The following is a 57,671-nucleotide window of genomic DNA, read 5'->3' on the forward strand; positions in this document are numbered from 1 at the left end:
GCGGTTATTCCCAATGCACGCATCAGCGATCCGGCCGCGTTCGGCCGCGTCGCCGTGTTGCTCGGCGGTACCTCGTCCGAGCGCGAGGTGTCGTTGAACTCCGGCAGCAACGTGCTCGAGGCATTGCGCACGCGCGGCGTCGATGCGCAGCCGGTCGACGGCATTCCGGCCTTGGCGCAGGCCCTGGTCGAGCAGCGTTTCGATCGCGTCTTCAATGTGCTGCACGGCCATAACGGCGGCGGCGAAGACGGCATCGTGCAAGGCCTGATGGAAGCCTTCAAGGTGCCGTACACCGGCTCCAACGTGCTGGGCTCGGCGTTGAGCATGGACAAGATCCGTACCAAGCAGGTGTGGCTGTCGCTGGGCCTGCCCACGCCGCGCTATGCGCGCCTGGCTGCCGGTGCCCATGCCGATGACATCCATGCTGCCGCACGGCAGATCGGCCTGCCGGTCATCGTCAAGCCGGCCAACGAAGGCTCCAGCGTCGGCATCAGCCGCGTGTTCGACCAGGCCCAGCTCGAAGAGGCGGTGGTGCTGGCGGCGCGCTACGACGGCGCGCTGCTGATGGAGCAACTGATCGAAGGCGACGAACTCACCGTGGCCGTGCTCGGCGAGGTCGCGTTGCCGTCGATCCGCATCGTGCCCAAGGGCCAGTGGTACGACTACGACGCCAAGTACGTGGCCGACGACACTCAGTACCTGTGCCCGGGCCTGGACGGCGCTGACGAGACGCAACTGCGCCAGCTCGCGCTCGATGCCTTCCGCGCCGCCGGCGCGCGCGGCTGGGGCCGCGTCGACGTGATGCGCGACCGCGCCAGCGGCCAGTTGTATCTGCTGGAAGTCAACACGGCCCCGGGCATGACCAGTCACTCGCTGGTGCCCAAGGCCGCGCGCCAGCTCGGCATCGATTTCGAAGAACTGGTCTGGCGCGTGCTGGAGCAGACGCTATGACGCTGGGATTGGGGATTCGGGATTCGGGATTGGCTAACAGCGACGCCATGCGCGCCGTTGCCGTTGCTGTGGCGAATCCCCAATCCCGAATCTCCAATCCCGCGAGCGCAGCGCGCGCCGTTGCGAATCCCCAATCCCCAATGCCGAATCCCGTGTGCGGAGCACACCAATGAACGCCACCCTGCGCATCCTGGCGTGGTTGCTCGCGGTGGCGCTGGTCGCGTTGCCGGTGGTGGCCGTGCTCAATGGCTGGGTCGGTGCCGAGCGCTGGCCGTTGGCGCGGCTGCGGGTGTCGGGCGATTTCAAGCGCGTGCCGGCCGAGCAGTTGCGTGCGGTGGTCCTGCCGTATGCGCGCGCGGGCTTTTTCGCGGTGAAGTTGCAGAACGCGCAGGACGCCATCGCGCGCCTGCCGTGGGTGGAAAGTGCGCAGGTGCGCAAGCGCTGGCCGGACGTGCTGGAAGTGCGCGTCACCGAGCACAAGCCGTTCGCGCGCTGGGGCACCGACCGCATGTTGTCCGAGCAGGGCCGGTTGTTCCGCACCCCGCCGTTGTTGAAGGACTTCAAGCTGCCGCAGCTCGGCGGCCCGGATAGCAAGACCCAGGACGTGGTGGCGCTCTACAACGAGTCGCGCGCGCTGTTCGCGCCGACCGGGCTGGATGTGGAACGTCTGGAAATGGATGCGCGCGGCAGCTGGTCGCTGGGCCTGAGCAACGGCGTGCAGATCGTGATCGGCCGCGACGACGCCCACGCCCGCCTGCAACGCTTCGCCCACGTGCTGCCGCAACTGGCCGACCCGCAACGCCCGATCGCCCGCGCGGACCTGCGCTACACCAACGGCTTCACGGTGGAACGGCGAATGGAGAATGGGGAGTCGGGAATGGGCAAAAAGCCAAAGCCAGTGTCGCCCGCTGCGCCGCACACGCTTGTCCTGAACTCTCCCCGCATCCGTGCACCGCTGTTGACCATTCCCCATTCGCTATTCCCTATTCCCGGCTTTAAGACATGAACCGCAAAGGCGACAAATCCCTCATCGTTGGACTGGACATCGGCACCTCCAAGGTCGTCGCGCTGGTCGGCGAGTACTCGCCCGGCAATCCGATCGAAGTGATCGGCATCGGTTCGCATGAATCGCGCGGTCTCAAGCGCGGCGTGGTGGTGGACATCGAATCCACCGTGCAGTCGATCCAGCGCGCGGTCGAAGAGGCCGAGCTGATGGCCGGCTGCGAGATCCGTTCGGTGTATGCGTCGATTTCCGGCAACCACGTGCAGTGCAAGAACTCGCCCGGCATCGTGCCGATCCGCGACGGCGAAGTGACCTGGAGCGACCTGGAGCGCGTACTGGATGCGGCCAAGGCCGTGGCCATTCCCGCCGACCAGCGCATCCTGCATGCGATCCCGCGCGAATACGTGCTGGACGATTCGCAGGAAGGCATCCGCAATCCGGTCGGCATGACCGGCGTGCGCCTGGAGGTGCACGCGCACCTGGTGGTGTGCGCGCAGTCGGCCGCAGCCAACATCACCAAGTGCGTGCAGAAGTGCGGCCTGCAGGTGGACGACCTGGTACTGTCGTCGCTGGCTTCCAGCGTGGCGGTATTGACCGCCGACGAGCGGGAACTGGGCGTGGTGCTGGTGGATATCGGCGCCGGCACCACCGACCTGGCGGTCTACGTGCAGGGCGCGATCTGCCACACCGCCTCGCTGCCGATCGCTGGCGACCACGTCACCAACGACATCGCGCACATGTTGCGCACGCCGACCCCGGAAGCCGAGCAGATCAAGGTGCGCTACGCCTGCGCGCTGGCGCAGCTGGCTACCGCCGAGGAAAGCATCCAGGTGCCGTCGGTGGGTGATCGCCCGCCGCGCCGCATGCCGCGGCATGCGCTGGCGCAGGCGGTGCAGGGCCGTTACGAGGAAATCTTCGAGATGGTGCAGGCCGAATTGCGCCGCTCCGGTTTCGAGGAAATGGTGCGCGCCGGCATGGTGCTCACCGGTGGCGCCTCGAAGATGGAAGGCGTGGTCGAACTGGCCGAAGAAATGTTGCAGATGCCGGTGCGCGTGGGCATTCCCCAGCACGTCACCGGCCTGGGCGAAGTCGTCGGCAACCCGGTGCACGCCTCCGGCGTGGGCCTGTTGCTGATGGGCAGCCAGATCGAACACCCGCGCCGCCCGTCGATCCCGACCGGACGGGCCGGCAGTTTGTTCAAGAAATTGAAGAATTGGTATCGCGGGGAATTCTGAGGAGCCGGGATTTGGAATTCGGGATTTGGAATTGGCAAGAGCGAAAGAAAAGCAGGGCGGCAGCGAAGATAAGTAGAGAGCGGCGAGCGGGTAGGCGGTAAAATTTTTTGCAGGCATTGCGTCGAGGAGTAGGTGAGGTGAGTCGTAGAACGCATCGCGGATCTACGGCCCCGGCACACGAATCCCGACTTTCAAACAACAACACTCGCCGTGGTGCGGAGTGGGGCAGGGACCAGCGCTGTTGCGACTCCCCAATCCCGACTCCCCAATCCCGGCTCAAGAGGACACTGACATGGCACATTTCGAACTGATTGAAAAAATGGCTCCCAACGCGGTCATCAAGGTCGTTGGCGTGGGCGGCGGCGGCGGCAACGCGGTCGCGCACATGGTCAACACCAATGTCGATGGCGTGGAGTTCATCACCGCCAACACCGACTCGCAGGCGATCAAGAACTGCGGCGCCAAGCTGCAGCTGCAGCTCGGCACCAACGTGACCAAGGGCCTGGGCGCCGGCGCCAATCCGGAAGTCGGCCGTCAGGCCGCGCTGGAAGATCGCGAGCGCATCATGGACGCGCTGCAGGGGGCGGACATGGTGTTCATCACCGCCGGCATGGGCGGCGGCACCGGCACCGGCGCGGCGCCAGTCGTTGCACAGCTGGCCAAGGAAATGGGCATCCTCACCGTTGCCGTGGTCACCAAGCCGTTCCCGTTCGAAGGCCGTCGCCGCATGCAGGTCGCGCTGAAGGGCATCGAGGAACTGAGCCAGCATTGCGACTCGCTGATCACCATCCCCAATGAAAAGCTGATCACCGTGCTCGGCCGCAACGCCACCATGATCCAGGCCTTCCGCGCTGCAAACGACGTGCTGCAGGGCGCCGTGCAGGGCATCGCCGACCTGATCGTGCGTCCGGGCCTGATCAACGTCGACTTCGCCGACGTGCGTACCGTGATGTCGGAAATGGGCCTGGCCATGATGGGTACCGGTTCGGCACGCGGCGACGATCGCGCGCAGGCCGCTGCCGAAGCCGCCATCCAGAACCCGCTGCTGGACGACGTCAACCTGGCCGGTGCCAACGGCATCCTGGTCAACATCACCGCCGGCCCGGACTTCACCATGTCCGAGTTCGACGAGATCGGCCGCACCATCGAGGCGTTCGCCTCGGAAGATGCGACCGTGGTCGTCGGCACCGTGCTTGACCCGGACATGCAGGACGAAGTGCGCGTCACCGTGGTGGCCACTGGCCTGAACCGTGCGGTTGCCCGCCAGACCCAGCGTCCGGACCAGCGCGCGCCGATCAAGCTGGTACGCAACGCCACCACCGGCCAGCCGGAGTTCGGCGATTTCGACACCAGCGGCGGCGATGCGGTGTCCAAGGCCGTCGGCGGCAGCATGGGCCTGGGCCTGCGTCGTCCGAGCAGCGACTCGGTCGGCAGCAGCAGCGGTAGCAACAACGGCGGCGGTTCCGCTGCGCCGGCTGCAGACCTGCCCAACGACTACCTGGATATCCCGGCGTTCCTGCGCCGCCAGGCCGACTGAGGAGCGTCGGCCGCGTCGCTACGGCGGCGCGGTCCGTCCCGCCCGGGGTTCGCCCCGGGGATGCTGTGCCATGTCCTTTCTGCCGGATCGGCCACGATCCGGCAGCTTTTGCAGTTGCGTGACCCGGGAATTACAGTTCCCGTCACGCGCGACTTGTTAAAATTCGGATAATCTCTACGGATTAGACAGCCGGTTCAGCGTCTGTCTGCATTGTTCATCCAGACTTCGCATATGACCCAGCAACGCACTCTCAAGAACACCATTCGCGCCACCGGCGTCGGCCTGCACAGTGGCGACAAGGTGTACATGACGCTGCGACCGGCCCCGGTCGATCATGGCGTGGTGTTCCGGCGTGTGGACCTGGAGCCGATCGTCGAAGTTCCTGCCGATGCCGAACTGGTCACCGAGACCACGCTGTGCACCGGCCTGACCTGCAATGGCGCCAAGATCCAGACTGTCGAGCACCTGATGTCGGCGCTGGCCGGCCTGGGTGTGGACAACGTCATCGTCGAACTGTCCTCGGCCGAGTTGCCGATCATGGACGGTTCGTCCGGCCCGTTCGTGTTCCTGCTGCAATCGGCAGGCATCGTCGAGCAGAACAAGGCCAAGCGCTTCATCCGCATCAAGCAGACGGTGGAAGTGCGCGAGGGCGACAAGGTCGCGCGCTTCGAGCCGTACGAAGGCTACAAACTCGGCTTCACCATCGAATTCAATCACCCGATGATCCCGGCCAAGCAGTCGCGCCAGGAAATCGAGTTCTCCACCTCGGCCTACGTCAAGGAAATCTCGCGCGCCCGGACCTTCGGTTTCATGCGTGATCTCGAGTACATGCGCGAGCGCAATCTGGGCCTGGGCGGGTCGATGGACAATGCCATCGTGCTGGACGAGTTCCGCGTGCTCAACGAGGACGGCCTGCGCTACACCAACGAATTCGTGCGGCACAAGATCCTGGACGCGATCGGCGACCTGTATCTGGCCGGCGGCGCCATCCTGGGCGCCTACGAAGGCTTCAAATCCGGCCACGCGCTCAACAACAAGCTGGTGCGCGCGCTGCTGGCGGATCAGGCCGCCTGGGAATGGGTCAGCTTCCCCGAGGGCAGCGTGCAGCCACCGGTCACCTACGCCAGCCCCGTCTACGCCTGATGTCGGGGAATGCCGTAATCGGCGTTCGAAGTGTGAACTGCGTCGGATTTACGGCCCGTTCTTAACTTTTATTTAAGACTTCTCTAACTCCTGCGCGGCCCAGGCCCGCTAGGATGCGTCGGGTCGTGCGCGGCCTTCGCAACTCTTTCACGCCGCGATGGCCGTCGCGTAACAGGCGGCACCGACTCACCGTTTGGTGGGTGGAACGTCCTGCAGGGAAGCCAGCGCATCGCGCAGACCTCGGTGCGTGGCCTCCGACACAGGACGTGGACGCTCGCGATTCTGCTGCGTTGGGGAATGCAGCGGGGTGGTGGTGGTCTTGATGGTCACTGCGGTGGCCTTCAGTCCGATGGATCGGGCGGCATCCAGTAATTGGGTCTCGGCAAGTCGCAACTTGGCATGCCAGACAGGTGAATCAACCAGAAAAACCAGCTGTTCGTCTCTGACATTGGCCAGCCGGCAACGGGTGGCCAGATGAGGCGGTAACAGGGGGCGCAACTGCCGGTCCAGCGCATCGAGCCACAAGGCGCGGCGCAAGGGGTCGCCAGCCTTTTCACCCAACGCGGCCTCGATGGCAGGTTGTGGGACGGAAGGGTTGCGTGCGTTGGACTTGGGCTTGGACATGACACTCATATGGCGTTGAAGAAAGTTGTAATCAAATCTCGCGAAACCCGGGCGCAACGGTTGGCCCGGCAGTTCCAGGGCTTCGCTGCGGATCGACCGATGGTAGTCCTCGGTGCCGTGCTTGGGCTGGGCATGTTGATCGGCATCGGTGCCAGCACCGCCACCGGCATGGTGACCAATTCCGCGTTGCAGGCCAAGGTTGCCCGGCAGCAGGCCGAGCTGGCCCAGGCGCAGCGCGCCTCGCAGGCGCAGGTCAACGCACTGGCCGCGCGCATGGGCGAGCTGCAGGCGCAGGCCACCCGTCTCAATGCATTGGGCGAGCGGCTGACCGAAATGGGCAAGCTGAAGGACGGCGAGTTCGACTTCGACGCGCCGGTCGGCGTCGGTGGCGGCGATGAGCCGGTCAGCGACATGCCGGTCGAATCGCTCAAGCAGACGCTAGTGCAGGTCGAACAGCAGTTCTCCGCCTCCGGCCAGCAACTGAACGTGCTGGCCACGCTGATGTTCGATCATCAGCTCGAACAGAATTCGGTGCCCTCGCGGATGCCGATCCGCAACACCTACATCACCTCCGGCTTCGGCGGTCGCGCCGATCCGTTCGACGGCGGCTCGGCCTTCCACAAGGGGGTGGACTTCCACGCCAACGTGGGCGACCCGGTGATGTCGGTCGCCGATGGCGTGGTCAGCTACGCCGGCGTGCGCGGCGGCTACGGCAACGTGGTGGAAGTGGACCACGGCAACGGCTACGTGACCCGCTATGCACACAACTCGCGCCTGGTGGTGAAGGTGGGCGATCTGGTCCGCGCCGGCCAGCAGGTGGCCAGGGCCGGATCCAGTGGCCGCTCCACCGGCGCGCACGTGCATTTCGAAGTGTGGGCGGACGGGCGGGTGGTCAATCCGCGCAAGTTCCTCGGCGATACCAATACGCCGGTGGGCCGCCGCGGGCGCGGTTGACGACGGCGCGGGTGGTGCTTGATTCGTGAAGGCCCGCCCCAAGCTACAATAGGGTGTTGCCATCGACAGGGCGCAGTGCGCCCTGTTTCGTTTACGGCGGCCGGGTCTTGGGGACCGGCGTCGGTCAAACCGTTCCTTTTCAACCGGTTTCTTCAATGATCAACAGTCTGCTTACCCGTGTCTTTGGCAGTCGTAACGAACGCCAGCTGCGCCAGCTCAACCGCCTCGTCACCCAGATCAATGCGCTGGAGCCGACGATCGAGAAGCTCTCCGACGCCGAGCTGCAAGCCAAGACCCCGGAGTTCAAGCAGCGACTTGCCGCCGGCGAGTCCCTGGACAAGATTCTTCCCGAAGCCTTTGCGGTGTGCCGCGAGGCCAGCCGCCGCGTGCTCGGCATGCGCCATTACGACGTGCAGCTGATCGGCGGCATGGTGCTGCACCTGGGCAAGATCGCCGAGATGCGCACCGGTGAAGGCAAGACCCTGGTGGCCACGCTGCCGGTGTACCTCAACGCGCTGCAGGGCGAGGGCGTGCATGTGGTCACGGTCAATGACTACCTGGCCCGACGCGACGCCGCGCAGATGGGCAAGTTGTACAACTGGCTGGGCCTGAGCGTGGGCGTGGTGTATCCGGGCATGCCGCACAGCGACAAGCGCGAGGCCTATGGCAGCGACATCACCTACGGCACCAACAACGAGTTCGGCTTCGATTACCTGCGCGACAACATGGCGCTGTCCAGGGCCGACCGCTACCAGCGCAACCTGCATTACGCGATCGTCGACGAAGTCGACTCGATCCTGATCGATGAGGCGCGCACCCCGCTGATCATCTCCGGGCCGGCCGACGAATCGCCGGAGCTGTACATCCGCGTCAACCGCATCGTGCCGCAGCTGACCCGGCAGGAAAGCGAAGAGGGCGAGGGCGATTACTGGATCGACGAGAAGGGCAAGCAGGTGCATCTGTCCGAGGCAGGCATGGGCCACGCCGAAGAATTGCTGATGCAGGCCGGCATTCTCGAGAATGCCGAGGACGGCCTGTATGCCGCGCAGAACCTGAGCGTGGTGCATCACCTCAATGCCGCGCTGCGCGCGCATGCGATCTACCAGCGCGACGTGGACTACATCGTGCGCGATGGCGAAGTGGTCATCGTCGACGAATTCACCGGCCGCACCCTGTCCGGGCGTCGCTGGTCCGACGGCCTGCATCAGGCGGTCGAGGCCAAGGAAGGCGTGCCGGTGCAGCGCGAGAACCAGACGCTGGCCAGCATCACCTTCCAGAACCTGTTCCGCATGTACAAGAAGCTGTCCGGCATGACCGGTACGGCCGACACCGAAGCCTATGAATTCCAGAGCATCTACGGCCTGGAAGTGGTGGTGATCCCGACCAACCGCCCGACCGTGCGCAAGGACCATCCGGACCAGGTGTTCCTCAACCGCAAGGGCAAGTTCAACGCGGTGCTGGCCGATATCGAAGACTGCGCCAAGCGTGGCCAGCCGGTGCTGGTGGGTACCACCTCGATCGAGACCTCGGAGATGCTGTCCGAGCACCTGCGCAAGGCCGGGGTCAAGCACGAAGTGCTCAACGCCAAGCAGCACGAGCGCGAAGCCACCATCGTGGCCAACGCCGGCCAGCCGGGCGCGGTGACCATTGCCACCAACATGGCCGGTCGCGGTACCGACATCGTGCTGGGCGGTTCGCTGGAAACCGAACTGCATGCCATGGGCGAGGACATCAGCGACGAGCAGCGCCTTGCGGCCAAGGCCGAATGGCAGCGTCGTCACGACGCGGTCAAGGCGGCCGGCGGCCTGCACATCATCGGTACCGAGCGGCACGAGTCGCGGCGTATCGACAACCAGCTGCGCGGCCGTGCCGGTCGTCAGGGCGACCCGGGTTCCTCGCGCTTCTACCTGTCGCTGGAAGACAACCTGATGCGCATCTTCGCCTCGGACTGGGTCCAGAAGGCGATGCGCATGATGGGCATGAAGGAAGACGACGTCATCGAAGACCGCCTGGTCAGCCGGCAGATCGAAAAGGCCCAGCGCAAGGTGGAGGCGCACAACTTCGACATCCGCAAGAACCTGCTGGATTTCGACGACGTCAACAACGATCAGCGCAAGGTGATCTACGCCCAGCGCGATGAATTGCTGGATGCCGAATCGGTCAAGGACAACGTCGACGGCATCCGTGGCGATGTGATCTACGACCTGGTCGCGCGCTTCGTGCCGCCCAATTCGGTCGACGAGCAGTGGGACCTGAAGGGGCTGGAAGCCACGCTGGAATCGGAGCTGGGCATGCCGCTGGCGTTGAGCGAGATGGCACGCACGCAGGAAGAACTGGACGCCGAGCAGATTGCGGCCAAGGTGCAGGCGGCGGTGGATGCGCACTTTGCCGAGAAGGAAGTGGCGGTGGGCAGCGACACCATGCGCGCCTTGGAGAAGCACGTGATGCTGACCGTGCTGGACCAGGGCTGGAAGGAGCATCTGGCCAAGATGGATTACCTGCGCCAGGGCATCTATCTGCGCGGGTATGCGCAGAAGCAGCCCAAGCAGGAATACAAGAAGGAAGCCTTCGAGTTGTTCTCCGAGATGCTGGAGAACGTCAAGCGCGAAGTGATCAACCTGCTGGCGCGCGTGCGCATCCGCAGCGAGGAGGAAGTGGCCGAGCTGGAAGAGCAGGAACGCCTGCAGGCGCAGGCGCGGCTGATGGCCTCGCAGTTCCAGCATCAGGACGCCGGCGGCTACGGTGCCGACGAGGAAGTGGAACAGATGCAGGGCGGCAACGCCCCGGTGCCGGTGTCGCAGGTGACCCGCGACGAGCCCAAGGTGGGCCGTAACGATCCATGCCCCTGCGGCAGTGGCAAGAAGTACAAGCACTGCCACGGTCAACTCAGCTGAGCTGAGTTGACCGTGGCGCAGCCCGCCTGGCGGGCTGCACACCAGGCGTCCGCGTCGCGGACGCCTGGTGCACGGTCCTTGCTTCCGATCCCCGCGCCTTTGGCGCGCCCCCTTACCAAGGGGGCTCTGCTGACGGAGGGATTCGTTGGAGCTGCTGATACTCAGGCGTGGAATGTGGGTGGCGGGGTGCAATGACCCCACTGAATCTCACGCTTTTTCCAACTCTCCGCCTAGTCCCTGCCAACGGCTTGGCTTGCGTGGTTGCCAGGCACGGTCTGCAACCCGTGGCATAGACGCCAGGAGCGTTCGACCAGCTCGATGGGCGCTGTCTTGGTGAGCCTGGGCTTGGCGCGGTTCGCCCCACGCTTGTCCATCGCGCGCCGGTGGCAACCATGCCTGCTGCACGCAGGCTTTTCCGCCTGCGACACTGCGGGGCGTATGCTCGATCCACGTCCTGCGGGGGAGTGCGTCATGTCGCAGCTGTCGAGCCAGCAACTGAAGGTGTTCGTGCCTGCGCGCGACTACGCGCTGTCGCAGCGGTTCTATCGCGCGCTGGGCTTCGTGCAGGAGGACGAGGTGGGCAACGTGACCTGCTTCCGGCATGGCACGCATTGCGCATTCCTGCTGCAGGATTTCTACCTGCGCGAGCTGGCCGAGAACCTGATGCTGCACCTGTGGGTGGACGATGCCGACAGCTGGTGGCAGCACGTGCACGATACCGGCCTGGACGCGCAGTTCGCAGTGACCTGCAGCGTGCCGGAAGACCGTCCATGGGGCGCACGCGATTTCACCCTGCACGATCCCAGCGGAGTGCTCTGGCGCATCGGGCATCCGCTGTAGGCCGGGATTGGAGATTCGGGATTCGGGATTGGCAGAAGCACACGTGCTGCGCTTTGACCAATCTCGAATCCCCAATCCCCAATCCCCGCCGCCAAGCGATTGCGCTGAACCGCTCACTCGCGGCACTCTTGTGCCCATGCCCGATTCCCTGAGATCCATCCACGTCGTTGCCGGCGTGATCACCGACGCCCGCGGCCGCATCCTGCTGACCCGCCGCACCGAAACCCGCGACATGCCCGGCCTGTGGGAATTTCCGGGCGGCAAGCGCGAACCCGGCGAAACCTCCGAACAGGCCCTGGTGCGCGAACTCAACGAAGAGCTCGGTATCGAGGCGCAGGTCGGCGAGTGGTTGATGGACGTGCCGCAGCTGTACCCGGACAAGCGGCTGCGCCTGGAAGTGCGCCACATCACCGCCTGGAAGGGCAGCCCGCGCGGCCGCGAAGGCCAGGCAATGACCTGGGTGGCCGCGGACAAGCTGACCCGGTATTCGATGCCGCCGGCCGACGTGCCGGTGGTCGGCGTGCTGCGCCAGCCCGACCGCTATCTGATCACGCCCGAGCCGGACGATGACGCGTTGTGGCTGGAAGGCCTGGAGCGTGCGCTGCAGGACGGCATCACGCGCATCCAGCTACGTGCGCGGCAGGCCGAACCGGCACGCTGGCAGGCCTTGCTGCAACAGGTGCTGCGCCTGCGCGGCCGTACACGCGCGCAGCTGCTGCTCAACCGCGACATCGCACTGGCCGGCGAACTCGGCATCGGCGTGCACCTGGGCGCGGAGCAGTTGGCCAGCCTGCAGGAGCGCCCGTTGCCGGCCGAACAGCCGGTTGCCGCCTCGTGTCATGGGTTGGAGGATCTGCGCCACGCCCAGCGTCTGGGCTGCGATTTCGCGGTGCTGGGGCCGGTGCAGGCGACCGCATCGCATCCGGGTGCGACACCCCTGGGATGGGAGGGGTTCGAACGCTTGCGCGAGCAGGTCTCCTTGCCGATCTACGCACTCGGGGGCATGCAGGTCGACGACCTGCGCGCGGCACGTGCGCATGGCGCGCAGGGCATCGCGGCGATTCGCGCGCTGTGGCCGCAGTGACTGCGCCGTCAGCGACCTTGGTGGTGTTGGGCGGATTGCCCGGTGTCGGCAAGAGTTCCATTGCTCAGGCGCTGCTGACGCACTGCACTGCGTTTTATTTGCGTATCGATACGATCGAGCAGTCACTGCGCGAAAGTGGTGCACTCGCCAACGACGTCGGACCAGCCGGCTACATGACCGCCTATGCGCTTGCCGCGGCCAATCTGCACCAGGGTCACGTGGTGGTCGCCGATTGCGTGAACCCACTGCCGGTCACCCGTGAGGCGTGGCGTGATGTGGCGCGCCGCACACGCAGCCGCCTGTTGGAGATCGAAGTAGTGTGCAGCGATCGCAAGATGCATCGGCAGCGCGTGGAATCGCGGCAGAGCGAGGTGCCCGGATTGCGCATGCCGGATTGGTCCTCCGTGCTCGCGCATGACTACGTGGCGTGGACCGAGCCGCATTGGATGATCGACAGCGCCGCGCTGAATCCGCAGCAGGCGGCTAGGCAGATCATGGACCGGCTCGCCGCGTAGCCTGCGGGCCTCACCTCCTGAGGCATGGGGTCCAACGGACTCTCGGAGCCGATACGCTCTACCGACGCAGGTACTTCGCCACTGCAATCCGCCGGCGTCCGTCAAGACGGGCGTTGCGCTAGAACGTCACCCAGAAGCAGTTGTACTGCCGACGCAGCCGCAATACGCTGCGCGCGGGTGTGCCGCTGGCGAGATTCTGCTCCAGGCGCAGGCCCCAGGGGCGTGGGCGGCCCGGGGGTGCCGGGAGTGGGGTGTCGGTCGCACTGCCGTCCAGTGATGGAGCCGCCGCCGACGTGTTCGCATCGGCTTGCCAGGTCGGCGGATCGCGTTGCGGGTACATCGGGACGATATCCAGCAACGGACGTTGCACGATGGCTTCCAGCCGGCTCAGTACCTGGCTGGCGGCCGCGTCGGACTGGCCGCTCCACAGGTACAGGCTGGAGAGTCGGTTGACGTCGCGGCTGTCCACCGCCAGTTGCAGCAACGACACCAGTTCGCTCAGCCGGCGCGGGCAGCCGTAGCCAGACAGGCCGGTAGTGCCCTGCGTGCGCGTGGCCGGCGGCGGGCGCGCCGCGGCGCCGACATCTTCGCAGCGGCGGTCGGTGAACATGGTCTGCCCGTCCGCTGTCACGCAGCGGCGGATCTCCTGCGCCTGCCCGCGCATGGCCGGGCAAAGGCAGGACAGCAGCAGCAACGGCAGCAGGAGGCGGGGCATCGACGCAGCGTAACGGGCCGTGCGTGAGCCGGCGCGCAACGCGCCGAGACCGCGGTAGCCTGTACGGCGCTTGCGCATCACGCGCGTCTGCCGGTGTCGTGCCCGCACAGACAGCCAGCAACGGCATGGCATCGCTGGCGTGGCTCAGCGCCCGAGCAGCTGCAGCACCTGCGTGGTCGGCTTGGCCAGGTTGAGCGTGTAGAAGTGCAGCGCAGGCGCGCCACCGGCGATCAGGCGCTCGCAGACGGTGGCCACCACTTCCGCACCGAAGGCGCGCACCGCCTCGGCATCGTCGCCGAAGGACTGCATCTTCTTGCCGATCCAGCGCGGAATTTCCGCGCCGCATTGCTCGGAAAAACGCCGCAGCTGCGAGAAATTGGAGATCGGCATGATGCCGGGGATGATCGGGATCTCCACGCCCATGCGCTGCACCGCGTCGCGGAAATGAAAGTACGCATCGGCGTTGTAGAAATACTGGGTGATTGCGGCATCGGCGCCGGCATCCACCTTGGCCTTGAAGTAACGCAGATCGCTCAGTGCGTCGGTCGCCTGCGGATGGGTTTCCGGATACGCACCGACCTCGATCCGGAACGCATCGCCATGCTCGGCGCGGATGAAGGCGATCAGGTCTGAGGCATAGCGCAGGTCGCCCGGATGGCCCATGCCCGAGGGCAGGTCGCCGCGCAGGGCGACGATGCGGGTGCAGCCGATCGCGCGATACAGCTTGAGCAGCTCGCGGATCTCCTGGCGGCTGCCGCCGACGCAGGACAGGTGCGGGGCGGCCTCGAAACCGTGCTTCTGCTTGAGGTGGCGCACCGTCTCGGAGGTGTAGCTGAGCGTGGAGCCGCCGGCGCCGAAGGTGCAGGAGACGTACTCCGGCGCGTAGCCCTTCAACCTGGCCGCCGTGCGGTCCAGCTGTGCGCGCTGGTCGTCGGTCTTGGGCGGGTAGAACTCGAAACTGAGAGGCGTCATCGCGGCGGGTCCGGCGGATCGTGCTGGCATAATATCGCTTCATCGCGATGAATGCATATTTGGTTGTGGGTGTCCTGGATGCGGCTGCCTCGGGGGAACTCGTGCATGCCTGCGCAATGTGCGACAGGGTTGGGGCCGCTTCGGGCGCCAGTCTCGGGGTGCGGCGTACACGGTAAGCTCCAGTCCCCAGGCCACTTGATCGGAGCGCGACATGCAAGAGCAGGAAATGGATGTCATCGCCGAATCGCTGGGCCGCATCTGGGTTGCGTTGGCACGCAGCGTCGGTGATCTGGCACTTGCCCTGGCCGAGCAACCCGGCGTGGATGGCGACAAGTTGCTGAGGGACTTCGCCGCCCGCCTGCCGTCGGATCAGGATGACGGCACCTCCAAGGTGTTCGAGGCGATTCGCCAGTACATCGACCAGGACGCCGCGCCCAGCGCGGAGTGATGCGTTGCCACGTGCGTCTGCAATGCAGGCGCGCGTGCTGATGCGGTGTGGTCTTGCGATGCGCTTGCCGGCAACGGAATGACGGCCCGGTCTGCGGGCCTGCGGGCGATCGCCGCATAGTGGTGCGCCTGGACTGGCATCAGTGCGGTGGCGTGCGTCCGTTGCAGCACCGCTTCAACGCGTGCGCCGGCCATCGTGTAGTCGCTCGCCCCGCGTTGGTTGAGAGTGGGGTCACGCCGTGCGTGGGTGAGGTGTGGCGACCGGGCGTGCGCCATGCCTTGACGCAGGGATCCCTACACTGGGCGCACTTTCTACGGAGTGCTGCGCATGAGCGATACCACGATGACCGCAATCGCCATCCGCGATGGCAAGGGCGATGCGGATGCGCTCTACCCCGACGAGCAGCCGCGTCCCCGCCCCGCGCCGGGGCAGGTGCTGATCCGCGTGCATGCGGCCGGCATCAATCGTCCCGATCTGCTCCAGCGTGCCGGCCACTATCCGCCGCCGCCCGGCGCACCGCAGACGCTCGGGCTGGAAATCGCCGGGGAGATCGTGGAGCCGGCCGGCCGCTGGAAGGTGGGTGATCGGGTATGTGCACTGCTGGGCGGTGGCGGTTACGCGCAATACGCAGCGGTCGATGCGCGGCATGTGCTGCCGATTCCGGCCGGCATGGAGATGGCGCATGCCGCGGCGCTGCCGGAAACCGTCTTTACCGCGTACGCCAACCTGTTCGAGCATGGCCGGCTTGCCGCCGGAGAATGGCTGCTGCTGCACGGCGCCACCTCCGGGATCGGGGTGACGGCGATCCAGATGGCAAAGGCCGCCGGTGCGCATGTGCTGGCCACCGCGCGTTCGGCGGGCAAGGCGGCGCAGGCACGCGAGCTGGGCGCCGATGTGGCGATCGACTCCACCACCGAATCCTTTGTCACCGTGGCCAAGGCGCACGGCGGGGTGGATGTGTCGCTGGACATGGTGGGCGCTGCAGTATTCGCCGACACCCTGGAGGCGCTCAATCCGCGCGGACGTATCGTCTACATCGCCTCGCAGGCCGGCTCGACCATCGAGGTACCGATTCCGTTACTGATGCGCAAGCAGGCCATCCTCACCGGCTCGACGCTGCGCCCGCGCAGTGCCGACGAGAAGGCGCGCCTGGCTGCGGAAGTGGAGCGCGTGGTGTGGCCGTGGATCGCGCAGGGCAAGCTGCGCGTGCTGCTCGACAAGCGCTTCCCGCTCAGCGAAGCCGCTGCAGCGCACCGCTATCTGGAGCAGGGCAGCCACCTGGGCAAGGTCGTGCTGGAGATGTGAGTGCATGCGGCGGCCTGCCTGACAGGCGCGTGCGTGTCGGGCAGGTGGCGCGGACCGTCGCAGCGTGATGTTGCCGGCCAGCGCATCGCAATGCGTATCCAGGCAGCTGTCTGCAGTCGACGTGGCTGCCACGGCAGGTCATGCAGGCGTGTCGACCACCGCTTCGAGGTGGTGCCCATCCGGATCGATGACGAACGCGGCGTAGTAATCGTCGCCGTAACCCGGTCGCAGGCCGGGTGCGCAGTTGCAGCTTCGCTTGTTGCCGCAATGGCCGCCCTTGCACGGCCGCCGGGTGCCGCAGGTATAGCAAAACAAGCAGGAGCGATGTCTCGCAGCGAACCGCGGCCTGACCGTACACTGCGCCGTTGCGTGCGCTTGTGCATCGCGCCGCTGCTGCAGTGTCCGTGTACAAGCGCCTGAAACGGGCGATCGCGGGTCCCGCCACTTCACCATCAGCCCGAAGGTTTCGATGAAGCATCCAGACGCATTGCGCATTGCCCTTGTCGGCATCGGCAAGATCGCCCGCGACCAGCACGTGCCCACCATCGCCGCGCGCGCCGATGTGCAGCTGGTGGCCACCGTGAGCCGGCATGGCACGGTCGACGGCGTGCCGGCCTATCACACCCTGGAAGAGGCCTTCGCGGCGCATCCGCAGATTGAAGCGGTCGCGCTGTGCACGCCACCGGTGGGGCGGCATACGCAGGCACAGGCCGCGCTGGCTGCCGGGCGCCATGTGTTCCTGGAAAAACCCCCGGCCGCCACCCTGGCCGAGATCGACGACCTGCGCGCATTGGCGCAGCGCGCGCAACGCAGCCTGTTCACCAGCTGGCATTCGCGCTGCGCCGCCGCAGTGGCGCCTGCGCGGGCGTGGCTGGCCGACAAGCAGATCCTGCGCGCGCATATCACCTGGAAGGAAGACATCCGCCATTGGCATCCGGGCCAGGACTGGATCCTGGAGCCGGGTGGCATGGGCGTGTTCGATCCCGGCATCAACGCGCTGTCCATCGTCACGCATCTGTTGCCGCGCCCCTTCGCGCTGCGCGAGGCGGAGCTGCACACACCGGAGAACCGTCAGGCACCGCTGTACGCCAGGCTCGGCTTTGTCGATACCGCCGGTGTGCCGGTGACGGCAGAATTCGACTTCCTGCAGACCGGCCATCAGCGCTGGGATATCGAAGTGGACACCACCGATGGCCTGCTCATGCTCAGCGAGGGCGGTGCCAGGCTGAGCATCAATGGTCAGCCGCAGCCAGTGGAGGCAGCCGGCGAGTACGACGGTTTGTACCGCCGTTTCGTACAGTTGGTGCGTGCCGGCGAGTCGGAGGTGGACGTCACCCCGTTCGTGCATGTGGCCGATGCGTTCATGCTCGGCGCGCGCAAGGTCACCGCGCCATTTGCCTGGTAAATCGGCGCGGTATCGCTCGCGTTCCAGCATGGCGTGGAATGGAAGTGCGCTGTGCGCAACACCCCGACTGAGGTCTCGACGACCCGGGCAATGACACGGCACCAGGCGCATGCAGCGATGTGCCTGGTGCCTGCGCTCCTACCTGCTGTCCAGCGCCACGGTGCCAGCTGCCACGCCGCTCGCATCCAGCGGCCTGGCGCGCGTCGCAGTGCGCGCAGCGTGCTGGTGCAGCGCGGGAGTGATCTGCGCACGGAAGCGCCGTACCACCCATGTCTCGTCCAGTAGCGCAAAGGCGAAAAAGCCCAGCAACGTGCCGGCAACCAGCGTGGGTGCATGTGCGAACGTGCCGGGCAGCAACAGGCTCAGCCACAGGAAGATGTTCGGCGAGGTCTGCAGCAGGTGGATGTCCGAGGCGATCGCCGCGGACACGGCCTTGCCCGTCACGCGCTGGTAGGCGGACAGATACGCTGCGCTGCCCAGGCGGCAGGCCAGCAGCAGCGCAAACGGCAGCAGCAAGGCGGCCCATGCCTGCCAACCCCCATGCCCCAGGGCGTCTGCCAACGGCCTGCCACCCGCTTGCAGCCCCACCAGCAAGGCCAGCGGCACCATCGTCAGCGAGCCCGCCCAGCCCCAGTTGGTGGCCAGTTTGCCGGCTGCGATCGGCCGCGCACGTCGCCAGCCCTGTGCCAGCAGGGATGGCACCGCCAGCGCGATCAGCAACACCACGAAGAAGCGCTCCAGTGCATGCGCACTGCCCAGCACCTCGTGGTGATCCAGGAACAGCAACAGCAATGCAGCCGGCAGCACGATCGACAGCACCAGGGTGTAGCGCGCCGCAAAGAAGTAATCGCCGCCGCGCGCAAGCGAGAAGGTGGGCACCGACAGCGCTGGTGGCACGATCAGCAGCAAGCCGAGGACATGCACCCACTCGTTATGCGACTGCGTGAGCAGCACCATGGCCAGCCCGGCGCGTGCAAGACTGACCACGCTCAATGCGAGGTTCTCCGGTCCTCTGGTCAGGCGCAATGCACCCGGTTCGATACGGACCGACAGGAAGAACGCATTCACCGCCAGCAGCGCCACGATGGCGGTGGAGGTGAGCCCGTGCGGCACTGCGAGGCCCACGCACGACAACGCAAAGCCGGCCACGGCGGCGATCAGCATCCATTGCAGCAAATGGATTTCGGTCTGCTCGCCCAGGTAGTTCAGACCTGAGGAACTGCGCGCGGTCATGCGCTTGAGCTCCTCCCACGACAACGGGCGCGAATTGGGCAGGCGGAAGTCGATGTACTCGGCGGGCGGCAGGCCCGAGGCGATCAATGCGAACACTTCGACGATGTACTTGTGCGCCACCACCAGCACCTGCTTGCCCTGGCGGTCCAGCGGTGCCAGCACCGTGTCGTAGTAGTGCTTGCAACGCGCGTACATGTCCATCCAGTGCTCGCCGTCAGGCGGTGCACCATCGGCATCATGAAAACAGGCATCGAAGAGGCCATGGCCGATCGACTTCTTGATCAGCGTCTTGTTCTTGCCGGCGAAAATGCCGAAGTCGCGCTCCTTCAGCGCGTCGCTGTACAGCACCTGCGGAGCATCAGGGGCGCCTTCCAGGATGATCGCCGCGGTGGCCTGGGCGCGTTCGAGCGTCGAGACATGCACCTGGTCGAAACGCAGCCCGCGTTGTCGAACGAAGTCGGCTGCCTGCCGGGCCTGTCGGCGGCCCAGTGGCGTCAGCGGCGAATCCTGCGCACCGGCAAAATAGTTCTGCTCGTTGGCGAGCGACTCGCCGTGGCGGACGAAGTAAAGAGGCATCGGCTTGCTCCGGTTGCTCGATTGTTCGGCGGTCGAGAACGTTGTCCGATGACCGGGCAACGCCCTTCGCTGCACTCGGCACGCCTGCCTGCAGACGACAACGGCGTGCATCGGGCTGCCACATAGGTCCGGGGCGCAGCAGGATTCGTTGCACCAACAGATTCTCCGTGTCGATTTGGTTCAGCGCCTGTCCAAGTTTGTGTTGATGGCCACTGGATACAAAGGCGGCAGCCGCGGCACGACTGCCCGCCATGGCCGCATGCGGGTGCCTGAAAGCACGCAGCCTGCGCGCGCATGCTGCGGCGCAGGCCGCGTATCGAGCGGCTGGTGACGCGGTGCTGCACAGGTGTGCGAATGCTTACCTGCCCGGTCAACGGTCACTTGCGTGCGGCCGATTCAACGACCGTGGCGATCGCTCAGCGACGCCACATGCGCGCGCCACGCGCCGGCAGCGTAAAGGTGTGGGAGCTGCCGGTGATGCGGACCACGCTGCCGGAGCCCAGCGCATCGGTGTAGTCGGCATTCCAGTACAACACGCTGTTGTTCATGCCCACCGTGGTGGTGACCGGAGTGCCGCACTTGTTGATGCCAACGATGCCCAGGCTGCCACGACGGAACAGGATATGGCAGGCGCTGGACGACAGCACCTGCATGTCGGTGCCCTGCATGCCGTTGTGGAAGCCGATCATGCGACGCAGATCCTCGCGTTGATAGGCGTTGACCCAGCGGTTGTCGCCGCTTTCGTTGTTGTCGGTGTAGATCATCGGCATGCCACCGTTGCGGCCGATCAGATACGCGTATGCCAGCGTCTCATCGACCGGGTCGAGGATGGCGTAACGGAAGCCGGCATTGTTGGGGATGTCGTGGGTGACGGCGAAGGTCACTGCGCGATTGCCTGGCAAGGCCTGCCCGGTGGATGCCGGATCCACCAGCTGCTGCAGGCTCGCGCCAATGGCGAATGCATTGCGGACCGCGTTGAACAGCGGGAAGTCGTAGGCCGCATGCGGTGTGGATTGCAGATACGGTGCCAGGAATTGATCGTAATCGCCGTTACCGGTGCCGCCGCCGGTGATGACTTCGCCGAACACATACACGCCGGAGCGGATGCCGGCATCGAACACGCGGTTGAGGTGGTCGAAGGACATATGCTTGGCCGCGTCGACCCGGAAGCCGGTAACGCCCAGGCCCTTGAGTGCCTGCAGATATGCGCGCTGTTGTTGCACCACCCAGTCGTTGCCGAGCAGATCCGGCAGGCCCGGATCGCTGCCGCCGCCGCAGATACGATAGGTGCGCACCTGATAGACGTCGTTGTAGTTGGTGATGCACTGCGCCGGGCCGAAATCGCTGGCGCTCAGGAAGTTCGATTGCAGGGTGCCGAACAGGCGCAACGTATCGTAACGGCCCGGATCTGCAGCATATTGCGCGAGCACGGCGCTGCCGGGGTAATTGAGGTCCGAGCGTGTTGCCGCCTCGTTGGCCATGTGGTTGAGCACGACATCGGCGTAGGTTTCCACGCCGTTGCTGGCCAAGGCCTGCACCATGCGCCTGAAGGCGATGGTGTCGCCGAGCGGATTGTCGATCAGGCGGATGTCCTGCGGCTGGTAGCGCGCCCACCAGGCGCTGCCTTCGGAGCGGTACGCCGGCGCAACCAGGACCTTGCGATAGCCGGCATCGGCAATCTGCCTGGCGCGCGCTTCCACGGTGGCGTAGGGCCAGTTGAACGCATGCAGGATGACATCGGCCTGGACGTTGGCTGTCACCAGCAGCAAGGCCAGCGCGGTGAGCAATGCGCGGGCGCCGCGCTGCAGGGCCGAGGTTGGAGAGTGGGCAGGTGTGGTGCGCATTGGGTGGTTCTCCAGTGGTAGGCGCAGGTCGGCGTGTGCATCACGCTGCCCGCGGCAAGGCCTCCGGCCCCTGTTCCGGAGAGCGCGCGCACGGCGTGCAGCGCGCGGTGATGCTAAGCATGCATCGCGACGCAACATCGGTGTTGTGCATACGTATTCAATGCAATGGGCCGCTGAACTGCGCACGGCGTTCGGCGGCAACAGGGTGGCCGGTCGCACAATGCAGCGCAGGGGCGAGCGGCGCCGCGCTTGGTTTCGGCCGGGGGCTCGCGGAAGCCGGGTGCCGGGCGCGCTAAACTAGCGGCCAGTTCATTGCCGATCCTTCCCATGCGTAATCCATTGCAAGAACAACTGCTCAAGGCCGGGCTGGTCAAGAAGGCCCAGGTGGACAAGGTGGCGCGTGAGCAGGTCAAGCAACGTCATGCCAAGGGCGGGGCGGCATTGCCCGCAGATGCCGACAAGGTGGATGCAGCGCGCCTGCAGGCCGAGCGCGCCGAGCGTGATCGCGCACTGGCCGAGGAGCGCAAGGTGCAGCTGCGGCGGCAGGAACTGCTGGCCCAGGTCCGGCAGATCGTGGAGACCAACAAGATCAAGCGTGAGGGGGAGATCGACTACCGCTTCAACGACGGCAGCGTCATCCGCAGCGTGCTGGTCAACACTGCGCTCCGCAGCCAGCTGGCCAGCGGCGCGCTGGTGATCGTGCGGCATGGCGATGGCTTTGAGCTGATTCCGCGCGCCGCCGCCGACAAGGTCTACAGCCGCGATGCCGACAGCGTGGTGCTGGACCATGGCCGTAGCAGCACGCCAGCGGCGCCGGATAGCGACGACGACTATTACAGCCAGTTCAAGGTGCCGGACGATCTGATCTGGTAAGTGGTCGCGCCGCAGGGCGGCAGGCTACCCTGGCGTCCTTCGCCATCCGACCACGCTCATGTCCATCGTTCTCACACCGTTCGCCCGCACCCGACTGTTTCCCCGCGATGGTCGTCGCAACGCCATCCAGGATTGCACACCCGAGCAGTTCATCCAGCGGCTCAACGAAGAAACGCCGGTGCGCGTGATCGCAGGCTATGCGCCGTTCTGTCAGCTACATGTGCACCGCAACTGGACCTCGACGCGCTGCCTCACTGCGCCGATCACTGACGAAAACCGCCACCAGCTGCGCTCCGGCTACGAGGCACGCAGCACGCAGGAGTTGCCGGTGCTGGTGCGTTGGTTCGAAGGGGTGGAGCCGCCGGTGGCGACGTACTTGCTGCCGATCCTCTACAGCCGCGATCAACTGGCCAGGGAAGGCGCGCCGATCGACGCCGATTGGGGTGTGGTCGGTTGCCTCTACACCACCGAGCCGGAAGAAATTCCGATGGCGCCCATCACCATGCTGCGCAACGCACTGGGCGTGGACGAGGGCGGCTCCGGTGTGGCACTGGACCGCGATGCGTACCGGCGCAGCGTTGCGTTCTGGGAACGCAATGCGAACTGGCGGCCGTAGCGGGCGGATAGCCACGGCGTGTCGTGCAATTCTTCCGCGCGGCGGGGAACGCAGCGCTGCTCTTGAACTCAGGCGTGGCGGTGCGGTGCCGCTCGCCACTGCGGGCGCTTGCTTTGGTCGAGCATAAACGTAGCTGCAGGTGCGACTGCAGGGCCGAGCTGCGTCTGCAGTTTTCGGACTTGCCGCATCGCGACATTGCGTGGATTGCACCGGATCAGCTGCCGGCAACCCTGGCGCAGATGCGTGCTAGCCGACGCCGAGCACGGGCATGTCCGGGGCAACCCATGCGACAGTATTGATTGCGCCTTGCACCAGTCCCTGATCCCTGAGCTGCGCGAAGACGGCTGCAGGCGGCCAGCCCGCAGGTGTGTCGGCAAAGGGAATCTGCACTGATTGCAGCAGGCTGAGGATTTCGGCAAGCTCTTCAGAGCCCTTGAAGCTCAGACTGATGCGGTCTTGCATCGAACTGTCGCGCATCTGCAATGTCTGGCGCATGGCACTGTCGCAGATCACATGGACATGTTGATCCAGGACAGCGGAAACATGGTTCATGCGTTGCAGCCGCTGCTCAGATCTCGCTGAGGATATGGCTGCGGCGCTGTTGGTACTCCGCATCCGTGATCAACTGCTGCGACCTCAGCGTGTCCAGCTCCAGCAGTCTGGCTTGAGCGCTCTTTGGCGCTGCTGACCCTGTCGTTGCCCCAGTCGATTTGCGCGACGCGCGCTTTGCGACCCAGACGATCAGGCTGATGACCGCAGCGATACTGCAAAAAAAGAAAAGAATGATGATCCAGTGCCAGATGCTGAAGCCGCCCATGTTGGTTCCTTTTGACGATGGGTGTTACGTAGTGGTTGACCAGTCTTGCTGCCACGCAGGTAAGCCGCAAGCCTTGGCCGAGTATCGCATACGGCAACGGCTGGCACGCCGACGGCAAGGCTGCCCGGCGTGCTGGATTCCATGGTGTCTTGCTCGAGACGTTGCATCCATGCGATGCATGTGGATGCCCCATGGCGCGAACGCAGATTGGTCGCCATGTTGGGCTGCTTGCACGCGGGGCCATCCAGCATCCTGCAAAGAAAACGGGCGCCTTGCGGCGCCCGTCCTGTTCAAGCGGTGACATCCGGGCAATCAACCGCTCGGCTGATCAGTAGCGGTAATGATCCGGCTTGTACGGGCCGGCCACGTCCACGCCGAGATACTCGGCCTGGTCCTTGGTCAGGGTGGTCAGCTTGACGCCGATCTTTTCCAGGTGCAGACGCGCGACTTCCTCGTCCAGGTGCTTGGGCAGGATGTAGACCTTCTTCTCGTAGCTGTCGCGCTTTTCCCACAGGTCGATCTGCGCCAGGGTCTGGTTGGCGAACGAGTTGGACATCACAAAGCTCGGGTGGCCGGTGGCGCAGCCCAGGTTCACTAGGCGGCCGTCGGCCAGCAGGAAGATCGCGTTGCCGTTGGCGAACACGTACTTGTCGACCTGCGGCTTGATGTTGATCTTCTCCACGCCCTTCAACGCATTCAGCGCATCGACCTGGATCTCGTTGTCGAAGTGGCCGATGTTGCAGACGATGGCCTGGTCCTTCATCGCCTGCAGGTGCTCGACGGTGATGATGTCCTTGTTGCCGGTGGTGGTGACATAGATGTCGCCGCGGCCCAGGGTGGATTCGATGGTGTTGACCTCGAAGCCTTCCATCGACGCCTGCAGGGCGCAGATCGGGTCGATCTCGGTGACGATCACGCGGGCACCGTAGGCGCGCAGCGAGGCGGCACTGCCCTTGCCGACGTCGCCATAGCCGCAGACCACCGCAACCTTGCCGGCCAGCATCACGTCCATCGCGCGCTTGAGGCCATCGGCCAGCGACTCGCGGCAGCCGTAGAGGTTGTCGAACTTGCTCTTGGTGACCGAGTCGTTGACGTTGATGGCCGGGATCAGCAGCTTGCCGGCTTCGGCGATTTGGTACAGACGGTGCACGCCGGTGGTGGTCTCTTCGGAGACGCCCTTCCAGTCCTTGACCACGCGGGTCCAGTAACCCGGACGCTCGACGGCCACGCGCTTGAGCAGCGCCTTGATCACGCCTTCCTCGTGCGAGGAGGCCGGCTCGTCGACCCAGGTGCTGCCGTTTTCGAGCTCATAGCCCTTGTGAATCAGCAGGGTGACGTCGCCGCCGTCGTCCACCACCAGCTCCGGGCCGGTCTGGGTGCCGTCGGGCAGGGTGAAGGTCAGCGCGTCCAGGGTGCAGTCCCAGTACTCTTCCAGCGTCTCGCCTTTCCAGGCGAACACCGGCGTGCCGGAGGCGGCGATCGCGGCGGCCGCGTGGTCCTGGGTGGAGAAGATGTTGCACGAGGCCCAGCGCACGTTGGCGCCGATGTCCTTGAGCGTTTCGATCAGCACCGCGGTCTGGATGGTCATGTGCAGCGAGCCGGTGATGCGGACATCCTTCAGCGGCTTGGTCTGCGCATGCTTGCGGCGGATCGACATCAGGCCCGGCATCTCGTGCTCGGCGATGTCCAGTTCCTTGCGGCCCCAATCGGCCAGGGAAAGATCGGCGATCTTGTAGTCCGTCTGCGCGACGGTTTTTGCGACAGCGTTCATGCAATAGCTCCGGTAGGCAAACAAATGTCTGCAGTTCCGGGCGCCGTTGAACGATGAATGCTGGTCGAGCCTGGCCGTAGTTTCCTGCACCTGTGGTGCAGTAGGCAGATCAGTCCGCCATACCGGTCGCAGCGCCCCTCGACGAGAGCATCGATTATATCGGCAGCACCCCCCTCCGGCATGAATTGGTGTGCACCCAACCAACGGCAGGGGGAGCGGTGCGCGGGCGGCTGCTATGGTCCGGAGTCGATCGACACTGGGGACGGACAATGCAGGCGATACCCGATGCACGGCACGGCAGGCGGCGGCAGCGATGGGTCCTGGCAGGCGCGCTGGCGCTGAGCGCAACACCACTGGCTGCAGCGGCAGCCGTCGCACCGGCCGCCCAGCCCGCCGCGGCGGCAAGCACCGGCTACCAGCTGCCCTCCAAGGCGCTGCAGGCGGTGGTGGATGCCCCGCGCGCACCGCTGCTGCACCTGTCTCCCAAACGCGACCTGGGCGCGATGGTGCAGTTGCCTGCATTGCCGGACATCGCCGAGGTGGCCCAGCCCGAGCTCAAGCTGGCCGGCCTGCGCATCCATCCCAAGACGGTTGCCAGCAGCCGGTTTGCCTTTGCCGACAAGCTGTGGCTGCTGTCGGTGGCCGATGGCAGCGAGCGGCAGATCACCGGGCTGCCGACGCCGTTGGCGCTGGCCACGTTGAGCTGGTCGCCGGATCAGCGTTATCTGGCGTTCCGCCGCGAGGACGCGGCCAACGGGGCCAACGAACTGTGGCTGGTGGACGTGGCGGCCGGGCAGGCCAGGCGCCTGGTCGCCGGCTTGAACACCAGCGTCGACGACGCCTTGCACTGGTTGCCCGATGGCAGCGGCCTGTTGCTGCAACAGCAGGTGGCCGGGCAGGGCACGCCACCGGCGCGCGACGCGACCCCGGACGGCCCGGCGATCCAGCAGACCAGTGCCGCGGCCGGCGTGCGCTCGCTGCCGACCTACCAGGACCTGCTGCGCAACGAGGCCGACGCGCGCGTGTTCGAGTACTACGCCACCGGCCAGCCGATCATCGTCGGCGTGACCGGGCAGGTGCGCCCGATCGCCACGCCCGGCATCTATCTCAACCTGTCGGTATCGCCAGATGGCCGCTACCTCCTGAGCGAACGCGCCGAACGGCCGTTTTCATATGTGGTGCCGGTGGACAACTTCGCCCGCCGCATCGAGGTGCTGGACCTGCAGGGCAAGCTGGTGCGGCAGATCGCCCAGCTGCCGTTGGTCGAAGGCCTGCCGACCGGCAACGACGCCGTGCCCACCGGCGTGCGCGACATCGCCTGGCGCGCCGATGCGCCGGCCACGCTGGTCTGGGCCGAGGCGCAGGACGGTGGTGATCCGGCCCGCGTGAGCACGGTCCGCGATGCGGTGCTGATGCAGGCCGCGCCGTTCGCGCGCGCGCCGGTGACGCTGGCGCGGTTGGGTAGCCGGTATGAAGGCATCCAGTGGGGCCGCGGCGATCTGGCCATCCTCAGCGAAAGCTGGTGGAAGACCCGCCGCACCAAACAGTGGCGCATCGCACCGGACCAGCCACAGCGCGCACCCGAATTGCTCTGGGACCGCTCCTCGCAGGACCGCTACAACGATCCCGGCACGCCGGCGACCGTGGCCGACGGCAAGGGCCGCACGCTGCTGCAGACCGGCGCCGACGGCAACAGCCTGTTCCTGCTCGGCAAGGGCGCTTCGCCGGAAGGTGATCGCCCGTTCGTGGATCGCTTCGATCTGCGCAGCAAGCGTGCCACGCGTCTGTTCCATTCGCAGGCGCCGAGCTATTCCGCGCCGCTGGCGTTGCTGGACGCGCAGGGCACGCAGTTGCTGCTCAGCCGCGAATCGCCCGAGGAGCCAGCCAACTACGTCGTGCAGGCATTGGGCGATGCAGCGCCTGCACCGCGTGCGTTGACGCATTTCGCCCACCCGCTGCCGCAGTTGCGCGGCGTGCAGAAGGAGCAGATCCGCTACAAGCGCGCCGATGGCGTGGACCTCACCGCCACGCTGCTGCTGCCGCCCGGTTACGACCCCAAGCGCGATGGCCCGCGGCCGCTGCTGATGTGGGCCTACCCGGGCGAGTTCAAGAGTGCCGATACCGCCAGCCAGGTCACCGACTCGCCGTACCGTTTCAACGCGATCAGCTACTGGGGCCCGCAGGCGTTCCTGGCGATCGGCTATGTGGTGCTCAACAACCCGACCATGCCGATCGTCGGCGAGGGCGATGCCGAGCCCAACGACACCTACGTGCCGCAGCTGGTCGCCGATGCGCAGGCCGCGGTGGACGAAGTGGTGCGGCGCGGGGTCACCGACCGCGAACACATCGCCATCGGCGGGCATTCCTATGGCGCCTTCATGACCGCCAACCTGCTTGCGCACACGCGGCTGTTCAAGGCCGGCATCGCGCGCAGCGGCGCCTACAACCGCTCGCTGACGCCGTTCGGCTTCCAGGCCGAGGAGCGCAACTACTGGCAGGCGCAATCGGTGTACCAGGCGATGTCGCCGTTCAACTATGCCGACAGGATCAAGGACCCGCTGCTGCTGATCCACGGCCAGGACGACAACAACACCGGCACCTTCCCGATCCAGAGCGAGCGCATGTTCGCCGCGATCAAGGGCCTGGGCGGCACGGCGCGGCTGGTGCTGCTGCCCAACGAATCGCATGCGTATCGCGCACGGCAGTCGATCCTGCAGATGCTGGCCGAGAGCGAGCAGTGGTTGAAGACCCATCTCGGCGAACCGGTGAAGGAGACCGGCGCGACGCGTACGCGTTGATCGATGGTGGGCCGGCACCGGCAGGAGCGCGCTTGCGCGCGATGCGGGGTTACCGGTGAAGCGTCGTCGCGCCCGGGTGCGCTCCTACGTGGATGCGGCCTGCGCGTCCCGGGACGAATCGCTGCGCCGCCCACGCGATTGCCGCGATCACCCGTAGGAGCGCACCCGGGCGCGACGGGGCATGACCAGGACAACCCCGCCCCGCAGGCGCGGCTTGTCCGCGATGGGCGTTACCCGGACAACCCCACCCCGCAGGAGCGGGCTTGCCCGCGATGGGCATGACCAGGCCAGCCCCACCTCGTAGGCGCGGCTTGCCCGACCTGCAAACTCTCGTCGCGCGCCAGCGCGCTCCTACGGAGTCGTCGGTAGGCGCACACGATGGTTGATGATGAAACCGTCATGCCGGTCGCGATCATCTAATCCTTTTGGGTTAGTCTTCGACGACTTTGCGCTTGAGAGGGTGTGCGTTTCCGATGAACGAGTACCGCAGCAGTCTTGTGTTCGCTACCCCCGACCTGCCCTTGCGCGACGACGTGCGTCGGCTCGGCGCCCTGGTCGGTGACCTGCTCGCCGAGCAGGTCTCTGCGGAATTCCTCGAGGAAGTCGAACGCGTTCGCACCACCGCGATTGCGCGGCGCGAGGGCGATGCGCCGCCGTCCACGCTGAGCGCGCAACTGGCCGGGCGTGAACCGCGCCAGGCCGAGGCGCTGGTGCGTGCCTTCAGTACCTATTTCCAGGTGGTCAACATCGCCGAGCGCGTGCACCGCATCCGCCGCCGCCGCGAATACCAGCGCAGCGGCACCGACACGCCGCAGCCCGATGGCCTGCACGATGCATTGCGTCGGCTCAAGGCACAGGGCGTGAGCCTGGACGAACTCAGCGCGTGGTTGCCGCGCATCGACGTGGAGCCTGTGTTCACCGCCCATCCCACCGAAGCGGTGCGCCGCGCGCTGCTGGAAAAAGAACAGCTGATGGTCGCCAGCCTGGTCGACAACCTGGACGGCATGCGCACACCCAACGAGCGCGCCACCGACGCGGCGCGCTTCCGCATGGCCCTGACCGCCTCCTGGCAGACCGCCGACTCCTCGCCGGTGCGTCCCACCGTGGAGGACGAGCGCGAGCATGTGGGGTTCTACCTCACCCAGGTGCTCTATCGCGTGGTGCCGGTGATGTACGAAACCCTCGAACACGCCATCGAAGAGACCTACGGCAGCGTGCCGACCCTGCCGCGGCTGCTGCGCTTCGGCACCTGGGTCGGCGGCGACATGGACGGCAACCCCAATGTGGATGCCACCACCATTGCCGGAACGCTGGATGCGCAACGGCGTGCGGTGCTGGACCGGTATCAGAAGGAACTCTGGCAACTGGCCAGCCTGCTCAGCCAGTCGACCACGCTGGTGGCGGTGAGCCCGGCGTTGAGCGAGCAACTGCAGCGCTACCGCGCGTTGTTGCCGGAAGACGCCGCACGCTCGCGTCCGCGCCATGGCGACATGCCGTACCGGCTGCTCAACGATCTGATGCGCGCGCGCCTGCAGGCCACGCTGGACGATGCCGAGGGCGCCTACACCAGTCCGTCCGAGCTGGAGCACGATCTGCAATTGATCCTGGACAGCCTGCAGGCCAACAAGGGCCTGCACGCCGGTTGGTTCGCGGTGCGCCGCCTGCTGTGGCGCGTGCGCAGCTTCGGCTTCCACCTGGCGCGTCTGGACGTGCGCCAGGAATCGAGCGTGCATGCGCGCGCGGTGGCCGACGCATTGGGTCAGGCGGACTGGGACGAACAGGACGCCACCCAGCGCGCCGCATTGCTCGGTCCGTATGCCTCCGGCGAACAGGCATTGCCGCGCGTGGATGACGAAGGCAATGCGCGGCTGGATGCGGTGTTCGCCGCGCTTGCCGATGCGCGCAGCCGCCATGGCGCCGATGCGTTGGGCAGCTACATCATCTCGATGGCGCACAACCGCGCCGACGTGCTGACCGTGCTGGCGCTGGCGCGCCGCGGCGGTCTGGTCGACGACGCCGGCACGGTGCCGCTGGATATCGTGCCGCTGTTCGAAACCGTGGACGATCTCCGCGGCGGCACCGGCACCGTGCAGGATCTGCTCGCCGACCCGGTCTACCGCCAGCACCTGGCTGCGCGCGGCGATATGCAGATGGTGATGCTGGGGTATTCGGACAGCGGCAAGGACGGCGGCATCACCGCCTCGCGGTGGGGGCTGCAACGCGCGCAGGTCGAACTGCTGGAGGCTGCCGCCGAACTCGGCGTGCGGCTGACCTTCTTCCACGGCCGCGGTGGTTCGATCGCGCGTGGCGGCGGCAAGACCAGCCGCGCGCTGGATGCCGCGCCGCGCGGCAGTGTCGATGGCCGGCTGCGCGTGACCGAGCAAGGCGAGGTGATCCATCGCAAGTACGGCATCCGTGCCCTGGCGCTGCGCTCGCTGGAACAGATGACCGGCGCGGTGCTGCTGTCCAGCCTGCGTCCGCGGGCGCCGGAGCCGCGCGAGGAGCGCTGGCGCCCGGTGATGGATCTGGTCGCCGAGCGCAGCACCGTGGCGTATCGCGCCTTCGTTGGCGCGCCGGATTTCATGCAGTACTTCCGCCTGGCCACGCCGATCGATGTGATCGAACGCATGACGCTGGGCTCGCGTCCGTCGCGCCGGCTCGGCCAGGACGCGGCCTTGTCCAACCTGCGCGCGATTCCGTGGGTGTTCGCCTGGAGCCAGGCGCGTGCGGTGATCCCGGGCTGGTACGGCGTGGGCAGCGGCCTGCAGGCAGCAGTGGATGCGGGGCACGAGGAGACCTTGCGCGAGATGGCGCAGGACTGGCCATTCTTCCGCACCTTCCTCGACGACGTGGCGATGGTGCTGTCCAAGGGCGACCTCACCATCGCCGAGCTGTTTTCGCGTTTGTCGGGCGTCCTGCATGCGCGGTTCTTCCCGGGCATCGGCGCCGAGCTGGCGCTGACCAAGGGCTGGGTGAAGGCGTTGACCGGCCAGCAGTCGCTGCTGCAGCACGACCCGCGGCTGGCCTTGTCGATCCGCCTGCGCAACCCCTACATCGACCCGATCAGTGTGCTGCAGGTGGACCTGCTGCAGCGCTGGCGCGCCACCGATGGCGAAGACGACGAATTGCTGCGCGCGCTGGTGGCCTGCGTCAACGGTGTCTCGCAAGGCGTGCAGAACACCGGCTGATCCGTTCGCTGCTCCGGCCGTCGGAGGCGCTGCCGGAGCAGACTGCCGGAGCAGACCGTTGGTCGGAGAGGGCGCAGATTGGTGAAGCGGACTCTGGTGTTACCGGACAAATCTGTCCGATAATGCCGCGATGACGACTTCCCGCCCTGATGCCGCGCTGCGCCGCCGGCAGATACTCGATGCTGCCGACGAAGTGTTCAGCGAACACGGCGTCAACGCCCCGCTGGAACTGGTGGTCGAGCGTGCCGGCCTTGGCCGCGCCACGCTGTACCGCAATTTCCCCGACCGGCTCGCGCTGATGACAGCGCTGATGACCCGTGGCCTGGATGGCCTGGAACGGCTGGCCGCCGATCTGGCCGAGCGCCCGGACGGGCTGGCCGTGCTGCTGCACGATGTGGCCGAGCACATCGCCCAGTCCGCGCCGCTGGTGGATTTCTGGCGTTCGATCGAGCGCGCGCACCCGGCCGTGGACGCGGCCGACCGGCGTGTGGTGCGCATCTTCCTGCCGTTCGTGCATCGCGCCCGCGACGCCGGCCTGTGCCGTGCCGATGTCGATGACGAGCAACTGCTGCTGGTGATCGACATGCTGGGCAGCTGCCTGCGCGGCAACGACGAATCCGAACGCAAACGGCTTGCCCATCGCTCGGCCGACCTGTTGATGCACGCACTGGGCATGCAGGTGCCGGAAGGCGGCACCCGATGAAACCGGCCACGCGTTCGCGCATCGGGCGCTGGGCGCTGCGGGGGGCGCTGGTGCTGGCCGCGCTCTGGGGCGGCCTGGCGATCTACTTCGCGCTGACCGGCAATGCGTTCGTGCGCGCGGCGTGGGTGGGTTCGTGGTGCGCGATGGCAATCGCGGCGTTGTGGGGGTTGCGGCGTGGCCGCGAGAACTGGGCCTTGGTGGGCATCTTCAGTGCCGCCTTCGCGGTGCTGGCGCTGTCGTGGTGGATGATGCAGCCCAGCCAGGACCGCGACTGGGCCGACGATGTCGCCCAGCGCCTGCAGCCGGAGGTGCACGGCAACATCGTCACGCTGCACAACGTGCGCAATTTCGACTGGCATGGCGAAACCGACTACCAGCCGCGCTGGGAAACCCGCCAGTACGACCTGGATCGCCTGGTCAGCGCCGATCTGGCGCTGTCGTACTGGATGGGCCCGGCGATCGCGCACACGTTGGTGTCGTTCGGTTTCGACGACGGCTCGCACGTGGTGTTCTCGCTGGAAATCCGCAAGGAGCGTGGCGAATCGTTCTCGGCATTGGGCGGGTTCTTCCGCAGCTTCGAAGAAACCCTGGTGGCCGCCGACGAGCGCGACATCCTGCGCGTGCGCACCAACGTGCGCGGCGAGGACATGTACTTGTACCGGCTGGCGCTTCCCAAGGCCGGGCTGCGCCGCATGTTCATGGGCTACGTGGGCCTGGCCAACGACCTGAATCGCGCGCCGGCGTTTTACAACACGCTCACCAGCAACTGCACCACGATCGTGTTTGCGTTGGCGCGCCAATTGCAGCCTACCTTGCCGCTGGATCATCGCCTGTTGCTGTCCGGCTACGTCGACGAATACGCCTACGATCACGATGGGCTGATGCCCGGCTACGACTTCGCCACCCTGAAGCAGCGCGGGCATTTCACCGCACGTGCGATCGCCGCCGACAAGGCCGCGGATTTCTCCGAGCGCATCCGTGCCGGCATGCCGCAGGCGCCAGCACCAGCACCAGCCCGGAGCGCAGTGCGATGACGCCGCGCCTGCGTGGATGCCGCGCCGCTGCCGTGCTGGCAGGACTGCTGGCGAGCCTGTGGCTGAGCGGCTGCGCGATGGTCACGGTGCAATCGCACAGCAGCGGCGACTACATCGCGCGCACGCGCGGCGATGTGCTCAGTACCGGCGCATTGAGCCAGGCCAGCAGCGAGACGGTGCAGGTGGCCGGTCTGCAGCCCAAGGCCTGCCGCAGCGACCCGCTGCCCTGCCTGCAGCAGCTCACCACCCTCGCAGGCATCGGCAACGAGCGCCGGCTGGCGACGCAGGCCGAGCTCTGGACGGCGCAGGCGATTGCCCTGGGCGGGCGCGACCCGGCAACGATGAGCGATGCGGCAGTCGACGCCTGGCTGGAAGTGGCGCGGCATGCCTACGCCTACCTGTTCTTCACCGATCGGGCGCCCAGTGCGCGTGCGTTCGAGAATCGCCAGACGCAGGTACGCGACTACTACAACTATGCCGTGCAGCAGGTGATCGAACGCCTGTTCGCGCGCGCGCAGCAGACCGGCCAGACCGAGCGCGAACCCACCACACTTGGTCGCTGGCAGGTCAGGATCGACATGTCTGCGTATCGCTTGCCGGGCGGTGGCAACACGCCGCGCGCGATCTTCGCCGCCTCGGCGTTGCGCTTCGATGGACTGCGCAGCACGTATCGACGCGACGGCTTCGGGGCCGAACTGGTGGCCGAGGTGGACCCGCAAGTGGTCGGCGACCCAGCCGGGCTGGCCTTGCAACCGGCCGCCGCCGCCGCAGCGCCGGAGCGTCCGCTGCCGACCTTCAGCGAGATGCCGTACGCACCGGCAACGCTGCTGCTGCGTTTCGATGGACAGACGCTGGATGCGGTGCTGCGTGGCCATGCCGCCACCGTGGTGCCCTACGATCCGTATCGCCAGAACGAGGTGGTGCTGCATGGCCAGCGCGTGCCGCTGGCGGCCAATTTCACCGCCGCCTATGGGCTGTGGCTAGCCAGGTCCGGGTTTGCCGCGCAGTCGCTGCGGTCGATGCTGGGCCGCGCGCGCGGCATCGACCGCCCGCATCTGTATCTGATGCAGCCCTACGACCCGGACCGGCGCGTGCTGCTGATGCTGCACGGGCTGGCCAGCAGCCCGGAAGCCTGGGTCAATGTCGCCAACGAAGTGATGGGCGATGAAGCGCTGCGCCAGCGCTACCAGATCTGGCAGGTGTACTACCCCACCAATGCGCCGGTGGCGGTCAACCGCGCCGAAATCCAGGCCCTGGTGGAGCGCAGCCTGCAGCACTTCGATCCGGCCGGCACGGCGATCGCGTCGCAGGACATGGTGTTGATCGGCCACAGCATGGGCGGGGTGATCGGCCGCCTGCTGGTGTCCTCGTCGGGCGAGCGCCTGTGGAATTCCCTGCTGGAAAACTACCGGCTGGACGGCGAGCGCGGTGCACGCATCCGCGCGAAGTTGTCGCCGCTGCTGCATTTTTCGCCAATGCCGCAGATCGACCGCGCCATCTTCATCGCCGCGCCGCATCGCGGCACGCCCCTGGCCGAGGGTGGGCTGGGGCGTTTCGTCGGCCGCCTGGTGCGTTTGCCGATCGCCTTGCTGGATCGCTTCGGCGATGTGTTTCAGGACCTGGCCAGCAGCGAGCGTGGCGGGCAGGGGGGCGACCCGCGCCGCAAGCGGCGCCTGCTGCCGCCGACCAGCATCGACAACCTGCGCGATACCGATCCGTTCGTGCGCGCCAGCATGGACCTGCCGATTTCCCCGCAGGTGCATTACCACACCATTGTCGGGCGCGAGAAACCGCAGGTGCCGCTGGCCGACTCCGACGATGGCCTGGTGCCGTATCGCAGCGCGCACCTGGACGGTGCCGAGTCCGAACTGGTGGTGACCTCCTGGCACAGCGTGCAGGAAACGCCGCAGGCAATTCTGGAGATCCGCCGCATCCTGCACGAGCAATTGCGCTCCGAGGCGGTGGGCGCAACGGATGCGCAGGGCAAGCCAGCGGCCGCAACGCCCGCGACATTCTGATCGCGCTGCAGCGCACTTGCGGGAAGGCGTGGCTTACAGGGCACGCACTCCCATCGCAAGTCATCGTGCTGCGGCCCTGTGCAGGGCGTCCTGACGGCCGGTGCGAAGGCTATCCACGCAAGGTGGCGCACCGTGCGGCGCGGTGCGGTTCGTAAGGGCGCCTGCCGCGCCCGTCACCGCGGCCGCGCGGCTGATGCGCAGCATCATCGTCGCGTGGTGCCTGCTCGGACATGTTCGCGAAGTTCCGCCGGATGTCGTCTGCCTTGCATATTGGCAACGTAGATTCCGCCATGACCAACGGGATGACTACCAAGCATGTGTTCTGGGCACGCGATGACAACGGGGCAGGGTAGTGACCCGACGCCTGCAGGCGATGACGGCAGCGACGCGATTTGGCTTGCGTTGTTGCCATCCTGCAGAGGCGTCGCGCCGTTGCGCGCAGGTATCAGGCCGGCATCGACGACAGCGTCTTGGCTGCGATGGCTGGTGCCGGCGCTCAGCTTCGGCGCGCTGTTGCTGATCGGCTGCACGCCGCGTCCGCCCGGACCGCCCGCAGTCGCAAAGACCGCGCAGGCCGCGCAACTGGAACGCGTGGTGGTTGTCTTTCGGCACGGCGTGCGCGCACCACTGCAGGGCGAAGCCGCTGCGGCGCACTACGCCGACGCGCCATGGCCGCAATGGTCCACAGCGGCCAGCCTGCTGACGCCGCGTGGGCGCATCGGCGTGCACTTGAGCGGCGACTATTTGCGCCAATGGCTGGTGCAGCAGGGCGTGTTGCCACCGAGCGGGTGCCCGGTACCAGGCAGCGTGTCGGTCTGGGCCAATACCGACCAGCGCACCATCGACAGCGGCGCCTTGCTGGCCGCGGCGCTGGCACCGGGCTGCGGGATCGTCGCCGGGCATCGCCAGGCCGGCAGCAACGATCCGTTGTTCCGACCGATCGAAGCCGGCGCAGTGCCGTTCGATGGCGCGGCGGCAGTTGCGGCGATCGAGAGAGAAACCGGTGGCCCAGCCGCCGTGTTGCGAGGGCACGCGGCCGAGCTGCAGGCGATGCAGCAGATTCTGGGCTGCACGCGCACACCCTGCGACTTTGCGCAGATGCCGTCCACGCTGACGCCGTCGGCCAACGGGCGCGGCCTGGCGCTGGGTGGGCCGATCGATCTGACCTCCGGCACCGGCGAGGTGCTGCTGCTGCAATACGCCGAAGGCCTGCCGCTGTCGCAGGTGGGCTGGGGCCGCGCCACACCCGAGCGGCTGGCGCAGGTCTCGCGCCTGCATGCCTTGTTGTTCGACATCTACGCGCGTCCGCATTACATGGCCTCACGTTCGGGCGCACCGCTGGCGCGCGAAGTGCTGCAGCGCTTCGGCGATATGCAGGCGCCAAAGGTCTCGGTCTTCGTTGGCAGCGACACGCATATCGCTGCGTTGAGCGGTTTGCTGGGCGTGCACTTTCATCTCCCCGGCTACGGCGCCGACGATCCGCCGCCGGGTGGTGCATTGCTGCTGGAGCTATGGCGCGAACCGAATGGGCAGCAGGTGGTGCGTGCGCGGTATCTGGCGCAATCGCTGGATCAACTGCGGACGCTGGCGCCATTGGATCTGGCGCACCCGCCGTTGCAGCAGACATTGGCGCTTGGTATTTGCACAGCAGGGCAACGCATGGCGTGCCCGTTGCCGGAGTTTATGCGCGCGCTTGAGAAACAGCTGCAGCTCGATCGGTAACCGTGCAGCAGCAATCCTGATCTGGAAAAGGCGACCACCGGTTGTTCCTTCTCCCAACGGAAGAAGGTGCCCCGCAGGAGCGGATGAGGGTACGTGCGACGCCTGGTGTCATCGAATATGCAAAGAGGCTCCGCCCCGTACCTCACCCCAACCCCTCTCCCGCAGGAGAGGGGCTTTTCTTTTTTCAGCCTCCGACGATGATCGGTGGTGTTTGCGCGCGTGCCGGTGTGGGACCTTGAGCGGCATGGATGCCGCGCCAGGGCCAACATGGATTTACTTGCGGCGTATCCCACACCGGTACGCGCCCAAGCGCCTTAAGCAAACCGAAGCAGTCGCATGGGAACACCAGATGTCGTGCGCAAAGTCGATCGGTGTGCGGAGTTGGTCGGCAGCGCGGCGCCGCATCCAGTGTCGGGACACGCCGTGAATCCATCCCTGGAGGCTCGGTGGCGGCATCCATGCCGCCACACGGTCCCGCCCCCGGACGCGGCACCGCGCTCCCAGCGTTGCCACTGCTGATCGGCAGGCGATTACGCTTGCAAGCGCCTTCAGTGGCCGAAGCCTTCAGTCACAGAGCGTCAGTGACTGGAGCATTCGCACAAACCCACTAGATGTCCAACGCGCAGATTCTTCAGTAAGCGGTGGCCGCATCAAAAATCGGACCGCAGTGAATCCAGCCGTAGGGTTCGGTTGGAAGCATCCATCCCACCAAAACGCACATGGGCCGCATCAGCGGCCCATGTGCAATTCACTGCATCCGCTCCCGCAGGAGCAGTCTGCTTACTTCAGCTTGGCGTCGGCGCGCAGCGCGTCGGCGCGGTCGGTCTTTTCCCACGAGAACGCGGTGGCGTTGTGCTGCTCCCCGGTTGCGTCGGTGTAGGAGAAGTCCTTCGGCTTGCGGCCGAAGTGGCCGTAGGAGGCGGTCTGCTGATACATCGGGTGGATCAGGTCGAGCATCTGGATGATGCCGAACGGACGCAGGTCGAAATGCTTGCGGATCAGCTTTTCGATCTGTTCGTCGGCGATCTTGCCGGTGCCGAAGGTGGTGACCGAAATCGAGGTCGGCTCGGCCACGCCGATGGCGTAGGAAACCTGCACTTCGCAGCGGTCGGCCAGGCCGGCAGCCACCACGTTCTTGGCCACGTAGCGCGCGGCGTAGGCTGCCGAGCGATCGACCTTGGACGGATCCTTGCCGGAGAACGCACCGCCACCGTGGCGCGCCCAGCCGCCGTAGGTGTCGACGATGATCTTGCGGCCGGTCAGGCCGCAATCGCCCACCGGCCCGCCGATCACGAACTTGCCGGTCGGGTTGATGTGGAACTTGGTGCCCTTGTGCAGCCACTTGGCCGGCAGCACCGGCTTGAGGATTTCCTCGCGCACGGCCTCGACCAGATCCTTCTGCTTGATGCCCGGATCGTGCTGGGTCGACAACACCACCGCGTCGATCGCGGTCGCGACGCCGTCTTCGTAGCGCAGGGTGACCTGCGACTTGGCGTCCGGACGCAGCCAGGACAGCGCCGAGTTCTTCTTCTTGCGGATCTTGGCCTGCTGCTCGACCAGGCGGTGCGCCAGATGGATCGCGGCCGGCATGTGGCTGTCGGTCTCGTTGGTCGCATAGCCGAACATCAGGCCCTGGTCGCCGGCGCCCTGCTGTTCCGGGTTCTTGCGGTCCACGCCCTGGTTGATGTCCGGCGACTGCTTGCCGATCAGGTTGAGCACGCCACAGGTCTCGCCGTCGAAGCCGACGTCGGAGCTGTTGTAGCCGATGTCCAGAATGACCTTGCGGGTCAGCGCTTCCAGGTCGATCCAGGCACTGGTGGTCACTTCGCCGGCAACGATCGCCACGCCCGTCTTGACCATCGTCTCGCATGCCACGCGGGCGCGCTTGTCCTGGGCCAGGATGGCATCCAGCACTGCGTCGGAGATCTGGTCGGCGATCTTGTCCGGATGGCCTTCGGAGACCGATTCGGAGGTGAACAGGTAGCTGGACATCAGGCTTATATCCCTTGATTCGGATGAAAAGATGGGTGCGGATGATACACCGTCCGACAACCCTGTGCATTGTGCGCCTGAACAGCCCAGTGTGGCGTTAAACCCGTGTCGTGGCACGGGTTTGCACGGTCATCGGGGTGTCGTCAGCTTGCCATGCAGTGGTCGTATCGAGCGGTCAGCATGCGCGCGTACCTGGCGCCTTGGCTGCTTGCGGCCGGGGCGCCGCAGGGGAATCAGCGATGTCGTTGGACAGCGTGCCGGGCGAGGGCGCATGGCTGCCATGGCGACCACGACCCGCGATCCGCGATGCGGTGTCCGAGGCAGCGCGTCGCGGCTTGCGGCGAGGCGCGCATCTGCGTGCGTGCGCTGCCGGCGCCTGCGGGCGGCGCATGCACCCTGCCTGCGCCGCCAGATGGTGGCGCCGAGATTCCTGCCCCGGAGACGCCCGCATGCACTTGTCCACGTTGCATCCACCGGTCCGTGCCTTGTTCCTGTCCGACCTGCACCTGGGCTCGCGGCATTGCCATGCCGCCGAGATCGCCGCCTTCATTGGCCGCCAGCGGTGCCAGAGGCTGTATCTGGTGGGCGACATCATCGACCTGTGGTGGATGGCGCAGCGGCGCGCGGTCTGGGATGCGGCGCATCAACAGGTGATCGCGGCCCTGCATGCGCAGGCCCGGCGTGGCACCGAGATCATCTACGTGCCCGGCAACCACGACCGTGCCATCCGCCGCTTCTGCGGCCTGGTGATGCCGGCCATGCAGGTGCGCCGACGCAGCGTCCACACCTTGCTGGACGGGCGCCGGCTGCTGGTCACCCATGGCGACGACTACGACGCGCAGACCCATTTCGGCGGCCTGCAGGAACGGTTCGGCGACTGGCTCTACTACCGCATCCTTACCGGCAATCAGCTGACCAATCGTCTGCGGCGTCGGCTGGGCATGCGCTACTGGTCGCTGGCCGAGTTTCTCAAGCGACGCAGCGATGCAGCCGAGCGTTACATCGGCCGCTTCGTGGCGGCCGGCCTGGCCGATGTGGTGCGCCGCGATCTGGACGGCATCGTCTGTGGGCATATCCATCGCGCCGCACTGCGCATGCAGGCCGGCCATCTGTACGCCAACACCGGCGACTGGGTGGAGAGCCTGACGGCGCTGCGCGAGACGCAGTGCGGCGCACTGCAACTGGTCAACCATCACGGCGAGGTGCTGGCCGAGCTGGCGCCGCAGCCCCACGCCGCGCAGCAGCGCGCGGCGTGAGGTCGTCATGCGTAGCGCATGTCGGCAGGCCGCGGCTGCCGGGAGCCGCCATCGGGCTGTAGCGTCCGCCATCCTGGTGCAGGGCATCCAGACGCCGGCAGCGGCCTCGTTTTTTTTGTCAGCTAACCGCAGCGCGATGCGGGCAACGCACCTGCTGGCTGACTGCCCGCCGGTCGTAACGCACGCGATGGCACTGGACGATGCCTGGCCTGCTAGCATCGGCCGATGGATTCATTGACCCAGATCGTTCTCGGCGGCGCCGTCGCCGCTGCCATCGCACCGGCCGGACAGCGCCGTGCGGCCCTGTTGGCCGGCGCCGCACTGGGCACCCTGCCCGATCTCGATGCGCTGGTGTTGCTGCCGCTGACCGACGATCCGGTCACGTTGATGACGGTGCATCGCAGCGCCAGCCATTCGTTGTTGGTGCTGCCGTTGCTGGGCTGGCTGATCTGGTGGCTGTTTCGCCGCTACGGCAACGGCCGTGTGGCCAGTGCGCCCAAGCGCTGGTTCTGGGCGATCCAGCTGGCCTTGATCACCCATCCCTTGCTCGATGCCTTCACCGTCTACGGCACCCAGCTGTGGTGGCCGCTGCAGCCGCATCCGGCGATGTGGTCGAGCGTCTTCATCATCGACCCGGCCTACACGCTATGGCTGTTGCTCGCCTGCGCGGTGGCATGGTTTGCACGCGCGCGGCCCGTCGCGCAGCACGCGCTGGTGATCGGGCTGGCGCTCAGCTCCGCCTATCTGGGTTGGTCGTTGCTGGCCAAGCACCTGGTCGACCAGGAAGCGGACCGTGCGCTGGCCGCACTCGGACTGAAGGATGCGCCGCGCTTCTCTGTGCCGATGCCGCTCAATACCCTGCTGTGGCGCGTGGTGGCGATGACGCCCAACGGCTATGTGATCGGCGAGCGCTCGCTGGTGGCCGACAAGGGCCCGATGCAGTTTCGTGGCTATTCCAGCAACACCCAGGCGCTGGGCGAAGTGGCCCGGTTCGATTCAGTGCGCCGGTTGACCTGGTTCAATCGCGGTTTCATGCGCGCACGCCTGGTCGATGACGAGCTGATGCTCAGCGACCTGCGCATGGGCCTGGAGCCGGACTACAACTTCAATTTCGTGGTGGCCCACCGCGAAGACGGGCAGTGGCAGCCGATCGCGCCGCGACAGATCCAGGCTGCCTACCGCGCGCCGGTGGCGCGCGATCAGATCGGCCAGGTGCTGGCGCAGATGTGGCGCCGCATCTGGCACGAGCCCACCGGGACGGTGCTGACCGGTGATCTGGAACACGCCGCGATGCCTGCACCGGCGGCCAGGTAGGCGTGCCCAGGCGGTTGGCCAGCAATGCGCCTGCCGCAGCTCCGTGCAGCACGCCGGCTCAATACACCGTCGCGCGTGCCTGCACGAACGAGTAGAAGAACACCGCGTCCGGGTCGCTGTGCACCTGTGCCAGTTCGCGGCGCATGCCGTCCACGGTGTCTGCGTTCACCGCACCGGCCGCAAGCAATTGGTCGGCCGCCGACAGAAGCACTTCTTCCCAGAATCCGATCATGGTCTTGCGCCGGCCCGGCTCGCGGTTGTCCAGATGCAGCGTCTTGATCTCGGTATGCACATCGCGAAAGCCGCCGGCCAGCAGCAGGTTGCCCAGCTTGGCGCCGACGAACGGGTCGCCGCCCTGGTCGTACTGGAAATCGTTGAAGGCCATCCAGTAGCGCCATAGGTTGGGCGAATACGGATGCAGCAGGAACGAGGCGTTCATCACCTCGGTGACATACACCGGCGAGCCCGGCAGCAGCACGCGCCGTACCTCGTTGAGCACGCGCGCAGGCGAGGGCACATGCTCGAGCACCCAGCACAGGAATGCCGCATCGAACTGACGCGCCTCGAACGGCAGGTCGCTCGCATCGGCCTGCTGCAGCGTGTAGCGCTCGCGGCACCATGCCAACCGTTCGAGATTGGCGCGTGCCGCGCCCAACTGGGCCTCGCTCAGATCCACGCTGGTGACATGCAGGTCGGGAAAGCGGCGCAGCAGGATTTCGGTCTGCGCGCCCACGCCGCTGCCCACCTCCAGCAGCCGGCGTGCGCCGCTGTAGTCGATCTGGTTGAACAGCGTGGCTTCCAGCAGGCGCGCCTGTTTGAGCAGGCGTGCCTGTTCGGTGGACGAAAATCCATGCAGATAGGTCGGGGTGTCGCTCGGTGCGCTCATCGCTGCAGCTCCAACAACGCAGGAAAACTCAGGCGGCAACCGACAGCGCGGGTGGCACGCCGGCGATCAGGGCATCGAAATACGCGCCGGTCAGTTCCAGCTGCGCTTCCGGTGTTTCGGCGCGATTGACCACCGCGCGGAAGTCGGCGCTTTGCGGGTGATCCTTGGCGTACCAGCCCAGATGCTTGCGCGCGATGCGCACGCCCTGCGGCTGCCCATAGAACGCATGCAAGGCTTCCAGGTGGCCGAGCAGGGTATCGCGCACGAACGCCAACGACGGCGGCGGCAACAGCTCGCCAGTGGCCAGATAGTGCGCCACCTCGCCGAAGATCCACGGACGCCCCTGCGCCGCACGCCCGATCATCACCGCATCCACGCCGGTGGCGTGCAGTACCTGCGCCGCCTTCTGCGGCGAATCGATATCGCCATTGGCGATCACCGGAATCTGCAGCGCGGCCTTGATCTGCGCAATCGTGGCGTACTCGGCAGTGCCGGTGTAGTGCTGGTCGCGGGTGCGCCCGTGCACCGCCAGCGCGGCAATGCCGCAGTCCTGCGCGATGCGCGCGATGGTCGGGCCGTTGCGGTGATCGCAATCCCAGCCGGTACGGATCTTCAAGGTCACCGGCACATCCACTGCCTGCACCACTGCGCGCAGGATGCGGGCCACCAGCTCCTCGTCGCGCATCAGCGCCGAGCCGGCCCAGGCGTTGCAGACCTTCTTGGCCGGGCAGCCCATGTTGATGTCGATCAGCTGCGCACCGTGGTCGACGTTGTAGCGCGCCGCCTCGGCAAGTTGCTGCGGCTCGGTGCCGGCAATCTGCACGCTGACCGGATCCGGCTCGCCGGCATGGTCCATGCGGTGCAGCGATTTGCGCGTGCCCCAGAAACGCGGATCGGAGATGGTCATCTCCGACACCGCCAGCCCGGCGCCCAGCCGCTTGCACAGCAGCCGGAACGGCTTGTCGGTGACGCCGGCCATCGGGGCCAGGATCACCTTGGGGTCGATGGAGTAGGGGCCGATCTGCATGGCGGCATTGTAGCTGGGTGGGGAATCGGGAATCGGGAATTGGGAGTCCCGATTCGGGAGTCGGAAGAGCGTTTTCGGCTTTCGGTCTTGCGCGGTTGCTGCGCGGGTCGCGTGACTGGTAGAGCGAGGGCAGCGGCAAGATTGCTGGTTGACCGTCCCCTCACCCCAACCCCTCTCCCGACGGGAGAGGGGCTTCTATTCCTTCTCCCGCCGGGAGAAGGTGGCGCGTCAGCGCCGGATGAGGGTAGGGCGCCCGACGCTGCATCACGCCTGGTGCCGCCGCCCAGCCTGCTATCAGATGAAGAAGATCGAAGCGCCGGCGCAGCGGGGCTCGCAGCGTCCGTCGATGGACAGGCCTGGACATGCCGGTCGCACATCAAATCAGTCTGATGGGTATAGCGGACGCCCTGAACGCAGAAGGCGACCGCATCGCTGCGGTCGCCTTCGTTGTTTGCCTGAAGCGCGCGGATCACACAGCCGGTTCGGGGGCCATGCGCGGCATCGAGGTGGCGGCGCCTTCCACTTCGGTGGAGCGCGCGGCGTAGCGGGTGGCAAAACGCACGTGGGTGATGAAGCTGGCAGTCGGCGCTTGTGCCAGCGAGGCCACCAGCGCGCCGTTGAAGGCGTCACCGGCGCCGGTGGTGTCCACGGTCTGCGCGCTTTCCGCGCCCACCCGGTAATGCGCGGCCGTGTCGCCGCGTAGCTGTTCTTCGGCGTGCGAGATGAAGGCGCCCACCGATCCCAGCGTTACCACCACGGTACCGCCCGGCAACAGCTTGCGGCACAGCGAATGCAGCGTGTTGCCGTCCAGCGCCGCCACATCGTCGGCATTGATGCGTTCGCCGACGTGGCGGCCGAGCAGGGCGGCAAACTCGGTTTCGTTGGGCGTCAGCACATCCGACAGCTTGAGCAGGCCGATCGAGGTCGGTGCATTGGCCGGTGCGGCGTTGAGCACGGTCAGCACGCCGCACTCGCGTGCCAGTGCCAGCGCCGACTCGATGGTTTCCGCCGGCGATTCCAGCTGCGCCAGCAACACGCTGGACGAGGCCACCAGTGCGCGTTGGTTGTCCACGAATGCAGCGCTCAGCACCGAATTGGCGCCGGCACCGATCACGATGGTGTTGCGGCCGTGCGCGTCGACGTAGATCCCGCCGGTGCCGGTCGGCTCGTTGCTGGGCTCGGCGATCAGTGCGAAGCCGTCGTGCGCCGCCAGCGAGCGCGCCAGCGCACCGCCGGCATCGTCGCCCAGCGCGCACAGAAAGTGCGTCCTGGCGCCGGCACGTGCAGACGCGACCGCCTGGTTGAAGCCCTTGCCCCCCGGGCCGGTGCTGTAGCGACCGGCGATGGTGGCGCCCGGCGCAGGCAGCACGTCGCAGCGCCACACGTGATCGACATTGAAGGACCCGACAACGACGACCGAACTCATAAATACCCTTGACTTGAATGACTGAATGAAACGTGGCGTGCGGCGATTAGACCGTCACACCGATGAACCCGCGCCCCTCAACCGAAATGCGAGAGCACACCGGCAATGGTAGCGGTCATGAACGTGGCGATCGAACCGCCCAGCACCGCGCGCAGCCCGAACTTGGCCAGATCGTGACGGCGTTCCGGTGCCAGCCCGCCGATGCCACCGATCTGGATCGCAATCGAGCTGAAGTTGGCAAAGCCGCACAACGCATACGTGGCAATCAGCCGACCCTCTGCGCTCAGGCCCACGCCCGGCACTTCGCCCTTCACGATACGCGACAGTTCGCTGTAGGCGACGAACTCGTTGATCACCACTTTCTGCCCGATCAGCGAGCCGACCGTGGTCGCGTCCACCCACGGGGTACCGATCACCCAGGCGATCGGCGCCAGCACGTAGCCGAAGATCGTCGACAGGTTGGTCGGCCGGCCCAGCAGCGCGGCAGCGCCGGTGATCTCGCCCAGCCAGGTCAGCGGTGCGTTGATCAGGGCGATCAGCGCAATGAAGGCCAGCAGCATCGCGCCGATGTTCAGCGCCAGCCGCAAGCCATCGCCGGCGCCGGCCGCGGCCGCATCGATGACATTGCTGGTGGTCTTTTCCACTTCCATCTTGACCGTGCCACGCGTCAGCGGGGTACCGGTTTCCGGCACCAGCAGCTTGGCCACCACCAGGGTGGCGGGCGCGGCCATGATGCTGGCGGCCAGCAGATGCTTGGCGTAGAACGCCTGCTGCGCGGGATCGCTGCCACCGAGCATGCCGACGTAGGCGGCCAGCACGCCGCCGGCGATATGCGCCATGCCGCCGATCATCATCGTCAGCAGCTCGGACTGGGTCATCTTGGGGATGTACGGGCGCACCGTCAGCGGCGCCTCGGTCTGGCCGATGAACACGCTGGCGCACACGCTGGTGGTTTCCGCGCCGGACACGCGCATCACCTTGGTGATCGCCCAGGCCATCGCGCGGACCACCACCTGCATCACGCCCAGGTGGTAGAGCACGCCCATCAGCGCCGAGAAGAAGATGATGGTGGGCAGCACCTGGAACGCGAAAATGAAGCCGTAGCTGTCGATGTTCATCAGGTTGCCGAAAATGAAGGTGGACCCTTCATTGACGAAGCTCAGCACCTTGACGAAGCCCTTGCCCAGCGAATCGAACACATCGCGTCCGCCCGGCACCAGCAGCACCAGCGCGGCGAACGAAATCTGCAGCGCCAGACCGGTGGCAACCAGCCTCCAGTCGATCGCGCGGCGGTTGCTCGAAAACAGCCAGGTGATGCCGATGAGCACCGCCAGACCGAACAGGCCGAAACCGATCCTTCCCAAACCTTCGACCATTCCAATCCCCGGGGCTGCTGACGGCAAAACGAGAAGCCTAGAGCAGGGGGTGACCGCGGGCAAGGCGAGCAGCATTCAGGCCCCGCCCGTTGACCCGCAGGCGAGCCAGGGCGGGCGCGGGCAGTTCCCTGCGCGCGGGCGGGCGAGCCGCGCTTGCGCAAGGTCATGGATCGGGGGGCATTGATTCGCTGCCCGTGCGTCGCCCGCAAAGACCGCGCCCCGAAGCGCGATCACCCGACCGGCCGCCGCTTTTCCCCTCAGCCATCGATGAAAACCGGTGGTGCTTGCGCGCATACCGGTGTGGGACCTTGACCGGCATGGATGCCGCGCCAGCGCCTACATGGACGTACTTGCGGCGTGTCCCACGCCGGTACGCGTGCAAGCGCCCGCAGCAGACCGAAGCATTCGCGTGGAACTCTAGATGTGGTGCACAAGATTGATCGGTGTGCGGAGTCGGTCGGCGTCGCGGCGCCGCATCCGGTGTCGGGACACGCCGTAAATCCGTCCCTGGAGGCTCGGTGGCGGCATCCATGCCGCCACACGGCCCCGCCCCCGGGCGCGGCACCACGCTCCCAACATTGCCGCCGCTGATAGGCAAGCAAGGCTTCAAGCACGTGTCGATGCCTGTGGACTCCATGGCCGATGTAGTCGGTAAGCCATCCATCTGCTGTCACGCCGCCAGCAATGGACGCTCGGAAGAACGTGCAGCTCATCTGGCTGTTCGCATTTCTTTCCGCAACCGACAGCAACCGGTGGTGCTTGCGCGCGTGCCGGTGTGGGACCTTGAGCGGCATGGATGCCGCGCCAGAGCCTACATGGACGTACTTGCGGCGTGTCCCACGCCGGTACGCGTGCAAGCGCCCGCCGTAGACCGACGCTTCTACGTAGCACCGGCAGACCTCATGCGCAGGTTGGTCGGTGTGCGGAGTCGGTCGGCGTCGCGGCGTCGCATCCGGTGTCGGGACACGCCATAAATCCGTCCCTGGAGACTCGGTGGCGACATCCATGCCGGCACACGGTCCCGCCCCCCGGACGCGACACCACGCTCCCAACATTGCCGCCGCTGATCGGCAAGCAATGCGTCAAGCAGGTGTTGATGCCCGTGGACTTCGTGGCCGATGTGATCAGTAAGCCATCCATCTACTGTCATGTCGCCAGCGATGGTGACGCTCCCAAAGACTTGCAGACCACCGGCCCCCGGCACTTCTTTCGACCGACAATAACTGGTGGTGTTTGCGCGGGTGTCGGCGTGGGACCTTGAGCGGCATGGATGCCGCGCAACCCTGTCGCGCCGGCAGCACCACGTCCTACACTGCGCACGCCGATCCGGGGCAGGGCGCCGCGGAGGTTGTTGGAGTCTGCCAATGCATTACCGTCGTCTGGGGTCCACCGGGCTGCAGCTGTCGGCCCTGTCGTTCGGGGCCTGGGTCACCTTCGGCAAGCAGATCGGGCGCAGCGAAGCGCGCAACCTGATTGCCGCCGCCTGGGACAACGGCGTCACTTTCTTCGACAACGCCGAGGTCTATGCACGCGGCCGCGCCGAAGAGGTGATGGGCGATGTGATCGCCGACCTGCGCCTGCCGCGCGACGGGTACTGCGTGTCGAGCAAGGTGTTTTTCGGCGCGGTGGACAGCCCGCGCCCGACCCAGCGCGGGCTGTCGCGCAAGCATGTCACCGACGCCTGCCATGCCGCACTCAAGCGCCTGCGGGTGGACTATCTGGACCTGTACTTCTGCCATCGGCCCGATCCGGACACGCCGATCCGGGAGACCGTGCGCAGCATGGATGCCCTGATCCGCCAGGGTAAGGTGCTGTACTGGGGCACCTCCGAGTGGAGCGCCGAGCAGGTGCGCGAGGCCATCACCATCGCCGAGCAGGAACACCTGCACGCTCCGTCGATGGAGCAACCGCAGTACAACCTGCTGCACCGCGACCGGCTGGAACGCGAATACGCGCCGCTGTGCGAGGGCGGGCTGGGCACCACGATCTGGTCGCCGCTGGCCTCGGGCCTGCTGACCGGCAAGTACAACGCCGGTGTAGACGCCGATAGCCGCCTCGGCCAACCGGACAATCACTGGCTGCAGGACGAAGTGCTGGGCGCGCCGGAAGCGCGCCGCCTGGAACGCGCCCGCGCGTTCTGTGCACTGGCCGCCGAGCTGGGCCAGTCGCCCGCACGCCTGGCCATCGCCTGGTGCCTGCGCAACCCGCACGTGTCCACGGTGATCCTGGGGGCCAGCCGGGTGGCCCAGCTGGAAGAAAATCTCGGCGCGCTGGACACCTTGACCCAGGTCGATGCCGCCGGCTGGGCGCAGGTAGAGGCGGTAACGCGCTAAGAGCACGCCACGCACTGGGGGTCGTGCGGCTGCAAGGTTGTCGGCTTTGTCTTGTTAGTCGACCGAGCCGGTGAGGCTGCGTCTTCCCTGTCGTGCACGCCGGCCAGGTCGCTGTGGCGTCAGGCGCTGGCTGCTTCTCGCTCGGCCAGAAATGCATGCCAGAGCGATGTGATCAAGCCCCGATCATCGCGCAGAAGACAGCGCTGGATGGCCTGGCTGGAATATTTCGATAGATTTTGTGAATCAGAAACGTTCAGTCCATGCAAAGATCGTGTGGCGAAGATGAGAATGCCTCTTGATCATTAAATGAGAATGGTTATTATTTGTCTGGCCAATCGACTGGAGATCCAGATCATGACCGCTCATCCCGTGCTGCTCCGCTCCGAACCGGTCAACCTGCGCGACCGCGCTGCTCCGCGTGCCGTCCCAGCAGAAGACCTCATCAGCAGCGAGGCGCTGCTCAAGGGCCGTCGCGAAGTGCTGATCCAGCATGGCGACCGCGTCTATCGCCTGCGCCATACCAGCAACGACAAGCTCATCCTGACCAAGTAAGCGCCTTGCTCCGATCCGCGCCTTGCGCAGGGTCGGACCGTCTGTCGCGGGCGTTGCCGCCGCCGTCCGCGCACCCCACGCTGTTCCCGGGCGGCCGGCCGCGGCCTTGTCTGCAGCACACGCTGCCGGGAACGTCCTTTCAAGGGTTCCCGATGAGTCGCCTGCATCCGCTGGTGGTCGCGCTATCGCTTGCGCTGCCTGCCGTTTCGTCGTGTGCCCACGCTGCCGACCTCGCCGCCAGTGGTGACGCCGCGCGTGGTGTCCACGACTTCGGCCGGTTGCAGGTCACCGCCACCCGTACCCAGCGCGCCCTGGTCGATGTGCCGAGCACGGTGGATGTGATCGACCGCGAGCAACTGGACAATCAACTGGTGCGCGAGCTCAAGGATCTGTTCCGCTACACGCCGGGCGTGTCGGTCACCAGCACCAGCGGCCGCTTCAGCGGCGCCAACGGCATCCGCATCCGCGGGCTGGATGGCAACCGCGTGGCGATCCTGGTCGACAACGTGCCGGTGTCGGACACCTTCAGTTTCGGCAGCTACCTCAACGCCAACCGCAACTTTGTCGATCTGGAAACGCTCAAGCGCGTCGAAGTGGTGCGCGGGCCGGCCAGCTCCCTGTACGGCTCCGACGCCCTGGGCGGCGTCGTGGCCTTCGTCACCAAAGACCCCTCCGATTACCTGGACGCCGACAGGCACAGCTATGTCGGCCTGAAGTTCGGCTACGAAGGCGACTGGAACGGCCTGTTCGCCGGTGCCACCGGTGCGTTCGGCGGCGAACGCTGGAGCGGGATGGTGGCGGTGAGCCATCGCCAGGGCCAGGAAGCACAGAACCAGGGCGACAACCGCAGCCGCGATGTCAGCCGTACCGCGGCCAACCCGCAGCGCATCGATGGCCGCAGCGTGCTCGCCAAGCTGGTGTACGCGCCCAGCGCGCAGCAGCGCTTCAAGCTCACCGTGGAAGGCAACGAAGACTACGGCAGCATCGAGGCATTGACCGGCATCGACCCGCGTGTGACCACCCCATCGTTGCGCATCCTGTCGCAGGACGGGCGCGACCATCAGACCCGTGCGCGCGTTTCGCTGCGGCACGAACTGGATGCGCTGGGCTGGTCGCTGGCCGACGACCTGCAGTGGCAGCTGTATCGCCAGGACAGCGAGAGCCTGCAGCGCACCGACGAACTGCGTGGCAACAACACCCGCCGGCATAACGAACACAACTTCGATCAGCGCGTGTACGGCCTGTTGGTCAACGCACACAAGGCCATCGACACCGGCACGCTCAGTCACGCCATCACCTATGGCCTGGACGGCACCTGGACCGACACCCGCGCCAAGCGCGATGGCTACTCGGTCAATCTGACCAATGGCGCCATCACCAATCGCGTGGGGCAGGATGTGTTTCCGGTGCGCGACTTCCCCAAGAGCCAGACCACCAAGCTCGGGTTGTATGCGCAGGACGAGATCGGCCTGTTCGATGGCAAGCTGTCGCTGACGCCGGGCGTGCGCGTGGATTATTTCCGGCTGTCGCCGCAGGTGGACGACATCTTCCGCGAAGACAATCCCGGCGTTGCCGCCGAGACCATCGACCAGACCCAGGTCTCTCCCAAGTTCGGTGCACTGTGGCGGTTTTCGGACGCCTGGTCGGCCTATGCCAATTACGCGCACGGTTTCCGCGCGCCGCCGTACAACGACGTCAATATCGGCTTCACCAACCTGCAGGCGCGCTACACCGCCATCGCCAATCCGGACCTGAAATCGGAAACCAGCCGCGGTGGCGAGCTGGGGCTGCGCTTCAATGATGCCATCGGCTATCTAGGCGTCAGCGTGTACTACACCGACTACCGCAACTTCATCGAATCCTATGCGCCGGCCGGCTTCAACGCCGACGGGCTGATGCTGTTCCAGTCGCGCAACGTGGACGATGTGGTGATCAAGGGCGCCGAAGCGCGCGGCGGGATCGATCTGGGCGCCCTGGCCGGTTGGCAGGGCTGGTCGCTCAACAGCGCCGTGGCGTACTCGGAAGGCGACAACCTCACCGACGGCACCCCGCTCAACTCGGTCGACCCGCTGCGCGGCACGCTCGGCGTGGCCTTCGACAGCGATGCCTGGGGCGCGGAAGTGATCGGCACCTTCGTCGCACGCAAGCGTCGCCCACAGCTGGACAGCTATTACACCCCTACCGGCTACGCCACGCTGGACCTGATGGGGCATTGGGAGTTCGCGCCCGGTGCCAAGGTCACCGCCGGCATCTTCAATCTCGCCGACCGCCGCTACGTGGACTGGAACGCGCTGCCCAACGGCACGCTGGCCAGCAGCACGGTGCTCGACCGCTTCACCGGCGCCGGGCGTACTGCCTCGGTCAGCCTGGCAGTGAGCTGGTAGCGGCCATGCCCATCGCCCGCCCGCTGCCGTCGTTGTCGCATGCACGTGCCACCCGCGCTGCGTTGCCGCGGCCGCAGCAGCTGGCCGCGCTGGGCACGGTGCTGTGTCTGTATCGGCCTGCCTTGGGCAACGAACTGGACGGCTGGCAGCACGCGGTGGATGCGGCGGCGTGCCGGCAGGTCGACAGCGATGGCGTGCGCGAAAGCATCTGGTTCTTCGATGCCGAAGGGCAGTGCTGCTGGCGGATCTGCCTGTTGCCTGACAGCGACTTCCTGGTCTGGGATCGCCTGGTCTCGCGCCTGCCGCCGCTGCCGGTGGAAACCCATGAGCTGGGCGTCGGGGAGCGGCTGTGGCGTCGCCTGGCCGGACGCATGCGGGGGCAGGCGTGGCGATTGAGCGCGCTGCGGCTGCAGACCGCCGCCACCGGCGAGCAACCGTTTGTCGCCAGCCTGGCGAGCGTGTCGGCGCTGGGCGCCGAGGTTGCCGCACGCCTTGCACGCGAGGAGGGCATCGACGGACGCGTGGCGGTGGACGATTGCTGCTGCGCACGCGCTGCCGCCTTGCGCACGGCCTCCGCCACATCCAGCAACACCAACCCATCCGACATGACGACGGCGCTGGTGCGCCTGCGCCGCTGACGGTCTCCAACCACGACCGAGAGTTCCGAATGAGCCGACTGTTTCCCCGTTGCATCGCAGTGACGCTGAGCCTGTTGCCGTTGATCGCCGCCGCCGACGTCCAGCGCGACCGCCAGAGCATCCTGGCGATGCAGGGCGAATACGCAGTGGACTTTGCCTTCGACGAAACGGTGCTGCTCAAGCCCGGCTACGAGCGTGCGTCGGCCATGCGCAGCGGCGCCAGCGAAGTGGTGATCGTGGTGGAGGACTCACCGCGCAAGCTGGTGCTGCAGCATTTGCTGGTGGATGAAAAAAGCAAACACGTGACCAAGCACTGGCGGCAGGACTGGATCTACGAAGCGCCGCAGCGGTTCGAATTCACCGCCGATCAGACCTGGACGGTGCATGCGCTGCCGCCGGCAGTGACCACCGGCGCCTGGACGCAGTGCGTCTACGAGGTCAGCGACGCGCCGCGCTATTGCGGCACCGGTCGCTGGGACTATGCCGACGGCCATCCCACCTGGACCAGCGATCCGAGCTGGCGCCCGTTGCCGCGCCGCGAGTACACCAAGCGCAGCGACTACAACGCGCTCGCGGTGATCAATCGCCATACGCTCACGCCCAACGGCTGGACCCACGAACAGTTCAACACCAAGGTGCTGCGCAAGCCCGACGGCAGCCAGGAAGCGATCGCGCGCGAGTTCGGCTTCAACGATTACCGCAAGACCACCGAGGTCGACTTCGCCCCGGCCTATGCCTACTGGAAGGGCACCCAGGGCTACTGGGCCAAGGTGCGCACGCGCTGGGCCAGGTTCCTCGACACGCCGCCAGGCGTGCATCTGAAGACCAAGCCGGACGGCATGGCGATGATCATGCCGATGTTCCAGCAGGCCGAGGCGGTGCAGGACGGCAAGCGGGTCAAGGACGCGCAGCTGGACGCGGTGTTCGCGCAGTGGGTCGAACCCGCGAACTAGCCACCCCGGTTGTAGGAGCGCACCAGGGCGCGACGTGGCACTCCCGAGAAGGCCCGTCGCGCCGCAGGACGCTCTTGCGAGGTCGCGCCCGGGTGCGCTCCTACCAGCGAGACGGCTGGAAGGGCGCCCAGAGCGATGGGGCCAAGGTGCGCACGCGCTGGGCCAGGTTCCTCGACACGCCGCCCGGCGTGCATCTGAAGACCAAGCCGGACGGCATGGCGATGATCATGCCGATGTTCCAGCAGGCCGAGGCGGTGCAGGACGGCAAGCGGGTCAAGGACGCGCAGCTGGACGCGGTGTTCGCGCAGTGGGTCGAGCCCGCGAACTAGCCACCTCGGTTGTAGGAGCGCACCAGGGCGCGACGTGGCATTCCCGACACGCCCGACATGTCCCAACATGCCCATCGTGCCCGACACGCCCATCACGCCCATCACGCCGCGCCCCGGGACGCTGCTGCAAGGTCGCGCCCTGGTGCGCTCCTACGGGTAAGACGGCGGTTAGCCCTTCAAAGGGCGGTTATTCCTTGAACATCAAAAACGCCGCGACCAGGATCAAGCCGAACGCGGCCCAGTGATTCCACTTCAACGACTGGCCCAGGTAGAACGTCGAGAAACCCGCGAACACCAGCAGCGTGATCACCTCCTGCATGCCCTTGAGCTGTGGCGCCGAATACACCGCGCTGCCCAGCCGGTTGCCCGGCACCTGCAGGCAGTATTCGAAGAACGCAATGCCCCAGCTGACCAGGATGGCGATCATCAGCGGCGTGCTCTTGTACTTCAGGTGCCCGTACCAGGCGAAGGTCATGAACACATTGCTGGCGATCAGCAACAGCACCGGATACAGATAGGCAGTGAAAGGAGCGGTAGGCATGACGGCAGGCGGCAGGAAAGGGGCCGGCAGCATAAGCCAGGCCCGTTAAGCGCACGCGACCGTGCCGATGAGCCCGGCACGCGGGCTCAGGCCGTTGGTGGCCGGCGCGACACGTTCATCTGCAGCGTGGCCAGGCAAAGCGCCTGCCCACGCGGCGCCCCGGGCTCCCGCGGTCATCCCGCTAGCGCTGCATGCCCCAGCGGCGCACGGTCAGCCGCTCGATGGCCTGAAACACCACGCCCTCCACCAGCAGGCCCAGCACGATCACCATCGCCAGGCCGGCGAACACCCGGTCGGTATACAGCTCGTTGCGGTTCTGGAAGATGTACCACCCCAGGCCGCCCTGGCCGGAGGTGGCGCCGAACACCAGCTCGGCCGCGATCAGGGTGCGCCAGGCGAAGGCCCAGCCGATCTTCAGCCCGGACAGGATCGCCGGCAGCGCGGCGGGAATTAGCAGTTGCGCCACGTAGCGCGGCCCGCGCAGCCCGTAATTGCGCCCGGCCATGCGCAGGGTTTCCGGCACCGCCTGGAAGCCGGCGTAGGTGGTCAGCGCCAGCGGCCACAGCACCGAATGCACCAGCACGAACACCAGGCTGCCGGTGCCCAGCCCGAACCACAGCAGGGCTAGCGGCAGCAGCGCGATGGCCGGCAGCGGATTGAACATGGCTGTCAGCGTGCCGAGCACGTCGCGGCCCCAGCGCGTGGAGGCGGCCAGCGCGGTCAGCACGAAGGCCAGCACCACGCCCAGCGCGTAGCCCTGCGCCAGCACGCGCAGCGAGGCGCCCACGCGGCGCAACAACTCGCCCGACAGCAGCCCGTCGTAGAACGCGCGTGCGGTCTGCAGCGCGCTGGGCAGCATCAGATCGTCGCCAACCACGCGTGCGGCGATCTCCCACACCGCGATCAGCACCACCAGCACCAGCGCCTTGCGCAGCCACGGTGGTGCCTGCCAGCGCGTCGGCGCAGCGGCTGCAACCAATGCGGGATCCAGCGGCTGCAGGGCCACTTCGTACTCGGCCCGCACCGGTGGCAATGGCGGCAGCGCGGTGGCGTTGCCGCCGCTCATGGCAGCACCTCGCGCTGGCGCTCGGCAGGGCGACGCAATGGCGCCACCTTGGCATCGTCCAGGGTGTCGTCGGGCAGGTCGAACAGTAGCCGATGGATCCGCTGCGCGGTCTGCTGGAACGCCACGCTGCCGGCGCTGTGCGGGCCGAACGCATGCGCGTTGAGCTCGGCGCGTACCTGGCCCGGATGTGGCGACAACAACAGCACGCGGTTACCGACCACCAACGCCTCCTCGATCGAGTGGGTGACGAACAACAGGGTGAAGCGCGATTGCTCCCACAGCTCCAGCACCTGCTCCTGCATGCGCGAACGCGTCAACGCATCGAGCGCGGCGAACGGCTCGTCCATCAACAACACGCGCGGCCGCATCGCCAACGCGCGCGCAATCGCCACGCGTTGCTTCATGCCGCCGGACAAGGTGTGCGGATACGCCTGCGCAAACGCGCTCAGCCCGACCTGCGCCAGGCTGTCGTCGGCACGTTCACGCGCTTCGGCACGCGACAGCTTGCGGGCGGCGCGCAAGCCGAACACCACGTTCTCGCGCACGGTCTTCCAGGGCGCCAGCTGGTCGAATTCCTGGAACACCACCACCCGGTCCGGTCCGGGCCCGGTGACCGCGTTGCCATCCAGGCGGATCTGCCCCTCACGCGGGGCGACGAAGCCGGCCACCGCCTTGAGCAAGGTGGATTTGCCGCAACCCGACGGCCCCAGCAGCACGAAGCGATCGGCTTCATGCACGTCGAAACGCACGCGGTGGGTGGCACGCACCACGCGCTGCGCGGAGGCGTATTCCAGGCTGACGTGGTCGACCTGCAGCAATGGTGTGGGCGTGGCCATCGCTCAGCTCCCGCCCGCGATCAGCGGATCGTCGAAGAAGTAGTCGCCCAGCTTGCCCGGCGTCTGCTTGATCGCGCCGCTGTGCTGCATGAACTTGCCCAGTCCCAGCGTGTTCTGCGGCACCACGGTGAACTGTACTTTCGGGTCCTTGAGGATCTGCAGCACCAGCGCGCGATCGATGCTCGAGCCATTGCGACGCAGGAAGATATCCGCCGCCTGCTCCGGATGGGCGGTGACAAAGCGCGCAGCCTGATCCAGCGCCGCGACGAAGGCGCGGTAGGTCTTGGGATTGTCGCGGCGGAATTTCTCGGTGGCATACAGCACGGTGGCCGACGAGGGGCCGCCTTCGATCTCGTAGGAGCTGGTCACGATGTGCGCGGCCGGATTGCGGGCCAGCTCCTGCTCCTGGAATGGCGGGCTGGCGAAGTGGGCGGTGATCTCGGTGCGGCCGCGGATGATCGCTGCGGCCGCGTCCGGATGCGGCAAGGCGACCTGCAGCGGGTCCAGCTGGTGGGTGCCCTTGTCGCCCCAGCGCTGTTGCGAGGCATGCTGCAGGAAGCGCGACTGCACCGACACGCCGGTGGCTGGCACCGCAATGCGGTCCTGCGGGGTGAAATCGCCGATGGACCTGATGCGCGGATTGTTGCTGATCAGGTAATACGGAAAGTTGCCCAGCGACGCCACGCCGCGCACGTTCTGGCGGCCATGGGTGCGGTCCCAGATGGTGAACAACGGCCCGACGCCGGCACCGGCGATATCGATCGAACCGGTCAGCAGTGCATCATTGACGGCTGCGCCACCGGACAGCTGCAGGAACTGCACGTCGATGTCCACGCCGGCCGCCTTGCCCTGCTGTTCGATCAGCTTCTGATCCTGCGCCACGTCCAGCAGCAGGTAGACGATGCCGAACTGCTTGGCGATGCGCAGCTTTCCTTCGGCCTGCGCCTGTGCGCTGTGCAGCAACGGCAATGCGGCCAGGAGCAGCAGCGCAATACGCCGGGAAACGCGTCGGCGCTGCGGACGCGCGTGAGAGGTGACGGTCAAACGCATGCGGCGCTCCAGTCGGGAGGGGGAGGGGATGGCGCGTTTCACAGCGCATCACGCGCTGTAAACCGTGCGGGAGGCGGCACCTTGCTAGAACGGCGCATCGCCTTCGATGGTGGTGCGGTTGAGGCGGCGCCGCAGGTGATCGGGCGTGCCGGCGGCCAGATGCATGACCGAGCGGTTGTCCCAGAACACCATGTCGTGCGGCTGCCAGCGATGCCGGTACACCAAGGCATCGCGGGTGCTGTGGTCGAACAGGGCCTGCAGCAGCGCGGCACTCTCGTCGTCGGGCAGGCCGACGATGCGGGTGGTGAAATGCTCGCTGACAAACAGCGCTTTCCGGCCGGTTTCCGGGTGCGTGCGCACGACCGGATGCTGCACCGGTTTCACTTCGGCGATCTGTTCCGGCGTCAGCGCCGGGCGCCACGGATTGCGCGCACGCAGTTCCTCGTACTTGGCCAGGTAGCTGTGCTCGGCACGCAGGTCCTGCACCGTCTGCTTGAGCGCGTCGGGCAGGGTCTGCCAGGCCAGGTGCTGGTTGGCGAACAAGGTGTCGCCGCCTTCGCTGGGCAGTTCCTGCGCGTGCAGCAGCGATCCCAGGCTGGGGGTGTCCTTGTAGGACAGATCCGAGTGCCAGTAGTGGCCGGCGTCGCCCAGGCCGATCGGCTTGCCGTTTTCCTTGATGTTGGAGACCACCAGCACCTCCGGATGCCCGCGTAACTGGAAATTACGCAACACATGGATCTGCAGCGGGCCGAAGCGACGGCTGAAGGCGACCTGCTGTGCCGGCGTGATGCGTTGCTCGCGAAACACCAGCACGTGGTAGTCCAGGTGCGCCTGGTGGATGCGCGCGAAGGTCTCCGCATCCAGCGGCTGTGACAGATCCAGGCCGATCACTTC

46 protein-coding genes, 2 pseudogenes and 1 riboswitch (2 of these 49 running past the window's edge) are annotated in these 57,671 nt (G+C 66.5%); of the genes and pseudogenes, 29 read left to right on the forward strand and 19 right to left on the reverse strand.

The genetic code is table 11. The features are described from left to right. The 5 genes from EO174_RS17145 to lpxC all read left to right on the forward strand — a co-directional run. On the forward strand, positions 1-951 hold the 3' portion of the coding sequence (locus tag EO174_RS17145) for a D-alanine--D-alanine ligase (protein ID WP_126946171.1). 6 nt of this gene lie to the left of the window's left edge; only the last 951 of its 957 coding nucleotides appear in the window; its start codon lies off the left edge, out of view; it ends in the stop codon at positions 949-951. A gap of 169 nt (positions 952-1,120) precedes the next feature. Further along, the gene (locus EO174_RS17150; protein WP_126946174.1) at positions 1,121-1,957 is read left to right on the forward strand and encodes a cell division protein FtsQ/DivIB; all 837 of its coding nucleotides are present in this window, start codon (positions 1,121-1,123) and stop codon (positions 1,955-1,957) included. After that, entirely contained in the window at positions 1,954-3,189 is a 1,236-nt protein-coding gene (gene ftsA / locus EO174_RS17155; RefSeq protein WP_003485272.1) for a cell division protein FtsA, read from the forward strand. Before EO174_RS17150 ends, ftsA begins: the two co-directional genes overlap by 4 nt. A gap of 292 nt (positions 3,190-3,481) precedes the next feature. Then, positions 3,482-4,726, forward strand: a complete 1,245-nt coding sequence (ftsZ, locus tag EO174_RS17160) for a cell division protein FtsZ (RefSeq protein ID WP_115045533.1) — start codon at positions 3,482-3,484, stop codon at positions 4,724-4,726. Between the two features lie 231 nt (positions 4,727-4,957). Continuing rightward, complete coding sequence (lpxC, locus tag EO174_RS17165; protein ID WP_104584571.1) at positions 4,958-5,869, forward strand: UDP-3-O-acyl-N-acetylglucosamine deacetylase; 912 nt, start codon at positions 4,958-4,960, stop codon at positions 5,867-5,869. Positions 5,870-6,055: 186 nt separating this feature from the next. Here lpxC and EO174_RS17170 read toward each other — a convergent pair whose 3' ends face one another. Beyond that, on the reverse strand, positions 6,056-6,502 hold the full coding sequence (locus EO174_RS17170; protein WP_104543326.1) for a DUF721 domain-containing protein: 447 nt from the start codon (positions 6,500-6,502) through the stop codon (positions 6,056-6,058). Here EO174_RS17170 and EO174_RS17175 point away from each other — a divergent pair, their 5' ends adjacent. The 5 genes from EO174_RS17175 to EO174_RS17195 all read left to right on the forward strand — a co-directional run bounded on the left by EO174_RS17175 (position 6,503) and on the right by EO174_RS17195 (position 12,780). Then, positions 6,503-7,447: a M23 family metallopeptidase gene (locus tag EO174_RS17175; protein WP_126946177.1), complete on the forward strand. Its 945-nt coding sequence runs from the start codon at positions 6,503-6,505 to the stop codon at positions 7,445-7,447. A 155-nt stretch (positions 7,448-7,602) separates the two neighbouring features. Then, a complete protein-coding gene (gene secA, locus EO174_RS17180) occupies positions 7,603-10,341 on the forward strand; it encodes a preprotein translocase subunit SecA (protein WP_126946180.1) in 2,739 nt (912 codons plus the stop codon). A gap of 471 nt (positions 10,342-10,812) precedes the next feature. Continuing rightward, entirely contained in the window at positions 10,813-11,181 is a 369-nt protein-coding gene (locus EO174_RS17185) for a VOC family protein (RefSeq protein ID WP_126946183.1), read from the forward strand. A 136-nt stretch (positions 11,182-11,317) separates the two neighbouring features. Then, entirely contained in the window at positions 11,318-12,265 is a 948-nt protein-coding gene (locus EO174_RS17190; RefSeq protein WP_119129629.1) for a Nudix family hydrolase, read from the forward strand. After that, on the forward strand, positions 12,262-12,780 hold the full coding sequence (locus EO174_RS17195; protein ID WP_119130932.1) for an AAA family ATPase: 519 nt from the start codon (positions 12,262-12,264) through the stop codon (positions 12,778-12,780). The genes EO174_RS17190 and EO174_RS17195 overlap by 4 nt, the downstream gene beginning before the upstream one ends. A 118-nt stretch (positions 12,781-12,898) precedes the next feature. Here EO174_RS17195 and EO174_RS17200 read toward each other — a convergent pair whose 3' ends face one another. Then, positions 12,899-13,495: a hypothetical protein gene (locus EO174_RS17200; RefSeq protein WP_104584619.1), complete on the reverse strand. Its 597-nt coding sequence runs from the start codon at positions 13,493-13,495 to the stop codon at positions 12,899-12,901. Between the two features lie 144 nt (positions 13,496-13,639). Beyond that, the gene (gene metF / locus EO174_RS17205; RefSeq protein WP_119129630.1) at positions 13,640-14,467 is read right to left on the reverse strand and encodes a methylenetetrahydrofolate reductase [NAD(P)H]; all 828 of its coding nucleotides are present in this window, start codon (positions 14,465-14,467) and stop codon (positions 13,640-13,642) included. A gap of 211 nt (positions 14,468-14,678) precedes the next feature. Between metF and EO174_RS17210 the strand changes: the two genes are divergently transcribed. Together EO174_RS17210 and EO174_RS17215 are read left to right on the forward strand one after the other, a co-directional pair. Next, positions 14,679-14,915 (forward strand): hypothetical protein, encoded by a 237-nt coding sequence (locus EO174_RS17210; RefSeq protein WP_104606761.1) that lies wholly within the window; start codon positions 14,679-14,681, stop codon positions 14,913-14,915. 327 nt (positions 14,916-15,242) lie between these two features. After that, positions 15,243-16,220, forward strand: a complete 978-nt coding sequence (locus EO174_RS17215) for an NAD(P)H-quinone oxidoreductase (RefSeq protein WP_115676120.1) — start codon at positions 15,243-15,245, stop codon at positions 16,218-16,220. A 138-nt stretch (positions 16,221-16,358) separates the two neighbouring features. On the opposite strand, the pseudogene EO174_RS23420 reads toward EO174_RS17215, so the two are convergent. Further along, positions 16,359-16,469, reverse strand: a pseudogene (locus EO174_RS23420) (VOC family protein); the annotation flags it as partial. Between the two features lie 220 nt (positions 16,470-16,689). Here EO174_RS23420 and EO174_RS17220 point away from each other — a divergent pair. Further along, positions 16,690-17,625: a Gfo/Idh/MocA family oxidoreductase gene (locus EO174_RS17220; RefSeq protein WP_126946189.1), complete on the forward strand. Its 936-nt coding sequence runs from the start codon at positions 16,690-16,692 to the stop codon at positions 17,623-17,625. Positions 17,626-17,763: 138 nt separating this feature from the next. Here EO174_RS17220 and EO174_RS23265 read toward each other — a convergent pair whose 3' ends face one another. Beyond that, the gene (locus EO174_RS23265; protein WP_241240039.1) at positions 17,764-19,434 is read right to left on the reverse strand and encodes a histidine phosphatase family protein; all 1,671 of its coding nucleotides are present in this window, start codon (positions 19,432-19,434) and stop codon (positions 17,764-17,766) included. A 416-nt stretch (positions 19,435-19,850) separates the two neighbouring features. After that, positions 19,851-21,221, reverse strand: coding sequence for an alpha-amylase family protein (locus tag EO174_RS17235; protein WP_206515086.1), 1,371 nt, complete (start codon positions 21,219-21,221; stop codon positions 19,851-19,853). Positions 21,222-21,605: 384 nt separating this feature from the next. On the opposite strand from EO174_RS17235, the gene EO174_RS17240 reads away from it, so the two are divergent. Together EO174_RS17240 and EO174_RS17245 are read left to right on the forward strand one after the other, a co-directional pair. Next, positions 21,606-22,151: a DUF2058 domain-containing protein gene (locus tag EO174_RS17240; protein WP_126946195.1), complete on the forward strand. Its 546-nt coding sequence runs from the start codon at positions 21,606-21,608 to the stop codon at positions 22,149-22,151. Positions 22,152-22,209: 58 nt separating this feature from the next. Beyond that, positions 22,210-22,767, forward strand: coding sequence for a DUF3228 family protein (locus EO174_RS17245; RefSeq protein ID WP_119129634.1), 558 nt, complete (start codon positions 22,210-22,212; stop codon positions 22,765-22,767). Between the two features lie 246 nt (positions 22,768-23,013). On the opposite strand, the gene EO174_RS17250 is transcribed toward EO174_RS17245, so the two are convergent. The 3 genes from EO174_RS17250 to ahcY form a co-directional block, all read right to left on the reverse strand. After that, positions 23,014-23,319: a hypothetical protein gene (locus tag EO174_RS17250; protein ID WP_126946198.1), complete on the reverse strand. Its 306-nt coding sequence runs from the start codon at positions 23,317-23,319 to the stop codon at positions 23,014-23,016. Positions 23,320-23,335: 16 nt separating this feature from the next. Next, complete coding sequence (locus EO174_RS17255) at positions 23,336-23,584, reverse strand: hypothetical protein (protein ID WP_126946201.1); 249 nt, start codon at positions 23,582-23,584, stop codon at positions 23,336-23,338. Between the two features lie 328 nt (positions 23,585-23,912). Next, the gene (ahcY, locus tag EO174_RS17260; RefSeq protein WP_115676125.1) at positions 23,913-25,355 is read right to left on the reverse strand and encodes an adenosylhomocysteinase; all 1,443 of its coding nucleotides are present in this window, start codon (positions 25,353-25,355) and stop codon (positions 23,913-23,915) included. 31 nt (positions 25,356-25,386) lie between these two features. After that, positions 25,387-25,501: riboswitch (S-adenosyl-L-homocysteine riboswitch) on the reverse strand. 123 nt (positions 25,502-25,624) lie between these two features. Here ahcY and EO174_RS17265 point away from each other — a divergent pair. The 6 genes from EO174_RS17265 (at position 25,625) to EO174_RS17290 (ending at position 36,818) form a co-directional block, all read left to right on the forward strand. Beyond that, positions 25,625-28,153 (forward strand): prolyl oligopeptidase family serine peptidase, encoded by a 2,529-nt coding sequence (locus tag EO174_RS17265; RefSeq protein WP_126946204.1) that lies wholly within the window; start codon positions 25,625-25,627, stop codon positions 28,151-28,153. Between the two features lie 473 nt (positions 28,154-28,626). Then, on the forward strand, positions 28,627-31,341 hold the full coding sequence (gene ppc, locus EO174_RS17270; RefSeq protein ID WP_126946207.1) for a phosphoenolpyruvate carboxylase: 2,715 nt from the start codon (positions 28,627-28,629) through the stop codon (positions 31,339-31,341). A 130-nt stretch (positions 31,342-31,471) separates the two neighbouring features. Continuing rightward, positions 31,472-32,044 (forward strand): TetR/AcrR family transcriptional regulator, encoded by a 573-nt coding sequence (locus tag EO174_RS17275; protein WP_102583939.1) that lies wholly within the window; start codon positions 31,472-31,474, stop codon positions 32,042-32,044. Continuing rightward, on the forward strand, positions 32,041-33,078 hold the full coding sequence (locus EO174_RS17280) for a DUF4105 domain-containing protein (protein WP_126946210.1): 1,038 nt from the start codon (positions 32,041-32,043) through the stop codon (positions 33,076-33,078). The genes EO174_RS17275 and EO174_RS17280 overlap by 4 nt, the downstream gene beginning before the upstream one ends. Continuing rightward, positions 33,075-35,096 (forward strand): alpha/beta fold hydrolase, encoded by a 2,022-nt coding sequence (locus tag EO174_RS17285; protein WP_126946213.1) that lies wholly within the window; start codon positions 33,075-33,077, stop codon positions 35,094-35,096. Before EO174_RS17280 ends, EO174_RS17285 begins: the two co-directional genes overlap by 4 nt. A gap of 486 nt (positions 35,097-35,582) precedes the next feature. Beyond that, entirely contained in the window at positions 35,583-36,818 is a 1,236-nt protein-coding gene (locus EO174_RS17290) for a histidine-type phosphatase (RefSeq protein WP_126946216.1), read from the forward strand. Positions 36,819-37,598: 780 nt separating this feature from the next. Here EO174_RS17290 and metK read toward each other — a convergent pair. Continuing rightward, on the reverse strand, positions 37,599-38,810 hold the full coding sequence (gene metK / locus EO174_RS17300) for a methionine adenosyltransferase (protein ID WP_104584603.1): 1,212 nt from the start codon (positions 38,808-38,810) through the stop codon (positions 37,599-37,601). Positions 38,811-39,259: 449 nt separating this feature from the next. Here metK and EO174_RS17305 point away from each other — a divergent pair, with 449 nt between their 5' ends. Beyond that, a complete protein-coding gene (locus tag EO174_RS17305) occupies positions 39,260-40,066 on the forward strand; it encodes a UDP-2,3-diacylglucosamine diphosphatase (RefSeq protein ID WP_126946222.1) in 807 nt (268 codons plus the stop codon). Positions 40,067-40,291: 225 nt separating this feature from the next. After that, positions 40,292-41,380 (forward strand): metal-dependent hydrolase, encoded by a 1,089-nt coding sequence (locus EO174_RS17310; protein WP_119129642.1) that lies wholly within the window; start codon positions 40,292-40,294, stop codon positions 41,378-41,380. A 58-nt stretch (positions 41,381-41,438) separates the two neighbouring features. Here EO174_RS17310 and EO174_RS17315 read toward each other — a convergent pair whose 3' ends face one another. The 4 genes from EO174_RS17315 to EO174_RS17330 all read right to left on the reverse strand — a co-directional run bounded on the left by EO174_RS17315 (position 41,439) and on the right by EO174_RS17330 (position 46,095). Continuing rightward, complete coding sequence (locus EO174_RS17315) at positions 41,439-42,266, reverse strand: class I SAM-dependent methyltransferase (protein ID WP_119130754.1); 828 nt, start codon at positions 42,264-42,266, stop codon at positions 41,439-41,441. Positions 42,267-42,294: 28 nt separating this feature from the next. After that, positions 42,295-43,293, reverse strand: coding sequence for a tRNA dihydrouridine synthase DusB (gene dusB, locus EO174_RS17320; RefSeq protein ID WP_119130755.1), 999 nt, complete (start codon positions 43,291-43,293; stop codon positions 42,295-42,297). A 469-nt stretch (positions 43,294-43,762) separates the two neighbouring features. After that, positions 43,763-44,719, reverse strand: a complete 957-nt coding sequence (locus EO174_RS17325; RefSeq protein WP_126946225.1) for a ribokinase — start codon at positions 44,717-44,719, stop codon at positions 43,763-43,765. Positions 44,720-44,796: 77 nt separating this feature from the next. Next, entirely contained in the window at positions 44,797-46,095 is a 1,299-nt protein-coding gene (locus tag EO174_RS17330; RefSeq protein ID WP_016903833.1) for a nucleoside transporter C-terminal domain-containing protein, read from the reverse strand. A gap of 1,364 nt (positions 46,096-47,459) precedes the next feature. Between EO174_RS17330 and EO174_RS17335 the strand changes: the two genes are divergently transcribed. The 6 genes and pseudogenes from EO174_RS17335 to EO174_RS17360 all read left to right on the forward strand — a co-directional run. After that, positions 47,460-48,428, forward strand: a complete 969-nt coding sequence (locus EO174_RS17335) for an aldo/keto reductase (protein ID WP_115676145.1) — start codon at positions 47,460-47,462, stop codon at positions 48,426-48,428. A gap of 312 nt (positions 48,429-48,740) precedes the next feature. After that, positions 48,741-48,980 carry a hemin uptake protein HemP gene (locus EO174_RS17340; protein WP_024938306.1) on the forward strand — a complete coding sequence of 80 codons (240 nt, stop codon included), beginning with the start codon at positions 48,741-48,743 and terminating at the stop codon, positions 48,978-48,980. A 152-nt stretch (positions 48,981-49,132) separates the two neighbouring features. After that, positions 49,133-51,364, forward strand: a complete 2,232-nt coding sequence (locus tag EO174_RS17345; protein WP_126946228.1) for a TonB-dependent hemoglobin/transferrin/lactoferrin family receptor — start codon at positions 49,133-49,135, stop codon at positions 51,362-51,364. 5 nt (positions 51,365-51,369) lie between these two features. After that, a complete protein-coding gene (locus EO174_RS17350) occupies positions 51,370-52,002 on the forward strand; it encodes a Hemin transport protein (RefSeq protein WP_119129649.1) in 633 nt (210 codons plus the stop codon). A 29-nt stretch (positions 52,003-52,031) separates the two neighbouring features. Continuing rightward, positions 52,032-52,955 (forward strand): DUF6607 family protein, encoded by a 924-nt coding sequence (locus EO174_RS17355; protein ID WP_126946231.1) that lies wholly within the window; start codon positions 52,032-52,034, stop codon positions 52,953-52,955. 140 nt (positions 52,956-53,095) lie between these two features. Beyond that, a pseudogene (locus EO174_RS17360) lies at positions 53,096-53,284 on the forward strand (hypothetical protein); the annotation flags it as partial. 187 nt (positions 53,285-53,471) lie between these two features. On the opposite strand, the gene EO174_RS17365 reads toward EO174_RS17360, so the two are convergent. From EO174_RS17365 to EO174_RS17385, 5 genes are all read right to left on the reverse strand, one after another. Beyond that, on the reverse strand, positions 53,472-53,825 hold the full coding sequence (locus EO174_RS17365) for a DMT family protein (RefSeq protein ID WP_024938302.1): 354 nt from the start codon (positions 53,823-53,825) through the stop codon (positions 53,472-53,474). Positions 53,826-54,006: 181 nt separating this feature from the next. Further along, positions 54,007-54,891: an ABC transporter permease gene (locus EO174_RS17370; RefSeq protein ID WP_119129651.1), complete on the reverse strand. Its 885-nt coding sequence runs from the start codon at positions 54,889-54,891 to the stop codon at positions 54,007-54,009. Continuing rightward, positions 54,888-55,727, reverse strand: a complete 840-nt coding sequence (locus EO174_RS17375) for an ABC transporter ATP-binding protein (protein WP_126946234.1) — start codon at positions 55,725-55,727, stop codon at positions 54,888-54,890. Before EO174_RS17375 ends, EO174_RS17370 begins: the two co-directional genes overlap by 4 nt. A 3-nt stretch (positions 55,728-55,730) precedes the next feature. Beyond that, positions 55,731-56,777 carry an ABC transporter substrate-binding protein gene (locus EO174_RS17380; RefSeq protein WP_104649660.1) on the reverse strand — a complete coding sequence of 349 codons (1,047 nt, stop codon included), beginning with the start codon at positions 56,775-56,777 and terminating at the stop codon, positions 55,731-55,733. A gap of 84 nt (positions 56,778-56,861) precedes the next feature. Continuing rightward, positions 56,862-57,671, reverse strand: the 3' portion of a protein-coding gene (locus EO174_RS17385) for a TauD/TfdA family dioxygenase (protein ID WP_126946237.1). It continues 108 nt past the right edge of the window; the window shows 810 of its 918 coding nt (coding positions 109-918); the start codon falls outside the window, past its right edge — the gene reads right to left on this strand; the stop codon is at positions 56,862-56,864.

Source organism: Xanthomonas sp. BRIP62418, assembly GCF_003993495.1.
GTDB lineage: Bacteria > Pseudomonadota > Gammaproteobacteria > Xanthomonadales > Xanthomonadaceae > Xanthomonas > Xanthomonas euroxanthea.

Coding starts and splice junctions, on each gene's coding strand:
- EO174_RS17150 (WP_126946174.1), top strand. CDS start 1,121: ATGAACGCCACCCTGCGCATCCTGGCGTGGTTGCTCGCGGTGGCGCTG.
- ftsA (WP_003485272.1), top strand. CDS start 1,954: ATGAACCGCAAAGGCGACAAATCCCTCATCGTTGGACTGGACATCGGC.
- ftsZ (WP_115045533.1), top strand. CDS start 3,482: ATGGCACATTTCGAACTGATTGAAAAAATGGCTCCCAACGCGGTCATC.
- lpxC (WP_104584571.1), top strand. CDS start 4,958: ATGACCCAGCAACGCACTCTCAAGAACACCATTCGCGCCACCGGCGTC.
- EO174_RS17170 (WP_104543326.1), bottom strand. CDS start 6,502: ATGAGTGTCATGTCCAAGCCCAAGTCCAACGCACGCAACCCTTCCGTC.
- EO174_RS17175 (WP_126946177.1), top strand. CDS start 6,503: ATGGCGTTGAAGAAAGTTGTAATCAAATCTCGCGAAACCCGGGCGCAA.
- secA (WP_126946180.1), top strand. CDS start 7,603: ATGATCAACAGTCTGCTTACCCGTGTCTTTGGCAGTCGTAACGAACGC.
- EO174_RS17185 (WP_126946183.1), top strand. CDS start 10,813: ATGTCGCAGCTGTCGAGCCAGCAACTGAAGGTGTTCGTGCCTGCGCGC.
- EO174_RS17190 (WP_119129629.1), top strand. CDS start 11,318: ATGCCCGATTCCCTGAGATCCATCCACGTCGTTGCCGGCGTGATCACC.
- EO174_RS17200 (WP_104584619.1), bottom strand. CDS start 13,495: ATGCCCCGCCTCCTGCTGCCGTTGCTGCTGCTGTCCTGCCTTTGCCCG.
- metF (WP_119129630.1), bottom strand. CDS start 14,467: ATGACGCCTCTCAGTTTCGAGTTCTACCCGCCCAAGACCGACGACCAG.
- EO174_RS17210 (WP_104606761.1), top strand. CDS start 14,679: ATGCAAGAGCAGGAAATGGATGTCATCGCCGAATCGCTGGGCCGCATC.
- EO174_RS17215 (WP_115676120.1), top strand. CDS start 15,243: ATGAGCGATACCACGATGACCGCAATCGCCATCCGCGATGGCAAGGGC.
- EO174_RS17220 (WP_126946189.1), top strand. CDS start 16,690: ATGAAGCATCCAGACGCATTGCGCATTGCCCTTGTCGGCATCGGCAAG.
- EO174_RS23265 (WP_241240039.1), bottom strand. CDS start 19,434: ATGCCTCTTTACTTCGTCCGCCACGGCGAGTCGCTCGCCAACGAGCAG.
- EO174_RS17240 (WP_126946195.1), top strand. CDS start 21,606: ATGCGTAATCCATTGCAAGAACAACTGCTCAAGGCCGGGCTGGTCAAG.
- EO174_RS17245 (WP_119129634.1), top strand. CDS start 22,210: ATGTCCATCGTTCTCACACCGTTCGCCCGCACCCGACTGTTTCCCCGC.
- EO174_RS17250 (WP_126946198.1), bottom strand. CDS start 23,319: ATGAACCATGTTTCCGCTGTCCTGGATCAACATGTCCATGTGATCTGC.
- EO174_RS17255 (WP_126946201.1), bottom strand. CDS start 23,584: ATGGGCGGCTTCAGCATCTGGCACTGGATCATCATTCTTTTCTTTTTT.
- ahcY (WP_115676125.1), bottom strand. CDS start 25,355: ATGAACGCTGTCGCAAAAACCGTCGCGCAGACGGACTACAAGATCGCC.
- EO174_RS17265 (WP_126946204.1), top strand. CDS start 25,625: ATGCAGGCGATACCCGATGCACGGCACGGCAGGCGGCGGCAGCGATGG.
- ppc (WP_126946207.1), top strand. CDS start 28,627: ATGAACGAGTACCGCAGCAGTCTTGTGTTCGCTACCCCCGACCTGCCC.
- EO174_RS17275 (WP_102583939.1), top strand. CDS start 31,472: ATGACGACTTCCCGCCCTGATGCCGCGCTGCGCCGCCGGCAGATACTC.
- EO174_RS17280 (WP_126946210.1), top strand. CDS start 32,041: ATGAAACCGGCCACGCGTTCGCGCATCGGGCGCTGGGCGCTGCGGGGG.
- EO174_RS17285 (WP_126946213.1), top strand. CDS start 33,075: ATGACGCCGCGCCTGCGTGGATGCCGCGCCGCTGCCGTGCTGGCAGGA.
- metK (WP_104584603.1), bottom strand. CDS start 38,810: ATGTCCAGCTACCTGTTCACCTCCGAATCGGTCTCCGAAGGCCATCCG.
- EO174_RS17305 (WP_126946222.1), top strand. CDS start 39,260: ATGCACTTGTCCACGTTGCATCCACCGGTCCGTGCCTTGTTCCTGTCC.
- EO174_RS17310 (WP_119129642.1), top strand. CDS start 40,292: ATGGATTCATTGACCCAGATCGTTCTCGGCGGCGCCGTCGCCGCTGCC.
- EO174_RS17315 (WP_119130754.1), bottom strand. CDS start 42,266: ATGAGCGCACCGAGCGACACCCCGACCTATCTGCATGGATTTTCGTCC.
- dusB (WP_119130755.1), bottom strand. CDS start 43,293: ATGCAGATCGGCCCCTACTCCATCGACCCCAAGGTGATCCTGGCCCCG.
- EO174_RS17325 (WP_126946225.1), bottom strand. CDS start 44,719: ATGAGTTCGGTCGTCGTTGTCGGGTCCTTCAATGTCGATCACGTGTGG.
- EO174_RS17330 (WP_016903833.1), bottom strand. CDS start 46,095: ATGGTCGAAGGTTTGGGAAGGATCGGTTTCGGCCTGTTCGGTCTGGCG.
- EO174_RS17335 (WP_115676145.1), top strand. CDS start 47,460: ATGCATTACCGTCGTCTGGGGTCCACCGGGCTGCAGCTGTCGGCCCTG.
- EO174_RS17340 (WP_024938306.1), top strand. CDS start 48,741: ATGGTTATTATTTGTCTGGCCAATCGACTGGAGATCCAGATCATGACC.
- EO174_RS17345 (WP_126946228.1), top strand. CDS start 49,133: ATGAGTCGCCTGCATCCGCTGGTGGTCGCGCTATCGCTTGCGCTGCCT.
- EO174_RS17350 (WP_119129649.1), top strand. CDS start 51,370: ATGCCCATCGCCCGCCCGCTGCCGTCGTTGTCGCATGCACGTGCCACC.
- EO174_RS17355 (WP_126946231.1), top strand. CDS start 52,032: ATGAGCCGACTGTTTCCCCGTTGCATCGCAGTGACGCTGAGCCTGTTG.
- EO174_RS17365 (WP_024938302.1), bottom strand. CDS start 53,825: ATGCCTACCGCTCCTTTCACTGCCTATCTGTATCCGGTGCTGTTGCTG.
- EO174_RS17370 (WP_119129651.1), bottom strand. CDS start 54,891: ATGAGCGGCGGCAACGCCACCGCGCTGCCGCCATTGCCACCGGTGCGG.
- EO174_RS17375 (WP_126946234.1), bottom strand. CDS start 55,727: ATGGCCACGCCCACACCATTGCTGCAGGTCGACCACGTCAGCCTGGAA.
- EO174_RS17380 (WP_104649660.1), bottom strand. CDS start 56,777: ATGCGTTTGACCGTCACCTCTCACGCGCGTCCGCAGCGCCGACGCGTT.